The 51231-nt window shown below is 45.1% G+C and carries 77 protein-coding genes; 33 read left to right on the forward strand and 44 right to left on the reverse strand.

Annotation, left to right across the window (positions count from 1 at the left end; translation table 11 throughout):
- On the forward strand, positions 1–764 hold a 764-nt coding region (locus MNV_RS02510), incomplete at its 5' end, for a restriction endonuclease subunit S (protein ID WP_179293757.1).
- A 202-nt stretch (positions 765–966) separates the two neighbouring features.
- Here MNV_RS02510 and MNV_RS02515 read toward each other — a convergent pair.
- From MNV_RS02515 to MNV_RS20445, 3 genes are read right to left on the reverse strand one after another with little or no spacing between them, the layout of a single operon-like run.
- Complete coding sequence (locus tag MNV_RS02515; RefSeq protein WP_218837867.1) at positions 967–1200, reverse strand: CopG family antitoxin; 234 nt, start codon at positions 1198–1200, stop codon at positions 967–969.
- A 16-nt stretch (positions 1201–1216) separates the two neighbouring features.
- Positions 1217–1501, reverse strand: coding sequence for a BrnT family toxin (locus MNV_RS02520; protein ID WP_096203811.1), 285 nt, complete (start codon positions 1499–1501; stop codon positions 1217–1219).
- On the reverse strand, positions 1498–1626 hold the full coding sequence (locus tag MNV_RS20445; protein ID WP_256999914.1) for a hypothetical protein: 129 nt from the start codon (positions 1624–1626) through the stop codon (positions 1498–1500). Before MNV_RS20445 ends, MNV_RS02520 begins: the two co-directional genes overlap by 4 nt.
- A gap of 83 nt (positions 1627–1709) precedes the next feature.
- Here MNV_RS20445 and mntA point away from each other — a divergent pair, with 83 nt between their 5' ends.
- From mntA to MNV_RS02560, 8 genes are all read left to right on the forward strand, one after another.
- Complete coding sequence (gene mntA / locus MNV_RS02525) at positions 1710–2171, forward strand: type VII toxin-antitoxin system MntA family adenylyltransferase antitoxin (protein ID WP_096203812.1); 462 nt, start codon at positions 1710–1712, stop codon at positions 2169–2171.
- Positions 2172–2303: 132 nt separating this feature from the next.
- On the forward strand, positions 2304–2585 hold the full coding sequence (gene hepT / locus MNV_RS20450; RefSeq protein WP_408735551.1) for a type VII toxin-antitoxin system HepT family RNase toxin: 282 nt from the start codon (positions 2304–2306) through the stop codon (positions 2583–2585).
- Between the two features lie 213 nt (positions 2586–2798).
- Positions 2799–3407: a TIGR00296 family protein gene (locus tag MNV_RS02535; RefSeq protein WP_096203870.1), complete on the forward strand. Its 609-nt coding sequence runs from the start codon at positions 2799–2801 to the stop codon at positions 3405–3407.
- 101 nt (positions 3408–3508) lie between these two features.
- The gene (gene radC, locus MNV_RS02540; protein WP_096203813.1) at positions 3509–4195 is read left to right on the forward strand and encodes a RadC family protein; all 687 of its coding nucleotides are present in this window, start codon (positions 3509–3511) and stop codon (positions 4193–4195) included.
- Between the two features lie 2 nt (positions 4196–4197).
- Positions 4198–4821 carry a molybdenum cofactor guanylyltransferase gene (mobA, locus tag MNV_RS02545; protein WP_096203814.1) on the forward strand — a complete coding sequence of 208 codons (624 nt, stop codon included), beginning with the start codon at positions 4198–4200 and terminating at the stop codon, positions 4819–4821.
- A gap of 1 nt (position 4822) precedes the next feature.
- Complete coding sequence (fdhD, locus tag MNV_RS02550; RefSeq protein ID WP_096203815.1) at positions 4823–5566, forward strand: formate dehydrogenase accessory sulfurtransferase FdhD; 744 nt, start codon at positions 4823–4825, stop codon at positions 5564–5566.
- Positions 5563–6036, forward strand: coding sequence for a molybdopterin-guanine dinucleotide biosynthesis protein B (mobB, locus tag MNV_RS02555; RefSeq protein WP_096203816.1), 474 nt, complete (start codon positions 5563–5565; stop codon positions 6034–6036). Before fdhD ends, mobB begins: the two co-directional genes overlap by 4 nt.
- Before the next feature lie 161 nt (positions 6037–6197).
- On the forward strand, positions 6198–6401 hold the full coding sequence (locus MNV_RS02560) for a TRAM domain-containing protein (RefSeq protein ID WP_096203817.1): 204 nt from the start codon (positions 6198–6200) through the stop codon (positions 6399–6401).
- Positions 6402–6449: 48 nt separating this feature from the next.
- Here the strand turns inward: MNV_RS02560 and MNV_RS02565 are convergent, their stop codons facing one another.
- Positions 6450–7643, reverse strand: a complete 1194-nt coding sequence (locus MNV_RS02565; RefSeq protein ID WP_096203818.1) for an oxygen-binding di-iron domain-containing protein — start codon at positions 7641–7643, stop codon at positions 6450–6452.
- Between the two features lie 169 nt (positions 7644–7812).
- On the opposite strand from MNV_RS02565, the gene MNV_RS02570 reads away from it, so the two are divergent.
- The 5 genes from MNV_RS02570 (at position 7813) to MNV_RS02590 (ending at position 10355) form a co-directional block, all read left to right on the forward strand.
- The gene (locus MNV_RS02570; protein WP_096203819.1) at positions 7813–8208 is read left to right on the forward strand and encodes a diacylglycerol kinase family protein; all 396 of its coding nucleotides are present in this window, start codon (positions 7813–7815) and stop codon (positions 8206–8208) included.
- A gap of 77 nt (positions 8209–8285) precedes the next feature.
- Positions 8286–8549 (forward strand): hypothetical protein, encoded by a 264-nt coding sequence (locus tag MNV_RS02575; RefSeq protein ID WP_143311592.1) that lies wholly within the window; start codon positions 8286–8288, stop codon positions 8547–8549.
- Between the two features lie 87 nt (positions 8550–8636).
- Positions 8637–9173: a DUF6789 family protein gene (locus tag MNV_RS02580; protein WP_096203821.1), complete on the forward strand. Its 537-nt coding sequence runs from the start codon at positions 8637–8639 to the stop codon at positions 9171–9173.
- 49 nt (positions 9174–9222) lie between these two features.
- Entirely contained in the window at positions 9223–9654 is a 432-nt protein-coding gene (locus tag MNV_RS02585) for a hypothetical protein (protein ID WP_096203822.1), read from the forward strand.
- 155 nt (positions 9655–9809) lie between these two features.
- Positions 9810–10355 carry a hypothetical protein gene (locus MNV_RS02590; RefSeq protein ID WP_096203823.1) on the forward strand — a complete coding sequence of 182 codons (546 nt, stop codon included), beginning with the start codon at positions 9810–9812 and terminating at the stop codon, positions 10353–10355.
- 56 nt (positions 10356–10411) lie between these two features.
- Here the strand turns inward: MNV_RS02590 and MNV_RS02595 are convergent, their stop codons facing one another.
- Entirely contained in the window at positions 10412–10783 is a 372-nt protein-coding gene (locus MNV_RS02595; RefSeq protein ID WP_096203824.1) for a winged helix-turn-helix transcriptional regulator, read from the reverse strand.
- A gap of 121 nt (positions 10784–10904) precedes the next feature.
- On the opposite strand from MNV_RS02595, the gene MNV_RS02600 reads away from it, so the two are divergent.
- Positions 10905–11159 carry a thioredoxin family protein gene (locus MNV_RS02600; RefSeq protein ID WP_096203825.1) on the forward strand — a complete coding sequence of 85 codons (255 nt, stop codon included), beginning with the start codon at positions 10905–10907 and terminating at the stop codon, positions 11157–11159.
- A gap of 26 nt (positions 11160–11185) precedes the next feature.
- On the opposite strand, the gene MNV_RS02605 is transcribed toward MNV_RS02600, so the two are convergent.
- From MNV_RS02605 to MNV_RS19270, 7 genes are all read right to left on the reverse strand, one after another.
- The gene (locus tag MNV_RS02605) at positions 11186–11479 is read right to left on the reverse strand and encodes a hypothetical protein (protein WP_143311593.1); all 294 of its coding nucleotides are present in this window, start codon (positions 11477–11479) and stop codon (positions 11186–11188) included.
- Positions 11443–11820: a flavodoxin family protein gene (locus MNV_RS02610; RefSeq protein ID WP_096203827.1), complete on the reverse strand. Its 378-nt coding sequence runs from the start codon at positions 11818–11820 to the stop codon at positions 11443–11445. The genes MNV_RS02605 and MNV_RS02610 overlap by 37 nt, the downstream gene beginning before the upstream one ends.
- A 224-nt stretch (positions 11821–12044) precedes the next feature.
- A complete protein-coding gene (locus MNV_RS02615; protein ID WP_096203828.1) occupies positions 12045–12821 on the reverse strand; it encodes a sulfite exporter TauE/SafE family protein in 777 nt (258 codons plus the stop codon).
- Positions 12822–12864: 43 nt separating this feature from the next.
- Positions 12865–13569: a flavodoxin family protein gene (locus tag MNV_RS02620; RefSeq protein WP_096203829.1), complete on the reverse strand. Its 705-nt coding sequence runs from the start codon at positions 13567–13569 to the stop codon at positions 12865–12867.
- A gap of 3 nt (positions 13570–13572) precedes the next feature.
- Entirely contained in the window at positions 13573–14112 is a 540-nt protein-coding gene (locus MNV_RS02625) for a peroxidase-related enzyme (RefSeq protein ID WP_096203830.1), read from the reverse strand.
- A 33-nt stretch (positions 14113–14145) separates the two neighbouring features.
- A complete protein-coding gene (locus MNV_RS02630; RefSeq protein ID WP_096203831.1) occupies positions 14146–14385 on the reverse strand; it encodes an MTH865 family protein in 240 nt (79 codons plus the stop codon).
- Complete coding sequence (locus MNV_RS19270) at positions 14382–14546, reverse strand: hypothetical protein (protein ID WP_179293758.1); 165 nt, start codon at positions 14544–14546, stop codon at positions 14382–14384. The genes MNV_RS02630 and MNV_RS19270 overlap by 4 nt, the downstream gene beginning before the upstream one ends.
- A gap of 147 nt (positions 14547–14693) precedes the next feature.
- On the opposite strand from MNV_RS19270, the gene MNV_RS02635 reads away from it, so the two are divergent.
- The 3 genes from MNV_RS02635 (at position 14694) to MNV_RS21115 (ending at position 16083) form a co-directional block, all read left to right on the forward strand.
- The gene (locus MNV_RS02635) at positions 14694–15464 is read left to right on the forward strand and encodes a winged helix-turn-helix domain-containing protein (RefSeq protein ID WP_096203832.1); all 771 of its coding nucleotides are present in this window, start codon (positions 14694–14696) and stop codon (positions 15462–15464) included.
- Positions 15451–15885 carry a helix-turn-helix domain-containing protein gene (locus tag MNV_RS02640; RefSeq protein WP_096203833.1) on the forward strand — a complete coding sequence of 145 codons (435 nt, stop codon included), beginning with the start codon at positions 15451–15453 and terminating at the stop codon, positions 15883–15885. Before MNV_RS02635 ends, MNV_RS02640 begins: the two co-directional genes overlap by 14 nt.
- A 99-nt stretch (positions 15886–15984) precedes the next feature.
- Positions 15985–16083: an SEC-C metal-binding domain-containing protein gene (locus tag MNV_RS21115; RefSeq protein ID WP_096203834.1), complete on the forward strand. Its 99-nt coding sequence runs from the start codon at positions 15985–15987 to the stop codon at positions 16081–16083.
- Between the two features lie 104 nt (positions 16084–16187).
- Here MNV_RS21115 and MNV_RS19275 read toward each other — a convergent pair whose 3' ends face one another.
- The 4 genes from MNV_RS19275 to MNV_RS02655 form a co-directional block, all read right to left on the reverse strand.
- Positions 16188–16340, reverse strand: a complete 153-nt coding sequence (locus MNV_RS19275; RefSeq protein ID WP_179293759.1) for an FmdB family zinc ribbon protein — start codon at positions 16338–16340, stop codon at positions 16188–16190.
- 50 nt (positions 16341–16390) lie between these two features.
- The gene (locus tag MNV_RS02650; RefSeq protein ID WP_096203835.1) at positions 16391–17281 is read right to left on the reverse strand and encodes a radical SAM protein; all 891 of its coding nucleotides are present in this window, start codon (positions 17279–17281) and stop codon (positions 16391–16393) included.
- A 111-nt stretch (positions 17282–17392) separates the two neighbouring features.
- The gene (locus tag MNV_RS18890; RefSeq protein WP_179293756.1) at positions 17393–17545 is read right to left on the reverse strand and encodes a hypothetical protein; all 153 of its coding nucleotides are present in this window, start codon (positions 17543–17545) and stop codon (positions 17393–17395) included.
- Positions 17546–17559: 14 nt separating this feature from the next.
- Complete coding sequence (locus tag MNV_RS02655) at positions 17560–17715, reverse strand: rubredoxin (protein ID WP_096203836.1); 156 nt, start codon at positions 17713–17715, stop codon at positions 17560–17562.
- A 104-nt stretch (positions 17716–17819) separates the two neighbouring features.
- Here MNV_RS02655 and MNV_RS02660 point away from each other — a divergent pair, with 104 nt between their 5' ends.
- Positions 17820–19016 (forward strand): FprA family A-type flavoprotein, encoded by a 1197-nt coding sequence (locus MNV_RS02660; protein ID WP_096203837.1) that lies wholly within the window; start codon positions 17820–17822, stop codon positions 19014–19016.
- Positions 19017–19362: 346 nt separating this feature from the next.
- The gene (gene phaC / locus MNV_RS02665) at positions 19363–20382 is read left to right on the forward strand and encodes a class III poly(R)-hydroxyalkanoic acid synthase subunit PhaC (protein WP_096203838.1); all 1020 of its coding nucleotides are present in this window, start codon (positions 19363–19365) and stop codon (positions 20380–20382) included.
- A 126-nt stretch (positions 20383–20508) separates the two neighbouring features.
- Here phaC and MNV_RS02670 read toward each other — a convergent pair whose 3' ends face one another.
- The gene (locus MNV_RS02670; protein ID WP_143311594.1) at positions 20509–21774 is read right to left on the reverse strand and encodes a patatin-like phospholipase family protein; all 1266 of its coding nucleotides are present in this window, start codon (positions 21772–21774) and stop codon (positions 20509–20511) included.
- 306 nt (positions 21775–22080) lie between these two features.
- On the opposite strand from MNV_RS02670, the gene uppS reads away from it, so the two are divergent.
- Positions 22081–22746, forward strand: a complete 666-nt coding sequence (gene uppS, locus MNV_RS02675) for a polyprenyl diphosphate synthase (protein ID WP_096203839.1) — start codon at positions 22081–22083, stop codon at positions 22744–22746.
- A gap of 34 nt (positions 22747–22780) precedes the next feature.
- On the opposite strand, the gene MNV_RS02680 is transcribed toward uppS, so the two are convergent.
- From MNV_RS02680 to MNV_RS02740, 13 genes are all read right to left on the reverse strand, one after another.
- A complete protein-coding gene (locus tag MNV_RS02680) occupies positions 22781–23761 on the reverse strand; it encodes a DNA-methyltransferase (protein ID WP_096203840.1) in 981 nt (326 codons plus the stop codon).
- Between the two features lie 11 nt (positions 23762–23772).
- A complete protein-coding gene (locus MNV_RS02685; RefSeq protein WP_096203841.1) occupies positions 23773–25269 on the reverse strand; it encodes a phospholipase D-like domain-containing protein in 1497 nt (498 codons plus the stop codon).
- A gap of 101 nt (positions 25270–25370) precedes the next feature.
- Entirely contained in the window at positions 25371–26318 is a 948-nt protein-coding gene (locus tag MNV_RS02690; RefSeq protein WP_096203842.1) for a Vms1/Ankzf1 family peptidyl-tRNA hydrolase, read from the reverse strand.
- The gene (locus MNV_RS02695; protein WP_143311595.1) at positions 26311–26682 is read right to left on the reverse strand and encodes a hypothetical protein; all 372 of its coding nucleotides are present in this window, start codon (positions 26680–26682) and stop codon (positions 26311–26313) included. The genes MNV_RS02690 and MNV_RS02695 overlap by 8 nt, the downstream gene beginning before the upstream one ends.
- A 53-nt stretch (positions 26683–26735) precedes the next feature.
- Complete coding sequence (locus MNV_RS02700) at positions 26736–26873, reverse strand: DNA-directed RNA polymerase subunit P (protein WP_081810286.1); 138 nt, start codon at positions 26871–26873, stop codon at positions 26736–26738.
- A gap of 7 nt (positions 26874–26880) precedes the next feature.
- A complete protein-coding gene (locus tag MNV_RS02705; RefSeq protein WP_096203844.1) occupies positions 26881–27231 on the reverse strand; it encodes a 50S ribosomal protein L37ae in 351 nt (116 codons plus the stop codon).
- Positions 27232–27233: 2 nt separating this feature from the next.
- Positions 27234–28019 (reverse strand): exosome complex protein Rrp42, encoded by a 786-nt coding sequence (rrp42, locus tag MNV_RS02710; RefSeq protein WP_218837869.1) that lies wholly within the window; start codon positions 28017–28019, stop codon positions 27234–27236.
- Entirely contained in the window at positions 28006–28737 is a 732-nt protein-coding gene (gene rrp41, locus MNV_RS02715; protein WP_096203846.1) for an exosome complex exonuclease Rrp41, read from the reverse strand. Before rrp41 ends, rrp42 begins: the two co-directional genes overlap by 14 nt.
- A 51-nt stretch (positions 28738–28788) precedes the next feature.
- The gene (gene rrp4 / locus MNV_RS02720) at positions 28789–29619 is read right to left on the reverse strand and encodes an exosome complex RNA-binding protein Rrp4 (RefSeq protein WP_096203872.1); all 831 of its coding nucleotides are present in this window, start codon (positions 29617–29619) and stop codon (positions 28789–28791) included.
- 5 nt (positions 29620–29624) lie between these two features.
- Positions 29625–30320, reverse strand: coding sequence for a ribosome assembly factor SBDS (locus MNV_RS02725; protein WP_096203847.1), 696 nt, complete (start codon positions 30318–30320; stop codon positions 29625–29627).
- A gap of 6 nt (positions 30321–30326) precedes the next feature.
- Positions 30327–31100, reverse strand: coding sequence for an archaeal proteasome endopeptidase complex subunit alpha (psmA, locus tag MNV_RS02730; RefSeq protein ID WP_096203848.1), 774 nt, complete (start codon positions 31098–31100; stop codon positions 30327–30329).
- A 203-nt stretch (positions 31101–31303) separates the two neighbouring features.
- On the reverse strand, positions 31304–31651 hold the full coding sequence (locus MNV_RS02735) for an Rpp14/Pop5 family protein (RefSeq protein WP_096203849.1): 348 nt from the start codon (positions 31649–31651) through the stop codon (positions 31304–31306).
- Positions 31648–32340 carry an RNase P subunit p30 family protein gene (locus MNV_RS02740; RefSeq protein ID WP_096203850.1) on the reverse strand — a complete coding sequence of 231 codons (693 nt, stop codon included), beginning with the start codon at positions 32338–32340 and terminating at the stop codon, positions 31648–31650. Before MNV_RS02740 ends, MNV_RS02735 begins: the two co-directional genes overlap by 4 nt.
- Positions 32341–32848: 508 nt before the next feature.
- On the opposite strand from MNV_RS02740, the gene MNV_RS02745 reads away from it, so the two are divergent.
- The 9 genes from MNV_RS02745 to MNV_RS02780 all read left to right on the forward strand — a co-directional run bounded on the left by MNV_RS02745 (position 32849) and on the right by MNV_RS02780 (position 40755).
- Positions 32849–34144: a Fe-S-containing protein gene (locus tag MNV_RS02745; RefSeq protein ID WP_096203851.1), complete on the forward strand. Its 1296-nt coding sequence runs from the start codon at positions 32849–32851 to the stop codon at positions 34142–34144.
- A 43-nt stretch (positions 34145–34187) separates the two neighbouring features.
- The gene (phnD, locus tag MNV_RS02750; RefSeq protein WP_096203852.1) at positions 34188–35171 is read left to right on the forward strand and encodes a phosphate/phosphite/phosphonate ABC transporter substrate-binding protein; all 984 of its coding nucleotides are present in this window, start codon (positions 34188–34190) and stop codon (positions 35169–35171) included.
- Between the two features lie 3 nt (positions 35172–35174).
- Positions 35175–35891: a phosphonate ABC transporter ATP-binding protein gene (locus MNV_RS02755; protein ID WP_096203853.1), complete on the forward strand. Its 717-nt coding sequence runs from the start codon at positions 35175–35177 to the stop codon at positions 35889–35891.
- Positions 35891–36652 (forward strand): phosphonate ABC transporter, permease protein PhnE, encoded by a 762-nt coding sequence (phnE, locus tag MNV_RS02760; protein WP_096203854.1) that lies wholly within the window; start codon positions 35891–35893, stop codon positions 36650–36652. The genes MNV_RS02755 and phnE overlap by 1 nt, the downstream gene beginning before the upstream one ends.
- A 149-nt stretch (positions 36653–36801) precedes the next feature.
- Entirely contained in the window at positions 36802–36972 is a 171-nt protein-coding gene (locus MNV_RS19280; RefSeq protein WP_179293761.1) for a hypothetical protein, read from the forward strand.
- 106 nt (positions 36973–37078) lie between these two features.
- Complete coding sequence (locus MNV_RS02765; protein WP_096203855.1) at positions 37079–38329, forward strand: ABC transporter permease; 1251 nt, start codon at positions 37079–37081, stop codon at positions 38327–38329.
- Position 38330: 1 nt separating this feature from the next.
- On the forward strand, positions 38331–39380 hold the full coding sequence (locus tag MNV_RS02770; protein WP_096203856.1) for an ABC transporter permease: 1050 nt from the start codon (positions 38331–38333) through the stop codon (positions 39378–39380).
- Between the two features lie 21 nt (positions 39381–39401).
- The gene (locus MNV_RS02775; RefSeq protein WP_218837870.1) at positions 39402–40067 is read left to right on the forward strand and encodes an ABC transporter ATP-binding protein; all 666 of its coding nucleotides are present in this window, start codon (positions 39402–39404) and stop codon (positions 40065–40067) included.
- Between the two features lie 28 nt (positions 40068–40095).
- Positions 40096–40755 (forward strand): metal-dependent transcriptional regulator, encoded by a 660-nt coding sequence (locus MNV_RS02780; RefSeq protein WP_096203857.1) that lies wholly within the window; start codon positions 40096–40098, stop codon positions 40753–40755.
- A 24-nt stretch (positions 40756–40779) separates the two neighbouring features.
- On the opposite strand, the gene MNV_RS02785 is transcribed toward MNV_RS02780, so the two are convergent.
- Together MNV_RS02785 and MNV_RS02790 are read right to left on the reverse strand one after the other, a co-directional pair.
- Complete coding sequence (locus tag MNV_RS02785; protein WP_256999919.1) at positions 40780–41604, reverse strand: sugar phosphate isomerase/epimerase family protein; 825 nt, start codon at positions 41602–41604, stop codon at positions 40780–40782.
- Complete coding sequence (locus MNV_RS02790; RefSeq protein WP_096203859.1) at positions 41586–42476, reverse strand: hypothetical protein; 891 nt, start codon at positions 42474–42476, stop codon at positions 41586–41588. The genes MNV_RS02785 and MNV_RS02790 overlap by 19 nt, the downstream gene beginning before the upstream one ends.
- A 77-nt stretch (positions 42477–42553) precedes the next feature.
- Between MNV_RS02790 and MNV_RS02795 the strand changes: the two genes are divergently transcribed.
- Positions 42554–42898 (forward strand): hypothetical protein, encoded by a 345-nt coding sequence (locus tag MNV_RS02795; RefSeq protein ID WP_143311596.1) that lies wholly within the window; start codon positions 42554–42556, stop codon positions 42896–42898.
- Between the two features lie 3 nt (positions 42899–42901).
- On the opposite strand, the gene MNV_RS02800 is transcribed toward MNV_RS02795, so the two are convergent.
- Genes MNV_RS02800 through MNV_RS02805 form a run of 3 tightly spaced genes read right to left on the reverse strand, consistent with a single transcriptional unit; the run spans position 42902 to position 45011 of the window.
- Positions 42902–44314 carry a phytoene desaturase family protein gene (locus tag MNV_RS02800; RefSeq protein WP_096203861.1) on the reverse strand — a complete coding sequence of 471 codons (1413 nt, stop codon included), beginning with the start codon at positions 44312–44314 and terminating at the stop codon, positions 42902–42904.
- 23 nt (positions 44315–44337) lie between these two features.
- On the reverse strand, positions 44338–44562 hold the full coding sequence (locus tag MNV_RS20455) for a PHP-associated domain-containing protein (RefSeq protein WP_256999920.1): 225 nt from the start codon (positions 44560–44562) through the stop codon (positions 44338–44340).
- Positions 44526–45011: a PHP domain-containing protein gene (locus MNV_RS02805; protein WP_256999921.1), complete on the reverse strand. Its 486-nt coding sequence runs from the start codon at positions 45009–45011 to the stop codon at positions 44526–44528. Before MNV_RS02805 ends, MNV_RS20455 begins: the two co-directional genes overlap by 37 nt.
- A 105-nt stretch (positions 45012–45116) precedes the next feature.
- On the opposite strand from MNV_RS02805, the gene MNV_RS02810 reads away from it, so the two are divergent.
- Positions 45117–45881, forward strand: a complete 765-nt coding sequence (locus tag MNV_RS02810) for a GTPase (protein ID WP_096203862.1) — start codon at positions 45117–45119, stop codon at positions 45879–45881.
- On the opposite strand, the gene MNV_RS02815 is transcribed toward MNV_RS02810, so the two are convergent.
- The 8 genes from MNV_RS02815 to MNV_RS02845 form a co-directional block, all read right to left on the reverse strand.
- Positions 45871–45996 (reverse strand): DUF2196 domain-containing protein, encoded by a 126-nt coding sequence (locus MNV_RS02815; RefSeq protein ID WP_096203874.1) that lies wholly within the window; start codon positions 45994–45996, stop codon positions 45871–45873. The two genes, MNV_RS02810 and MNV_RS02815, sit on opposite strands and share 11 nt — an antisense overlap.
- Before the next feature lie 69 nt (positions 45997–46065).
- The gene (locus MNV_RS02820) at positions 46066–46314 is read right to left on the reverse strand and encodes a hypothetical protein (protein WP_096203863.1); all 249 of its coding nucleotides are present in this window, start codon (positions 46312–46314) and stop codon (positions 46066–46068) included.
- A gap of 290 nt (positions 46315–46604) precedes the next feature.
- Positions 46605–46835, reverse strand: a complete 231-nt coding sequence (locus MNV_RS18895) for a hypothetical protein (RefSeq protein WP_143311597.1) — start codon at positions 46833–46835, stop codon at positions 46605–46607.
- A 204-nt stretch (positions 46836–47039) separates the two neighbouring features.
- Positions 47040–47507 carry a helix-turn-helix domain-containing protein gene (locus MNV_RS02830; protein ID WP_179293762.1) on the reverse strand — a complete coding sequence of 156 codons (468 nt, stop codon included), beginning with the start codon at positions 47505–47507 and terminating at the stop codon, positions 47040–47042.
- Between the two features lie 59 nt (positions 47508–47566).
- Positions 47567–47716, reverse strand: a complete 150-nt coding sequence (locus MNV_RS21120) for a S8 family serine peptidase (protein ID WP_143311598.1) — start codon at positions 47714–47716, stop codon at positions 47567–47569.
- Positions 47661–48008, reverse strand: a complete 348-nt coding sequence (locus MNV_RS02835; protein ID WP_096203866.1) for a protease inhibitor I9 family protein — start codon at positions 48006–48008, stop codon at positions 47661–47663. Before MNV_RS02835 ends, MNV_RS21120 begins: the two co-directional genes overlap by 56 nt.
- A 16-nt stretch (positions 48009–48024) precedes the next feature.
- Positions 48025–49365 carry an IPT/TIG domain-containing protein gene (locus MNV_RS02840; RefSeq protein WP_179293764.1) on the reverse strand — a complete coding sequence of 447 codons (1341 nt, stop codon included), beginning with the start codon at positions 49363–49365 and terminating at the stop codon, positions 48025–48027.
- 13 nt (positions 49366–49378) lie between these two features.
- Positions 49379–49615, reverse strand: coding sequence for a hypothetical protein (locus MNV_RS02845; protein WP_096203868.1), 237 nt, complete (start codon positions 49613–49615; stop codon positions 49379–49381).
- A 506-nt stretch (positions 49616–50121) separates the two neighbouring features.
- Between MNV_RS02845 and MNV_RS02850 the strand changes: the two genes are divergently transcribed.
- On the forward strand, positions 50122–50991 hold the full coding sequence (locus tag MNV_RS02850; RefSeq protein ID WP_096203869.1) for a methanogenesis marker 8 protein: 870 nt from the start codon (positions 50122–50124) through the stop codon (positions 50989–50991).
- 69 nt (positions 50992–51060) lie between these two features.
- On the opposite strand, the gene MNV_RS21125 is transcribed toward MNV_RS02850, so the two are convergent.
- The gene (locus MNV_RS21125) at positions 51061–51225 is read right to left on the reverse strand and encodes a transcriptional regulator FilR1 domain-containing protein (RefSeq protein ID WP_394336525.1); all 165 of its coding nucleotides are present in this window, start codon (positions 51223–51225) and stop codon (positions 51061–51063) included.
- Between the last annotated feature and the right edge of the window lie 6 nt (positions 51226–51231).

A 51231-nucleotide genomic window follows, 5' to 3' on the forward strand; every position in this document is an offset into this window, starting at 1 on the left:
GAATGTTATTTAATCATCAATCCTTAATATTAAAAGAATCAGTTACAGAAGTAGAAGAAAATTTACATGGTGGAGTTGGTTTGGTTCATATTACGAAGGGGGACTTTGAAAGGATTAAGATACCTCTCCCACCCCTGTCTGTCCAGCAGGAGATCGTAGCTGAAATAGAGGGCTACCAGAAAATCATCGATGGGGCGCGGCAGGTGGTGGAGAATTATAAGCCGAGGATAAAGGTGGATGAGGGGTGGGAGGTGGTGGAGTTGGAGGATATGTGTAAGAACCTTGATAGTAAAAGAAAACCTGTGACAAAATCAGATAGAAAAAATGGCACATATCCGTACTATGGCGCCTCAGGGATTGTTGATTATGTAGATGATTTTATTTTTAACGAGGAACTATTATTGATTTCGGAAGATGGAGCTAACCTCATATCGAGAAATACACCTATCGCATTCTCTATTAGTGGCAAAACTTGGGTAAACAACCACGCTCATGTTTTAAGATTTAAAAATATCGAAACACAAAAATTTGTTGAAGTTTATCTTAATAGCATAAACCTTGAAAGTTATATAACAGGATGTGCTCAACCAAAAATTAATCAAGATAAATTAAACAAAATGCCAATTCCTCTACCGCCCCTCGATGTTCAAAAGGGAATCGTTGCCCAAATCGAAGAGGAGCAGAAATTGGTCGAGGCAAATAAGGAACTGATCGAGCTTTTTGAGGGGAAGATAAAGGAGAAGATTGCTGAGGTCTGGGGCTAATAAATGAAACAGAAAAAAATTGAAAAAAATCTATGCCCATCCGTCCGATCCGTGTAATCCCTGTCCCGCCCCCTGACCGCCCACCCCTGCGCACATAACAGGCGCAGGCACAGCCTTTCCGGATACCGCCGGCGCGCCTGGGGCAGGCTATCAGGGCAGACCGTCGCTCCTGCCGGTGCCGAAATTTTAATTAATTCCCCTTTTAAATATTCTGCTCCTGTAATTTTTCCTGTACCCACAAATTCAGAAGCGTATCCGGTGATACACCCCGGCGTCTGGCAAAAGCTTTGATCTTTTCGGATAATTGCTTTTCAACTGCGAAGTATGTCACTTCGGATTGGATATCTATTTCGAATTCAGCAGGTTTTGTCTCTTCCCAGTGCTCGGTGAGGTCATGAGTATCCCAGTATTCGCCGATTTCTTCATGGGTCTGCATTTTCGATATTGAACTTTTATTTTTCTTCATATTTCTTCCGTTCTGCCCGTGTCATGTCCCTGGCGGATACGACAAGCGCCTGCTTATCAGTTTTGTAAATAAAGAATATAATCAGATATCTCCCAGAGATAGCCCTCCCGAATGCCGCATATACATTTTCATCAGGTTGTAATCCTTTTTCAACATAACGAAACTTTGGGTTATTCTCAAAGACTTCTCGTACTTCATATTGTTGTACATTATGTTTCTGCTCAAGCTTTTCAATAATTTTTTCATGCCAGATAAAACCAATTATTTTCAATGTATATACTTCTCTTTTCTATTATTTAGTAGTAATGGTTTTGCGCAGGCACAGCCCTTCAAAATACCGGCAGTGCGCCTGGGGCAGGCGTTCAGGGCAGCCCGCCGCTCCTTCACGGCCTTCACGCGCCGGGATTTTAATAATTATAATTCAATATAAATTCTAATGATGCCTGCGCCTGTTATGCTACCGCATAAATATACTACACATGAGCGAAGAACATATATTAGCAAAAACAAATTGTAGAGTAAGCATGATACCATACGAAAAAGAATTAACAGAATATTTCAGCAGTAAAGATAGCGTAATACTTGCTTATCTTTTTGGTTCAACAGTCAGGGGCGATACAGGCAGATTGAGCGATGTTGATATTGGAGTCCTGCTTGATGAAAAATTATCTAAAAAAGACCGCTTCGATCTGGAATTAATATTAATAAGTGAGATAGCCATTTTAATTAAGAAAAACAAAATAGACCTGGTTGTTTTAAACGAAGCGCCTTTGCTTTTAACATATAACATTATAAAAGATGGAATTATTTTAAAATCCAATGAGATAGAAAGAGTAAAGTTTGAAACAAAGACCCTTTCTATGTATATGGATGAAAAATATTACATAAAGAGGCATACGGAAAAAACTCTGAAAAGGATTGCTGAGGCTGGTTTTTCGTGAATGATGAAATTTCATCCAAACTTGAACGGCTTGGGGAATATGTGGACATATTAAAAGGCTATCAACATTTTAAAATAGAAGACATACGGACAGACCATAACCCTTAAGGGAGCAGTCGAGCGATATTTAGAGATTGCATTAGAATGTACTATCGATATTGGCGAAATGATAATTTCAAGAGAAAAATTAGAACGACCTGAAACATATCAGGAAGTGTTTTTGATCCTTGGAGAGCATGGTATTTTACCAGAGGATTTTGCTGTAAAATTTACACCATCTGCGGGATTCAGGAATTTACTCGTTCATATGTACGCAAAAATAGACATCGAGAAGCTCTATTATTACTTGCAGAATAATATTGATGATATTGAGCAATTTGGTAAATACATAGCGCGTTATTTGACTAAATATTGAAATATAGTGTGGGGAAAGAGATATTGAGCTAATGGCTGAAAAATGTACAGATGAAAATCCGTGCGTATCCGTCGCATCCGTGTCATCCGTGTTCTATCGCCTCTCTCCCTGCCAATTATGTAGAGAGTATTCTTTTGTTTTTTTTTAATTGTTTTTACAAAATACTATATTTATCTTGAAAAAGCATATATCCCGGCAGGATAATCCATGAACATGCTTACAAAATCCGAGGGAGAACTGGCAGTGAGGCTTGCCCGCCATGCCATAGAGGAATGTCTTAATAACGGGAAAAAGATCAGTCCTGATAACCTGCCCGCTGTATTTCGTGAAAATCGCGGCGTTTTCGTTACGCTGAATAAGAACGCAGACTCCAGGGAGCTTCGCGGCTGTATAGGCAGACCGTATCCCGTAATGCCGCTGAGCGAGGCGATAATACTGTCTGCTATCAATGCTGCCAGGGAAGACCCGCGCTTTTACCCGGTAGAACCTGATGAAATAGATGATCTTGTTATCGAGGTAACGGTACTTACAGTCCCTGAGCGCATCAAGGCAAAGCCAAAAGAACTCCCGGACAAGATAGTGATCGGCAGGCACGGATTGATAGTTGCGGCTAACAGGTGCCAGGGTCTCCTGCTCCCGCAGGTTGCTGTAGAGCACGGTTTTGATTGCACCGAATTCTTATGCCAGACGTGCATGAAGGCGGGACTTATGCCGGATGCATGGCTTAACGGCGCAGATGTTTATTCCTTTGAGGGACAGATATTCCAGGAAGTCCTGCCCGGCGGGGAGATAAGGGAAAAAATATTATCCGAAGAGTGCTGATTATAGTTTCCTGCATAACATTTGATAATAGCATATAAACCCGTACATGCGCCGAAGTTTTTAGAAAGATTTTAATCTATAAAAATAATTGTAAGGAAGTCATGCAGGAATACAGGCTCAGAATCCTTGATATGCAAAAAGAAGAAAGACCCAGGGAGAGGTTGATAAAGAACGGGGCGGCAGCGCTGAGTGATTCCGAGCTTCTGGCGATAATCCTGAGAACCGGCTCGAAGCAGGAGAACGTGATAAATCTTTCCCAGAGATTATTATCCGAGTATAATTTAAAACAGCTCTCGACCATTAACATCGCCCAGTTGATGAATATCCATGGGATAAAAGAAAGTAAAGCTGCCCAGATCGCAGCCTGTTTTGAAATAGCACGGAGGCTTGAATCTTTCAATGAAGAGGTGAAACCCAAAGTCAACTCCCCTGAAGACGTGTACAGGCGTATCTACCCCAGAATGAGGGAGCAGAAGAAAGAGAATTTTATCGAGCTCTGCCTTGACACCAAGAACCAGATAATCAGGGAGGAGATTATTTCTATAGGATCTCTCAATGCTAACGTTGTGCATCCGAGAGAAGTTTTCAAAACCGCCCTGGCTGTATCCGCGGCGCACATAATCGTGGCTCATAATCACCCGTCAGGCGACCCGACGCCGAGCAGGGAAGACATCGAAGTAACGAAAAAACTGATTGAAGCCGGAAAGATAATCGGGATCGATGTGCTCGACCATGTTATAATCGGCGATGGCAGGCATTTCAGCATGAAAGAGGCGGGACATATCTGATCATGGGGTCTTATTCTGCGCTCATCCTTGCAGGCGGAAAAGGCAGCCGCCTGGGTTACCAGGAAAAGGCGCTTATAGATATCAACGGCGAACCGCTGATAGCCGCCATTATAAGGAGACTGGAAAAAGCCGTGGATAACATCATAATATCCGTGCGCGACAGGGCGCAGGGTGAACTGCTTGACTCCCGCCTGCCGGGTTTGGTTAAAACACAGTACGGATTTGCATACGATGCCTACAAAGAGACCGGACCGCTTGCAGGCATACTTTCCGGACTTGAGGTTTGTGAAGATGAATATTGTTTTGTCGCAGCCTGCGACATGCCTTTCATAAACGAAAAGGTCGTAAAGATGCTCTTTAAAGAAAGTGAACATTACGATGCTGCCATCCCGCGCTGGATTGACGGTTTTCTTGAGCCGCTTCATGCCGTTTACAGGTGTGAGCCAATGATACGCGAGACAAAAAAGGCGATAGAGAAAGGCGAGACTGTAATCCTGGCTCCGGTGTTCAAACTTAATGTTAAATATGTCCCGGTGGAAGATATCAAAAAGATTGACCCGGAGCTAAGAACATTTATAAATATCAATACTTACGAGGATATCCGGAAATTATCTGAAACGTTTTAATATGCACACAAAGCAATATCAAGCAAGGGAATTGAGCGGTAATGGCTCGCGTGAAATAATGTATTCGGTAGCAGTTGAAGATACCATTGATATTTTCGTGAATAAGATTCACATGGCTGCTGTCTTAGCCACGCCTGAAATGTTAGAAGAGCTCGCTTTAGGCTATCTCATCTGCGAAGGGGTCGTCAAATCACAGGATGAAGTCAGGAGGCTTAGCATAGACGGGAAAGCGATCTACGCTGAAATAGAAACTACTGAAGATTTTGAGCTCTGGCGCGAACTGCGCTCCTCAGGATGTGTGGGTGTGCGGTGGGATGAGAATGAAGAGATTAATGTAAGTTCGGATACGAGATTCAATGCTGATATTATCAGGAAAAGCCTTGGCTCTCTGGATTCGGAGATATACAGAAAGACGCACGGAACCCACGCGGCATGCCTTGTAAACACAGGTGGCGAATGCGTTATCAAGGCGATCGATGTGGGGCGGCACAATGCCTTTGATAAGGTCGTGGGGCGCGCATGCCTCGATGGTATCGATGTCAGCCGCCATTTCCTGCTATCTACTGGAAGGCAGTCGGCAGGCATGGTGCTGAAGGCTGCCCGTGCGGGAATTCCTCTTGTGGCAACAAAGACCGCACCCCTGAATACGGGCGTGGAGGCGGCTCTGCGCACCGGTATTTGCCTTATATGTTTTGTTTCTCACGATAAGCTCTCGGTTTTCACGCATCCTGAGAGGCTTTTATGACCCCGCCTGTAATCTGCATCGTGGGAAAAAGCAAAAGCGAAAAAACACGGCTGATGGAGGAGCTGGTAAAGGAGCTTAAAAGCCGTGGTCTCCGGGTTGGCGCCTTAAAACATCACAAGCACGATGATTTTGAGATGGATAAAGAAGGCAAAGATACATGGAAATATGCAAAAGCGGGAGCTGATACTGTGGCAATATCCTCGCCTGTTAAGCTTGCGGTTATAAAAAACGTAAAAGGCGAGATAGAGCTTGGCGAGATACTTGACAGGTACTTTGCGGACAATGATATCGTGCTTGCCGACGGGTTCGCGCTTTCGGATAAGCCCCGTATAATACTTGCTGATAGCAGCGGGGATATAGAAACTTTCAAACGGGGATGCGAGGTCGTGGCTGTAGTAGGCAAAACAGGGTTGGAGATTAACGATATCGACAGTATTGTTGAAAGAATCCTGGGTTTTTCAAAAAGATAAGAGACTTTTAACTTAAGCAAAGTTTTATGTATTGTGAAGCTATACAATTGTAGTCAACAGAAGGCTGTCGTGGTATGGCATTTACAGCAGTAAAGGTAATCACTATTTCTGCAGTTCTTGTTTGCCGGGACAGAGTATAACCGTAAGGATGTGTAATCTTGATGAGAGATGAGGAAAGAAGCGCTCCGGTAGTAGTCGGGGAAACATATGAAGTATCGATAGATGATATTGCAAAACAGGGCGACGGCATTGCCAGGGTAAAAGGTTTTGTTATCTTCGTGCCGCAGACAAAAAAAGGCGACAAGGTCAAGATCAAAGTCAATAAAGTGATGCGGAAGTTCGCATTTGCAGAAAAAGTAGAGTAAAATATTCTACTAATTTGATTATATTTATTTTTCCTATTGTTTTTTAAATTATTCGCAGCTTTTTAAGCTTTTTGCAAAGCTCCTGCCGAACTCCGTGCACTTCTCAAGCTCTTCTTTTGTGGGCTGCCACTTGACTTTTATTCCTTCCTGGATTTTCTTTATCTTTGCTCTCTCCAGGTTCTCCTCGATGATCTTCACGTTCTCCCCGCTCCAGCCATAGGAACCAAAAGCTGCGCCTACTTTGTTCCTGAACCTCAATCCTTTCAGGTCCTCAAGTATGGGCTTGATAGTCGGCAGGAGACCATTATTCAACGTGGGCGAGCCGATGAGTATCCCTCTGGATTTGAATATCTCTGTCAGCACATCGTTCCGGTCGCACACCGCCATATTGAACAGCTTGAACTTCATCCCCTCTTCTGCAAGTCCCTGTGCTATTGCATGTGCCATTTTTTCAGTGGCGTTCCACATGGTATCGTAGATTATCACGGTGGAATCGTCGCTCTTCCCGGATGCCCATTCGTAGTATTTGTTAACTATCTGCATCGGGTCTTTTCTCCATATGATCCCGTGACTCGGCGCGATGATATCAACCGGGATGTTCAACTTTTTGAACTCATCAATCTTCTTGATCACGAGCTCGCTAAAAGGAGTGAGGATATTTGCATAAAATTTTATTGCTTCCTGGTATACCTCGGTCTCATCAACCTCATCATTAAAACGCCCTGCGGATGCGTAGTGCATGCCGAAGGCATCGTTGGGCATCAGGATGTTCTTGCCTGTGAGATACGTGAACATGCTATCAGGCCAGTGGAGCATGGGGGCTGTCACGAAAACCAGCTTGTTCTCGCCCAGGCTGATGCTGTCGCCCGTTTTCACTGTCTTGAAATTCCAGCGCCTGTGGTAGTGCTTGAAGATGCTTTCCTGCCCTCTTTCCGAAACAACGACCGTAGCGTCGGGGATATACTTCATCACTTCAGGAAGCCCGCCTGAGTGATCTACTTCGGCATGGTTAGCTATCACATAGTCGATTTTTTTGATGTCGGTTATCTTTTCAATGTTATTTATCAGATCCTGCGAATAAGGTCCCCAGACCGTATCTACAAGAGCTGTTTTTTCATCTACGATCAGGTAAGCGTTATATGTGGTGCCCCTGTGGGTTGAATATTCATGCCCGTGGAATTTCTTTATATTCCAGTCAACGACACCAACCCAGTAAACACCGTCTTTCAGTTCAACTGCCATTTTATTTCACTCCTTGAATTACACTTCTTGATACTCCGAAATCCTGTGTTTGTATCTCTATTTTGAACGTATTTAACACTATTGAAGACTATGCGAACCTTTGAATCGGTAACCACCATATAATCTCTTATTCAATATCATCAATGATTAACTTAGGAACGGATAAATCATGTCCAGATTAAATATCAAAAAGCTTGGGGTTATAGTGAACCCGGCGGCAGGCGCTGGCGGAGCATTCATTGAGAACATGGCATCCAGTGCAATTTCGATGTTCAGAGATAGCCATATAATCCGTCCGCACCTCCGGGCTAGAAGAGATGCGACTGTTGCTGCTGCGGCTGACCTGGCATATAGTGTTGACGCTATCCTGGTGGTAGGAGGCGATGGAACCATGTCGGATGTTGCATACGGTCTCTTTAAAGCAGGCGCGGTCACACCCATCCTAAGCGTCGGGGCAGGCAGCACTAATGCCGGACATCTCATAACTGTAAGGTCTCAGTGGCTTGATAGGCTTGATCCATCTACTCTCCTCGTTCAGGAGGTCGAGGGATACTGGCATCCCTGAATGGGGAACAGGTAGGGCTCGGTTTTAATGATGTAGTCCTGGGTGATACTGTCCTTACAACACTTGAAGGAGGGGTGGTGCAGGTTAGCGCAGTAGAGTTCATGAACGGAAGGAAGAAGCCCTCTCCTCCTTCAAAAGCCGGAACCACGGATTCCGAGGTACGCATAAAGCGCGGCGGTGAATCCCCGGTGGATAATGTGGTCGTCACAGGTCTACATAAAGGCACATGCCTGATAGTTGATGGAAATCCGCTGGCTCCACTTAGTCGTGATGATGAGGTGCGGATGCGCTATGTTCCTGCTGCTGCAAGAGCAGTAAAGCTCGTAAAAAGAGCTGGATAATTTAAAAATAACCGGTAGTGACGTATTTGCTCACTACCCCGCTGCATTTTATTGAAATGACCTCAGATATTGAGTGAGGTAAAAACTATGAAAAATAAAATATCAGGAAGAAGTATTATAGGCGGAATAATAGGAGGCTTCATCGGAGCCACTGTTATGACACTCATTCTCATAGGCAGCAAGGCAATGATGGGAATGCCGGTATTAGCAGATTTCGTTATCATGGGAACCTTTGTCGGCGGCACAGGGAACGCAGCCATAAGTGCAGGATTTTTGGCGCACTATCTATTAGGCATGATACTCGGCGCAGTCCTTGGGATTATAGTATCGTCGGTAGAGCTTCTTAGATTAACGAGCTGGAAAAAGGCAACCGGAATTGGACTTCTATATGGAGCTATCATATGGTTAATCATCTTCCTCCCTACTGTAATGTACGGGTTCGCTCCAATAATGATGAAAATGATGGGTCCAGCGGCTGCGGGTATGCTTCCAATGGTACTTGGCATCGCTTTAATCGAACATCTCCTGTACGGAGTAAGTGTAGGAGTTCTCGTCTTTGCCGCAACAAAATCAGCGTCAGTTTCACAGCCGGCATGCACAGCATGTGTACGACCTGAGATTTGAAATGCGCTGCCTGTAAGAGCAGGCAGCAATTATTCGTTACAGGGACTTTATGTTGGACAATATCATCAAAATTTTAAGAAGAAGGGAATATCTGGCTCTGGCGGTATTTTCTGCTGTGGTTATGACCCTTATTTATGCAATATTCACCAATCTGACCATGGGAGTAGAGATAAACCCGCTCAATGGTATTTTGACAATAACCATGGCGATCCTCTCAGGGATTTATCTTACAGTCTTTATTTATAATCAGAAGGAAAATAGAATTAAAAAACACGAAAAAGCAGGATTGGTAGGTATGTTTATTGGGTTTTTTACATCAGCATGCCCCATATGCACACCTCTGCTGGTATCACTGCTTGGGATTTCAGCACCGCTCGCATTTATTTTAAGCAGGAATCTGTGGCTGGAGATAGTTTCCATAATGCTGCTGCTATTCGCCCTGCACAGACTATCGGATAGTATGGAGAAGTGCTCATGCTAACTGGCAAGATGAACAATATGGCGGTTCTCGGATCCAGTGGTTTGAAAAGAGATGATCGGGTGTGCCTATTATACTCATAACCTCCATGGGATTATCCACCATATTGTATATTATACAATTATCTGAAAAAGACGTATAAAAACGGAGGTAAAAACATGAACAGTAAAATAATAGCTGTCGCACTGGTTTTCTTGATAGTAGGTATCAGTGCAGGCTATGCAATAAATGGAAAAAATGTAAACGAAAAGATTTCTGAAAAACAAGCAGAAATAGACTCTCTGAATACGCAGATTTCCTCCCTCCAGACAAAAGTCGTGGCTCTGGAAAAGGATGCTGGTTTATGGAGACAACTTAAGGCATTATATACAGACATGGCGCCCCCGGATATGCCCGACCATATGGTGAAAATGTTGCCCGATGGAAAAATGATATTTTTGCATTTTGACGGTCCTGTGGGAGAAGCCAGGAACCTCTTATGGATCGGAGATGGAATACCCGGCAAATTCCTTAAATCAGACCAGCCAAAAGAGGAAGGATACGTGCACTTCCATGGAATGAACGGGGGACACGGCTCAGCACTGGCTCCAGGTACTCAGGGATTCTGGATACGGCACATTGCAGTAAAAGAGTTAGATGCCCCGTGGGGTCATGTAACGCCTGGTCTTGACACAAAATTCATGCCCACCCCGCCCCCCGAATGAAATCCGAAAAGGGCTGCCTGTAAGCAGGCAGCCTTTTCGGAGGCTGTTAATTATTTTTAAGCTGGTTTTTCCAGATATGCGATGTCACATGGCGTATTTGTTCTTTCAGCATTTTTTGAATATACCCATTTCATCAGAGGTACTATAGCCTTTCGCAGGGCTTCTCCGTCATATGTCAGCGAGTACTCAACCCTGGGCGGTATTTCTGCATAAGCTTCTCTTTTAATCAGCCCTGCCTCTTCAAGTTCCTTCAGTCTGTCCGAGAGTACTTTGGAATTGATCTCCCCCAGGATGTCTCTTATATCGCTGTACCTTATTTTCTTAGAGTTGCCGATGGTGTTAATAACAAGCAGTGCCCATTTTTTGCTGATAACGTCCATCACTCCGCCAAGCGGGCAGATGCAGTTACTTTCCTTTTGTAAAGTCATTTTCCTCGCTTAAAGCTGCTTATATTTCTTATACTTGCGCCTATAAATACTTTTAGGTACTTACTTTAAATAACAAACTAAAGGAGGTGAAAAGACCTGTATTTAAATACTGGGACTAACTATGAAACACGAAATCGAAATCTTCACATCCGGCTGCTATCTGTGCAGGGAAGCGGTGGAAATCGTGGAAAAGGCAAAATGCAGTGAGTGCACACTGACAGAGTACAACCTGGCAGAAAAATGCGAATCTGAGATATGCCTTGCCAAAGCGAAAAAATACGGCATCAAAGCCATGCCTACCATCGTAGTTGACGGCAGGATTGCAATTGAAGGCAAGCCGACGGTTGAGAAAGTTAAGAAAGTTCTTGGCATGTAGCTCTACATGCCCTTCTTTCAAGCACATTATTTTATGAGCGTATCCCTGATCTTATGCCCTATTTCATTCGCTTTCTCAATGACATCTTTCTGGTCTTCTATCGCCATGTATTTATCCTTTGAGGGGACAGCCCCTATACCGAACAATAGTGGAACTGCGCTTATCCTGCAGGTACCTCCATATCCGCACGAAAGACAAGAGACATTCCCTGTCCCGCTGAGCTTACCGATGACGTTAAATCCCTCCATTTCCATAAAAGCGGCGATCTGGTCTGCGGCATGGTCTACGCTTGGTATCCCTCTTCCGACCCCGACTGCCACGCTACCCCGATCTTACCTTTATTCAGCATTTTTTGATGATGCATGGAATACATCCGTTCGGTCAGCATCTTTGTTCTTGAATCAAGAGTACCGTAGGTGGGATAGCCGCCGATAACAATAGCCCTGCTCTCTTTGATTTTATTTTCGATTATGTGCCAGTCGTCCTTCTGCTTGCAGATATTGTCCCCGGCACAGCCAAGGCATGCCCTGCATGGGTGGATATCGTACCCTGAAAGTTTGATAAATTCGTAATCAAGACCCGTGGCTTCAAGGATGGTTCTAACCAGCCTGTCGGTGTTGCTGCTTTTAACCGGGCTTCCACTTATTCCAAGTACTTTCATTTTATTACCTCAATTCAATATAGTGTAGTTATTCGCATATACTTAGCCGTCATAAAAATGTATAAACTACATTTTAATATACAAACATAACCTTGAAAGTTATAATAGGAAACATTGAAATGAAGTTTGAAAATATATATTATAATCGGGTGTGCTTATTATGCTCACAACCTGAAGAGGGTTATTATCTCGAAGTTAAATATAGAATTACTGTTGATTTTTTATCACGCCAGCAATCTGGAAAATATCAGGATACTGACAAATATCAACGTCAACGAGATAAATATTTTCAGATGCCTGACATCAGCATTTCTGATGATCCGTGGTCCTATCTGCCCTCCGATGACGACTGATGGTAATACGAAAAACAGAACATAGAATATCGTTGTTCTATTCTCAATAAGTTCATTTACAAAATTATGGTTCATCCTGATAAGAGCAGCTACAAGATCAACAATAAATAGAATAACGATAGTTGAACCGATGACATGCGATGGGCTTTTTATTCTTTCATGATCCCACATCCCGGGAATTATCAACTTGCCAAGACCTGTTGCAATTAATCCTTTTAAGAAACCACCAATTAAACCAAATTCCCAGTAAATTCTCCGGTGTTTTAGCTGTTCCTTCCTCGAAGTGATACAGATGATGAGCTGATACAGCCCGAATATGAATATGAACGAGCTGAAAATTAATAAAAGATGATTTCCATTAATATAAGATGCCAGAAGAGAACCGATGATAGCAGCCGGTATTGAGGGGATTAAATATTGTTTGACGATGTACCAGTCGATCGTTCCCTGGTAAATATTTCTTGCCACGCCACTGCCGAATCCGAACAGCATAGTAACAAGCGCCAGCCAGAAAGATACTGAAGGATCAATCCTGATAAAATATATATACACCGGTATCCAGAAATTAGCACCCGAGATACCCGCAGACATCGAGATGATGGCAATGATTATTCCAGCAGGAAAAAGATACCAGAAGGTGAAATCCATTATAAAATCCACCTTATTCCCGATACAGGCATGTTAAATCAGCTTAATTCTCTAACCTCTCTTTAATAAGTTTACCTATCCTCCTGGCTTCATCCATAACAGCAGGTTCATCTTTTACAGACCTGTAGCTTTTCAGGAATTTAGCTGAGCCGTGTGCATACGGTTTGTTATCCGGGAGGATCTCAAGATAATCCTTATATGCTTCTTCAACACCCAGATCCATACCTGTCAGTTCTTTCGAGTATGCATTCCAGACTGTATAATTGCACGTCTCACCAGGACCGCACACGAAACAGCAGGGCGTCCCTTTAGCGGTCATGCTCCCGACTATCTCTACGCCTCCGGCACGAAGTGCGTTTCCCATCCACTCTGCTACCATCCTTTCAGCAGCAACTCCTACAGCCACGGTTGCAGCAATTTTTCCACGCATCAGGAGTTTTATATGCCTCTTTGAGTAGAGCCTCTCTATGAAAGCCTTCATAAAAGCGCTCGCTGCACCGTAGTATGTTGGCGACCCTATAATGATGGCATCAGCCTCCATCACTCTCCTGGAGAGCCACTTAAAATCGTCATTAAGGACACATTCATTCGTGCATACGCATTTCATGCACGCGATGCATGGACCTACTTTTATTTCCGAAAGCTTGATGAACTCCCTCTCTGCCCCTGTGGCTTCAAGTATCGCTCTAATCAACACATCCGTATTGCTCTCTTTTGTGGGACTTCCGCTTATTCCGAGCACTTTCATTATTTACGCCTCCGGGAAATCGATCTCTACAGCAAGGGCATCGAGGAACTTGTTGTAGCCTGTGAAAAGTTCCATGACACCAAGCATCTCTACGAGCTGGCTATCGGTGAGACCTGCTGATTTCAGTTCCTCTGTTTCGCGGTCTGTGATTTTATGGGGCGTGAGCGTTGCTTTCTTTGCATATTGCAGAATCTTCTGGTCTCTCTGGGACAATTCCGATCTCTCGATGTTTTTTGTCAGGGTATCGATTTTTTCTTTAGGAAAACCCATCATCATAAGTGCCATAGAGTGCGCCGCCACGCAGTAATTACATACGTTTGCTGCGGATACCACGACGGCTATGCTCTCTTTCAGTTCCCGTGGAATTTCGCCTCCCATCATCAGGGTTTTTGTCTTCTCCCAGTTCACCCGCAGCAATGCAGGAAAATGGGCATATGTTTTAAACAGGTTCGGAACCATACCGAATGCAGCTTCGATATCCTCATAAATGGCTCTGACTTCATCACTTGCTTCTTCTTTTTCTATGGGTTTGATTCTTGTCATGTTAATCACTGATTTTAGAAAAATAAACAGGGCTTACAGCCCTGCCCTTTGAACAATCACATCCGCTACCTGTTTTGCGCTCTTAAAGGGGAAATCGCTTGCTTTTAGCAGCTTTCCGGCTTCACCGGCGGTTACTTCAATGTCACCAGCTTTGCATGTGGTATTTGCGCCGTCGGGGAATGCAGCAAGGAGTTTTTCCGGTGTATTTATTGGAAACTTTGCATTTTTAAGTGCCCCGGTAATCTGGGCATGGATCTCATCTCTGACACTCATGTTTTTACCTCAGTCATTGTTTTTATCTCTCCGGCTGTTTTTGAGATCGGACAGTCGTTGCTATGCGTCTCACAGCGAAAGCATGCGCTTTTTACCGCAGCTAACGATTTCTGGGCTTCTTCTTTTGTTACTTTTTTGTTCGTGTATTTCCATTCGGGCATTTAGTTCACCTCAAAACCATATAGTTTAGTTAATCTCATATACTTAGCCGTCATGAAAATGTACAAACTACATTTTAATATACAAACATAACCTTCAAGGTTGCAATAGAAACCTTTTTAGCCTGATACGACAAAATAACCTCTTATATGGCGAATAAAAGAGAGAGTCCTTACAGGGAAATCCTCGAAATAAAAGAGAAACTGTATGAGATTCATAACGACATGAAAAGATTTATCGAGCAGTCAAGCCAGCAGCATCTTGAGCATGTTCTTTCAGGTTCCCGTACCAATTTTACTAACGCGATTATCGGGCACGTTATTGATGATATCGAGGGTGGGCTTGAAAATAATATGGTCAAAAAATGCGATATGCGGGAGACCTGTAAATCAAACTTCACCGGATTCCTTCAAAAGAATGCGGGTCTGATAAAGCAGGGCGAGGTCCATGAAGATGTTATTTTGAAAAACCAGTCCGAATTAAACGACATGAGGAGTAATGCCCCGTCGAAGCAGTGCGAGAAATGCTTTTCACAGGTACAGGACCTCTTTGGAAAAGAGATCAGTCTGATGCGTTCTCTTCGGATTTATAATGCAAATGAAGACAAAAAACATGAGATTTCCCCTATCCCGGATGATATCATAATCGAAGTACTTGAACCGCTATCCAACAAACAGCGCCTGCAAATACTGAAAGCAATAGCAATAGAAACAAAAACCTTTTCCGCGCTTTCCGAACTAACAGGGCTTCGCGGGGGGAATTTACTCTTCCATTTGCAAAAACTGCTTGACAGCAGAATGATCCTGCAGCGCCATGAGCGGGGAGACTACATGATTACGGATAAGGGATTCAAAATCCTGAAAAGCGTCGGTGATATGTATTTCGTATTAAATCCTGAGACAGTTCATGGTATTAAGTAAAAGGTACAGTGAATTTATGAACTCTTTGAAAAATGAAAATAAAATGCATGAAGCCGGATTCCAGACCGTAGAAGAACTTATGATGGCTTCGGAGCCTAAATTCAACGGTGTCATGCGATGCGTTTTTAAGATAAAGGACTATGAAATCGAGGTATATTTTTATCTTCTTGACCATGCCGGCTCAACGATCATGGAAATATCGGATTTCCTTAATAAGGATAGAAGCTCAATCCAGCGTTCCCTCCAGACATTAATGGATAAAGGCATGATTAACCGGAAGTTCAGGGTGCTCGGCGTAGGGGGGTTTGCGTATATTTATATAGCTACACCGATCGATGAAACAAAGAAAATCATGGAGCGGGAGCTTCAAGTCTGGTATAATATGATGAGCAAGCTTGTAATGAAGTTCGAGAAGCAATAACAGGGTGTGCTTATTTTTCTCACTACCTCCAGAGACTTATGATGTATGATGTAATATTATACTATTGCCGGAAAAAAAACACAGAAAGAGGTGAAAAATATGGCAAGCTGTTGCGGATCAAAAAAGACCCCCGCACCGAATGACGCATGTCCTTGCGGGTCAGGAAAGAAGTACAGGGATTGTTGCGGAAAGAAATAAAGAAAACTGTAATCGCAATGGTCGCTATTGTGGCAGTTGCGGCGAAATTATTGCAAGTGTTCTGAACCGGACAGATTTTCTGTCCACCTTTTTAATGTATGGAGTTACATCTTTTTAACGTTGGTTGATTCGCACGAGGGACAGCGTATCTTTTTCCCTATCCCGCGGAACCTGGTGTTACAGTCTTCGCACTTGTACTGCGTCCCCAATTCACCGGAATCGATGTCTATACTGGTTGAGGAATCTACTAAACACATGGTCTCACCTCTGTTATACTCAATGATTTTTAAGTATTAATCGGTTATCCTTATGCGTGGTAATATTCACCGCTCGCGCGCTGCTGCACCGGTGAGCCGCACGGCTCAAAGCCCGGAATTCCTATGGCATCGGCGCGGCACTGCCTGCACAGCCGGAACTGGGGCATGAACTCCTCGGCTATAGTCCTTGCTATGGTAAGTTCATCACATTCCGGCGCCCTTTCTTTCTCAAATTTATTAAGTGGTATCAGGGGGATTATGTTCATCAGTATGGCGCCGTTTTCCGCCGACCTTCTGGCTACTTCTTTTATCTGCTCAAAATTAATTTCGGGAATAAGCACAGTGTTCACCTTGACGTTCAGTCCTGCCTCGCTTGCTTTCTTCACTCCCAGGAACTGGTTCTCGATCAGCAACCGAGCGCCTTCAACGCCTTTATAGGTCTTATCATGGTAGCGTACGAACGAGTATATCTTCGCGCCGATCTCAGGGTCGACTGCGTTTATGGTAACGGTCACGCTGGTCACACCCACCTCAACCAGCCTCTCGGCTTTTTCAGGGAGAAGAAGCCCGTTGCTGGCGACGCATTTTATAAGCTGCGGGTACTTTTCATGCACAAGGCGCAGGGTCTCAAAGGTCTCTTCATTCGCCAGCGATTCGCCGGGACCGGCGATCCCTACCACGCGCAGGTGGGGCATTTCTTTTATGTATTTGTCAACCCTCACGAGAGCTTCCTGCGGATTGAGAATGCTGCCCGCAACCCCTGGCCTGTGCTCGCATTTATCCAGTTTCCTGATGCAGTAATTGCACTGGATGTTGCATCGCGGCGCCACGGGCAGGTGGATCCTCGCCGTTGTGAAATGCGCTTTTTCATTGTAGCAGGGGTGTACACTGGTTAGATGCGCGAATTTTGAACCGATGTTTCCCCAGCGTTCCTGTTTCATACTATTCTCATTTTTTGTTCGTGTATATACGAATCGATATCTGGCATTGATACTATATAGGTGTTTTCCCGAATGTTACCCTAAAAAACCTGTTAATTAATAAATCTACCGTTATTTGACCTTAACGTTCGTTGAATGGCACCTTGGACAGCGAAGGTTCTTCCCTATTCCCTTGAACTCCTTGCCGCAGTCGCTGCATACGTACTCACACATTGTGGCATCACCCGAGATGTCCACGTCAAACATGTCGCCGACACTGCACACATTCCTCACCTCCCTTACATTCTTTCAAACATATCCTTGCCTACACCACACTGCGGACATACCCAGTCATCAGGCAGGTCTGAAAATTCAGTCCCCGGCTTTATCCTTGGGACATCTCCAACTTCCGGGTCATATACATACCCGCAGACGGTGCATCTGTATTTTATCATTTTTTGCCTCCAAATGGCTTAATCGCGTTTATTATATAGTTGTTCTCCTCTAACCAAAAGCTATAATTCTATAACATTAAATAATTAACGATATGGAGAGTATAATGACTAAAGTACAATTAATAGACGGAGTTTACTGGGTAGGTGTCGTGGACTGGAACCTGCGGGATTTTCACGGCTATACCACGCCGCGCGGGGGGACGTACAATGCTTACCTGATAGTGGATGAAAAAATAGCGCTTGTGGATACCGTGAAACACGGCTTTGGCGGGGAGATGGTCGAAAGGATAAAAGAGATCGTAGACCCTTCGAAGATAGATTACGTCATCTCAAACCACGTTGAGATGGACCATTCCGGTTCCCTGCCTGATATCATGAAAATAGCAACGAACGCGCAGGTCATAGCTACTGAAAAGGGAAAAGAGGGTTTGCTCCGGCATTACAGGGGAGACTGGAATTTCAGGACGGTCAAAACGGGCGATGAACTGGCGCTTGGTAAAAAGACGCTGTTCTTTATCACCGTGCCGATGCTCCACTGGCCTGACAGCATGTTCACTTACCTGAAGGAAGATAAAATACTTCTTTCCAACGACGGGTTCGGGCAGCACCTTGCCACATCGTTCCGGTTCGATGATGAGATGTGCACCCTTATAGGGTACGAATGCGATACGGTGATGGACGAAGCGGCGAAGTATTATGCCAATATCCTGATGCCTTTTGGAGGTATTATCCTTAAAAAATTAGAGGAGATCCAGAAACTCGGCATCGAGATAAAAATGATAGCGCCATCGCACGGCATGATATGGAAGAACCCGAACAAAATAATCGATGCGTATCTTTCCTGGGCAAAGGGAGCTTCAAAACAGAAAGTGCTTATCATTTATGATACCATGTGGAACAGCACCGAGATAATGGCTCAGGAAATCCTGAGGGGAGTAGCTGATTCGGGCGTTGAGGTATCGCTTTTCCACCTGCGCAGGAATGAATGGAGCGAAATAGTAAAGGAAGTGCTTGAAAACAGGGCAATTATTATAGGTTCGCCGACGCTGCACAATGGGATGTTCCCCACTGTGGGAGGCTTTCTTACCTACCTGATGGGCCTGCGGCCGAAGAACAAGCTCTGGGCGACCTTCGGCTCCTACGGCTGGGCAGGCGGGGCAGTGAGGGCGGTGAACGAGAAACTGAAGTCGTCGGGATACGAGCCGGTCGAGTCGCTGGAAGTCAATTTCAGACCTGACGGGCAGGACATGGCTAAGTGCTATGCTATGGGGCAGAAGATAGCTTCGATGATTAAAGCTTAGTGCCGTATCTACGTATGCCCGCGGTGCACGCCCTCACGATGCGCGACTCGGGCTAACGAAGTTGCATGGATTGCGGTCTTATAAAATAAAGACGGTATCGCAGGCACTCCTTGAAGTTATCTCCCTGGAAATCGCAGGGAGACAGGTCTGCTGCGACACATTTTTCGTCTGAACAGAAGCTGCATTTATCAGATGGCATGGGTTGAACCTCGAATATAGGATATTGGATATGTGTATTATTTCTTTCGGTTATATCCGTTTCGGGCTGGCTCTGGTAAGTGCCTGTGAACGAAATCTATAAGACGAGACGGTAATTATCTTAATAGGGGGAAGATGAGGTCATAAATTGCCTGAACCATACGCCGGGATTTCAGTCGGGACAACGCCTTTCGAGATTGTCTATAGCGAGAACAAGATGAGGCTTCTTCATTATCTTCCGACTGTAAAAAAACAACACCCGGTTCCGGTATTCATAGTTTACGCATTTGTTAACCGCTACTATATCATGGATCTACAGCCAGATAAAAGCGTGGTGAGGAAGCTGCTGGATGAAGGTTTTGATACTTATATCGTTGACTGGGGATATCCCTCGGGCGATGACAGGCACCTCACGCTCAACGACTACGTGAATGGTTATTTAAATAGCGCAATTGACAGGATAATGGAACTATCGGGCATAGACAAGGTAACGCTAATAGGCGTATGCCATGGCGGGGTCCTTTCTCTGATATACTCTGTACTGCATCCCGAAAAAGTTAAGAACCTTGTTGTACTGAACACGCCTGTGAATTTTGACACGGATAAAAGTCTTCTTAACATCTGGTCAAAGAGCATGGATGTGGACAGGCTTGTGGATTACTATGGTATAGTGCCGGGGGAATTAATGAACATAGGGTATTTTTTTGTAGATCCCCTCAGGAATATTATCGACCTGTATTCAGGCGTATATGACAGGGTTGATTGCGAGCCTGATGACATAAAATGCCGGCGGCAGGACGGGGAGAGCGTCAGGACTTTTTTAAGGATGATGAAATGGGGTTCGGACAATCCTGGACAGGCTGGAGAAGCCTACAGGCAGTTCATTAAAGACTGCTACCAGAAAAACCTCCTTATAAAGAACGAGATGGAAATAGACGGGCAGATGATTAATTTAAAAGATATCACCATGCCTTTACTTAACATCATGGCAAAGTACGACAATTTCATTCCCAACGAATCAAGCATACCGCTGAACGATGCCGTATCGAGCGCGGATAAAACAATGGCGATTTTCCCCACAGGGCATATAGGCATATTTGTGGGCTACGAATCCCAGAAGGATGTCTGTCCTATGATCACAGAATGGCTGAAGCCAAGGTCTTTCTGAACGATAGAAGAAGTTCTCTACAATCATCATCTAAAGCCTTTTCTTTCCACTCCGCAATATTCTGTGAGAACAAAAAGATGAAGCGATGAGCGCAAAATGAATTTTTTCATTCTGATGCATATCTCATCATGTTTCCACACCAGGAGGAACAGCATCATCCCCGAACTGTAGACGCTCATCGACCAGAACTTTCATGTCCTGCTTCAGTTTATGGATGTGATGGTGGTGATCAGGGACGGATGAAATTTCCGGTTCCATGATAGATAACGTCCCGACGTGCCCGTGTCCACCGTTATCCCTGTGCTCCATTTTCCAGAGCTGCAACCTCAGCCGCGTGATACCATCTGAAGTCCTTTTTAGGTTCTCAAATTTCCCGGGATCACTGCTCCCCTCCACGACATCAAAAGCCCGCATGTAGCCATATGCCATGCTTATCGATATCATGCCGGGCTCAATCGCCAGGATATCATGTGTTCCCAATGTAGGCTGTATCAGCTTAAAGTCCACTCCCCAGCCGCGGGGCGGATATGCGTTCTTCCGTTGTATCTCATCCAGCGCAATATCCATTGTGGCGCGAAGCGTAATATCTATCATATTGCTGTTATCGAACGACCACAATATGCCTACCCCGGCTTTTGAGCAGGTGACCGCATATACCTCCGTAGCTCCAAGGGAAATAGCCGCTTCCACAGGAAGCATCTCTCTCATACCGCCATCAACATAGTTCTCGGAGTATAATTTAACAGGAGGGAACAATCCGGGTATCGAGGATGAAGCCAGGACCGCATCTATTAAGTCGATTTGTCTACCTGGATCCTCTCCATCTGAGAAATGCCCCGATTCGTTTACGTACCGCACCTCACCGCTTTCAAGACCTACCACTGTTATGAGAAGTTTAATTCCAGACCTGCGCACTTTATCAAGGTCAAGCCGGGAACGCAGTTTCCCTTCAGTCGGTGAAAAGTTGAAAAAGGATTTTAACTGTCCATATCCGCATGGCGCAGACATTACTTCTGTAAGCCCTGTCCAGAAATTAACTGCATCGAAGAATAACGCAGGTGGGAACAGCATGTATTTCATCATCCGGCCTGCCATTGTGGAAACGGCATCAGCCGAGGTCATACGGTAAAGCTGTCCCGTTATCGGTTTAAGCGCCCTTAACCACGGCTCCTCCGTATACATATCATCAATTTTCCTGAAACTTTTCCATAACGCTACTAATTTCTCAATACCGCCCTCAGCCAGCACAAGCCCGTTGATCGCCCCGATGGAAGTGCCGCAAATCATATCCGGGCGAATCCCGCGGCTGTTTAAGAATTGCAGCGCTCCGACTTGAAAATCACCGCGCGTTCCCCCGGCGCCAAGTACAAATGCCAGAGTAATGATTACCACCCCATTTCAACGATATTTTCATCTGGATATATACGTAAGTATGGAGTTACCTTTAATGACATCAATAAACACATCCCCTTTCATAGACACTGATTAAACAAAATCTGTAATTAATCATTAATTCCAATCTTATTTAATGCTTACGCGGTGCATTTGCTGTGCAGGGGAAATAACACTTTTGAGCGACGACAGGCATATATAACGTTTGAGACTATATAGAAGAATGTGGGGTAACCAGATAGTATTGATGTGCTTCACCATAAAAAGGGATCACCCGCAGGTGACTTCGGACATTGGGGGATATTAATGCTGAAATTAAAGCGTATGCCAAAGCACATAGGTATCATACCTGACGGGAACCGCCGCTGGGCTGTTGCGAAAGGTCTGCAAAAGGAAGATGGATATGAATACGGTATCGAGCCCGGGAAAATGCTCTTTGAGGAGGTGCGGAAGCTTGGCATCCCGGAAGTGTCTATCTACATATTCACCCAGGAGAACACGTTCCGCCCAAGAAAACAGATCGCTGCCTTCCAGAACGCCTTTCTAAAGTTCCTAAACTGGATAAAGAACAAGGATGTCTCGATCCTGGCTGTAGGGGATGCATCATCGCCCTTTTTCCCCGAGGAGCTTAAAGTGTTCACGGTACCGCAGGAGAACAGGGAACAGAAGATGAAGCTGAACTTTCTTATCAACTATAGCTGGAAATGGGATCTCAATATGGCTCTTGTGAACTCCGGGAATAAGCGCCTGAGGAAACAGGATATACTGAAGAATATAGGGTCAAAGGATGTCTCCAGGGTTGATCTTCTTATACGCTGGGGTGAGCGGAGGCGTCTTAGCGGATTCCTTCCTGTACAATCGGCTTATGCAGATATTTATATCGTTAAAGAGATGTGGCCGGATTTCAAGCCGTGCCAGCTGCATGAGGCTCTGAAGTGGTACGAGGTGCAGGATGTGACCCTGGGCGGATGATTGCTTTAGGCTTATCTCAAACGGGAGAGCTCTGTCAGCTATAAGGCGCTTCGCCCTTTGTTTTCGTTTTATTTATCAAATATTCTTTCTGTTTCTCAAGAAGTGCAAGCTGGGTCTGAGCATTCTTAATTTCGTATTTCTTTAGCTTTAGCCTGTATTTTTCTTCTAATTTTTTATCAATTTTATCTGAGGCATTCAATGGCCAGATATCATCTAAATTGTCAGTAAAGAAATAATCACAGCGGTATTTCAGTATATTATCGCTTTCCCTTTCTTTATAGAGCCTATCTTTAATAAAAGAAACATTAACGGGATCAATCTCTATCCCAAGCGAATCGCGCTGTAATCGTTTTGCCACAGCAAGCGTTGTTCCAGTGCCCGCGAAGGGGTCAAAAACCATGTCCCCAACATTAGAGGAAGAAAGAATTATTCTGGTAAGTAATTGAACAGGTGACTGCTGTTTATGCAAACGCTCTCCATTATTCAACCGCAACGGCTCATCGCCCGCAAAATAACCGGAGGTAAGCTCCCTTATATCATCCCATACATCAGTGACATACAATCCTTTTGGTCGCTCATACTTTTCTGTGACCAATAACGGCGGATCAATCCTCAATTTATTGAAAATACGCGGTATTTTACCTTTCGTGGCAAAGGCTATGATTTGATAATGCTTGCCGAATCGGGCATCGCATGGGACAGCCGATGTTTTTTTCTTCCAGATTATCAAATTCTGAAAAGTCCAGCCTGTTGATTGCAAAGATTCCAGTACATATTGTGCATTTTTTTCCCTTTGCATAAAGTAAACGGCGCCGCCATCGGATGTACAATCATAAATTAATTTACAGACCCTTTTCATCCAGTTCCAGTAATCTGATTCAGACATTTCGTCATTGTGGATATTATATTCCTTACCCTGGTTGAATGGCGGATCAAGGAATGTTAAATCAAAACTTTCAGATGATGCTTGTTTAAGGAACTGTTCGCAATCCGCTTGGATTATTTCACATCTCATCTTCTCAACCTTCACCTTAGCAAAGAGTCTAATTTGAGTTTATAAAAATCATCAACTTTCTCAATCAAATTTTTATCCAGTAATCGTGAAAGCAAATTATTCAAATCAATTTCAGTATTCAAAATATTCAATTTTTCATTTAAATCAGCGGTGTCATGTTTTCTTTCAGATAAATAGTAAAGTATCAACGCTGAGATAAAGTCATTTTTATCAACCATATTTTTATTGAAAACTTTCATCAACTTCGCAGTAATTTTACCTATCTCAAAAACAAATTTTTTAACTTCGATTTCTTTCCTGATAATCAACCGTGCAAAAAGCACCTTTACTTCTTGCTTTGATCGGAGGTCAAATCTCGAAGTAAGCATATCGCCGACAAAATTTTCAATTTTTTCTGCTAACTTGTTTTCAATATCAATACTTTCATCATAGATAGCAAGATATTGAGATTTAGCCTGCTCTAAAATTTCTGCATCGCTGCAAACCAAAATTGATTCTGTGTTTTCCCTCCAATATTGGTTAGTTTTATTGAATCCAAGATTCATCTTGTTAAGATTAACTGAACTGACAATCAGATGTTTATCTGTAATGATGAGTTTTGCATGAATATCTTCAATCGTTCGAATACCAATATTTTGGGATAGAAGTTCACGAAGCATATTGTTCATTCTATCCTGAAAATCCATGCTGGTTGCGCCGCTTAATACTCTGATATCAAGCCCTTTCAACCGCATTTTAACTAAAAAAGAAGAAAAATCCGTATCTGTAAAACTTTCTGCTGAAATATATGCAAATTCCGACGCGCTCGAAATTATTGACATGAAAAAGTTGCGTCCTCTGCAATCAAAGGGTGCCAAATATAATTTATCTTCTATTGGCACATTGGCAGGGCAAAGGAGTGAGGGATAATGACTGATCCAATGGTTCCTGTGCGTTTCTGTTTCTATGACTCTAGGTAATTCGAATAACGAAGAATTATTATCTACATCCATTATTTTTTGTTGAATAGTTCCGCTATACCCTGAATTTTCCCTAATAAATAAATCAACAAGTTCCTCGAATTTATTATTGTATTCTTCAATTTTATTTAGCTCACCTTTAAAAATTAATACTGCATCAAGCTCTTGAGTTTGAGTGAAGTTCGCTGATAGCGCGATGGCACTCTTATCTGTTACAATAAATTTCCCATGAAATGAATACCATCTACCAACAGCGGTTGTGGTTCTTTCTGGATCTCCTACATTCCATTTACAAAAATAAAGCCTTGCACCGTTTCTTTCAATATTTTGAAGCTGATTAGTAACTTCATTTCGGATATCCGCGTTAATACTGTCGTAAGGAAGTGTTAAGATTTCAACCCTGACTCCATCGCTTAATTTGTCGTTTAAAACATTGAATACCTCTTGGTTATGTATCTGAAAAACAGCAATTCGAATGAATTCCTCTGCATCGTGTAATTCGTCAATTATTCTGTTAATTACATTTGTGCCGAATTCAAATACTTTCATTTTTCTCCATGTACCCTGCCAGTTTGATAGTCTAAACGAATTATTTGTATATACATTCTTCTATTTGAGACCCTACATGCTTTTTATGCAGGTCTGTACATTCATATCCCATACACCCTCACCGCCATCACTTCCCTCAATACCTGCTCAGCGTTCTTCTTCGAAACCGCCTCCAAACTCTTCATTATCAGCGGATATTCATACCCTTCCGTGACCAGCTTTACCAGCCTCCCCTCGCCGCCTGCGATTACGTACCGTATATCCTTATGCCTCCCGACCATCGGGAGAAGCGCCTCTCTTACCTTATCTGCATGATGCCTGATGTCCTCTTCAACCAGGCTCTGGAAGCGCTTCTGGCTCCAGCCGCCTTTCGAGTGTTTCCCCATCACACTGCTTCTTATGACCTCGTGTTCAACAAAAGTCTCAGCCTCGATAATACCTATGAAGGTCTCGCCTGCATGGGCATTGATAACCAGCGCTTTTTCACCCGCCAGGTTCTTTTTTAACGGCTCGACGTTAAAGCGCCTGTCAAGTGAATAATTAGAATGCGTTACGGGAAATGCTGGGATTACCACCTGTTTGATAATCCTGTCAGTATCATAAAAAACAACCTTTCCTGTCGATGAGTCTATTTTCTCTATCAGGTAAAGGTCTGAATTCTCAATTTCGGAAACTGCATCCTTCGCAATATCCTTAAAGTTATCATCTTTTGCCAGATAGATGGTTATCAGTGTGGAAGTCGCTGATTGCAATGAGCCGAGCAGGAAAAGGATATCCTCAAACCTGTTCCGGGACAGGTTCTCAGAAAAACGGAATTTCAACTCACCTGTAGTTTCTTTTTTAAGTTTCTGTATCTCGCTCTCAAGTGAAGAGACCTTCTGCCTCGCTTCATTCAGCTCCCGGTCAACTTCCTGTTTTGTCGCGACCGTTTTCTTTGCTTTTTCGTCCCTTTTTTCAAGCCGGAGCAGGAGTGTCCTGTTCTCTTCCTCAAGCCGGGTTATTTCCGCTTTCAGAGCATTTAACTCGTCTTTTTTGAACAGGTCAAACAATCCCTTCGCCTCTCTTGCCGAGCACTTTTAAGATGATAACGGGTGTATCTTTATCAATAAATTCGATTTTATCGTTCACACGGATAATCCTTTCTGAAGTTCCTTCCATCTTTAACCCTGATGCTTTGCTAAAAGCACTTGCCAGGGGAGATTCTCCTTCCACGGTCGGCTCCTCGCCGGGCCTGGTATCTTTTTCCGTTGAAACGCTGAAATATATGGAGAGGACGGAACTCCCGTTCGTATAAAAGTTAAAGCTCCCCGGGTTCCCTTTATGCTCGCCCACCAATAAAAAAGGTTCATCCGCAAGCATCTCCAGGCTGGTTTTCCCGCGGGTAACGTACTCCCAGCCTGTAAACCTGCTCAAATGCTTGCAGAATATGCGTGTTTTTGAAGAAGGTTTACGCGCCGTGGTAATTATCATTCGGCTTTAACGCGCTTGACAAGCACGGGTCTTTCCTTGACCAGGATGCGGTGTCCGCAGTAGGGACAGCGGATGCCGCTGTACTGATAGTCGATTTCGACCGGCCGCTTGCAGCGGGTACATTTATAGACCATATCTACCTTATTCTTCTGGCTTCCGGGCTTCACCGGCTGGTTTGGTTTCAGCAGCAGGCACAGATTCGCTGGCAGGCATGATCGCAACTCTCTCACCCTGGACAGCTCTCAGGACCGTAAGGTGCGCCGAGGTCTGTGGTATGTAAGAGCCGCCTGCGAACGTGGCTTTGCACTTGGCGCACTGCCATATCCCCGTACCGACCCTTTTTACCTTTATCGCGCCGCATTTTGAGCATGCATAATCCGCATTCGTCTTTTCTTCGATATCTGCCACGAGCTTTCTGTTTTTGGTTCCGTACCTGGTACCGAACCTGCCGGCGGACCTTGATTTCCTTCCTTTCTTTTTGATTTCTGCCATGATTATATCACCAGGAACTTCTCTCTGATTTCTTTTGCCTTCTCAATTGCAATATCCACTATATAATTTATCTGCTCCGTGGTGAGGGGATGTACTCCGCTCTTCTGCATGGCCGATATTGCCCCAGTCTGGTTGGAAGTGACCGTCAGCTTGGTCCCGGCTATGCTTTCTTCGTCCTGGGACGGGTCAAGCATTATTGAACCGCCTATCTCTACCGCTGTCACAGCCACCGGTACGTCCCTCATCGGGACGCTTGCATCCTCACCGAGGTCGTACCGTTTATTGGGAAGTTTGGACGTCAGGAGCGCAGCTACAGCCCCGAGTGAGGCTGCATCCATTATGTTCCCGCCGTCATCCAGAACATGGACGTCTATAAACACCATCCATACTTTTTCACCCGGTGTTATGCACAGCTTGGAAAGGTCAACAGCGCCGGATTCCCTCACGCCCCTGTCAACTACCCTCGCTAGCTCTATCGCGTCCTCCCTCGGTGGACCTGCCTCAAATACAGGTGATGCAAGCGGGATAAGCTCAAGATTCGTAATTATCACACCCATGTCCGGGGTATCAGGGAACGGTGCGCCAGGCTGGATCTTTACGCCAACGACCAGGTCCGTATCTCCAAGATGCACACGCGCAGACCCTTCGGCTTTGTTAATCACGTTCGTTTCTATCGTAATTTCCCTGTACTGGTCAAAGGCGCGCCCGTCCTCGCGCTCCCCCTTGACCATAAGATTGTAAATATAATCTTTACGGAGCTCTGTCACTACCTCGTTACTCAACGACATCACCTTCCGTCTGTGAGGCGTATTTCTCCATCAGCGCCGCCCTCTGGAGTTCGTATATAGCCTTGCACCCGTTCTTTGCAAGCTCAAACGCTTCCCCGAATTCCTCCCTGGTAAGGTGACCGTCCATCTGGAGAAGGGTAATGTTCCCCTCAGGCGTCATCGCTATAGGCATATCGGCCTGCCCGTAGTTATCTTCATCCTTGTTCAGGTCAAGAACCACGGTATCATCTATTTTACCTGCTGCACAGGCTGAGACAAGGCTTTTCATCGGTATGCCTGCATCCGCGAGTGCTATGGATGCTGCGTTTATCCCTGCTGTCCTGGTGCCTGCATCCGCCTGGAGCACCTCTACGAAAATATCTATTGCAGAGCGCGGGAAATATTCTTGGAATATCACAGGTTCAAGTGACTCCCGGCTCACTTTGGATACTTCTATGCTTCTCCTGTCAGGTCCGGGACGCTTCCTCTCCTCGACCGAGAACGATGCCATATTATACCTGTATCGCACAACTGCGCTGGTCGATTTCTGCATGTGGCGGGGATGCACTTCCCTCGGGCCGTAAACAGCCGCGATGACCTTATTCCCGCCAAACTCAAAATAACATGAGCCGTCCGCTCTATTTAAAACGCCTACTTTGATCTTGATATGCCTTAACTCATCAGGTTTTCTACCATCAAGGCGAATTCCATTTTCAATTAACTTTTCTGGTTTAGCCATAAAATTCCTCTTCTCTTTCTTCCTCTTTCTTTAAGATGTCATAAAAACGAACTATTTATCATTACCGAGGAGTTCATCAAGTATCCCTCCGGGTTTATTCTCAGCAGTTTTTTCCTCCTCTGCCGGCAGGGATTCCTTCTCATCTTCCATTTTCTCTTCTTGTTCCGCAGGCTCAGGTTCTTTTTTCTCCTGTTCTTCTTTCTCCGGTTCCTTTTCTTTGGGCTTCCCACCTTTCTCTTCTTTCAGGAACTTTGTTATCCTGTCAGTCAGGCCGGAGATATGCGTCTCTCTTTCTATCTTGAGAATTGCCCTGGCTGCCAGGTCCATGCCCTTATCCTTGCCTGTGATCCATACCCTGCCGTTCTGTCCTATAAATATGTTACAGCCGGTCTCATTTTTCAGCATCGCTATCATGGAGCCGCCCCTGCCGATCAATCGTGGGACCTTGGAAGGTGTCACTTCGATGACGCGCCCTTCTTTTACAGGTCTTAATCTCTGGTCGTTCAGCGTCAGCTCGACTTTCATGTTGGCGTCCACATCCCTCACAAGGGTCATTATCGAATCGCCGATATTGAGATATTTGGGCATATCCGAGCTCTCTATCCGCCTGGGGAACTCCGAGATATGCAGCAAACCCTCATAAGGCGACCTGATATCAACTATCCAGTTAGAAAAGGCTATCTCTTTTATAACGCCTATTACCATGTCGCCAGCTCTTGGTATGTATTTTCCCGACAGCGGGACGACCCTGATGTGGTCTTTAAGCGACGCTATGCCGAAGACCGAGGAGAACACCTTCCCGTTCTCAACGTAGGTGCCTTCATCCGCCTGTTTTGCATCGTCAGATAGAAAATCACCTGGAATAACTAGTTTTTTATCCATTTCCATCACTTTATTAACCTCGTTTCTGCTGATCCCTTGGTGAGCCTGTTCAGGAGACTGTACAGTTCATCCTGCATGCCCGCCGGTATCGAGATAACTCCTATCCACGAACCGTCGTTCTGCCATTCCTGCTTTAGCAGGTTCCCGAACTTGGCTACGCCGCCGTATGCTTTTGCAGCATATTCCGACGGGAGCTTTATCGCGACCTTCACTTCCTCAAACCGTATGGGGATTATCGGTCGTATCGCTTTCATGGTGATATCGACCTGTTCTTCCACGCTCTTCATGGGGTCGATATGAATGCCTGCCTCATCCATCGCAGTTTCAATGCGCGCAGGGGGATGCGGCGCCTTTGTCTGGGGATTTATGGCGTTCCGGGCAATAAAAGCGATCACCTGCTTCTTCTTATCTTCCTGTATCTTCCTTCGCTGCTCCGTGGTAAGCTGAAGCTCCCCTTCATTGATTATTTTTTCTGCGATCCTGACAGCATCAGTAGTCCCGAAAGCATTGATAACATCCTGCTCTGCCGGCCTGTCGCCGTTCTTTGCGTCTGAGAATACATCCTCAACCGCCAGAACGTCCTCGATCTTCACAGGGTCGCCTTTTTTAAAAGCCAGTGCTCCGTCCGGGTCAACAAAAACCTCGAATGTCTTGCCGTGGGTCTTGAGCCTCGCGATTATTGATTCGTCAAGCGCCACCATATTGACTCACTCTTCTTTTTTCTTTTCTTTTCCTTTCCCCTTGCTATCTGAAGCGTGTGCTTTTATGATCTTATCAACGTATTCTTCTACTTCGGAGGGTTGAAGTTTCCTGAATTTCCTTGTCGCAAGCTCGATCACCCCGACCTCAATTGTCGAAGCGTTGAACACGCCTTCGGTAGTGCTGTAAAGTGCCTCAAGCCCGAGAATAATAGCATCGTTAAGATTAATATCATTAGTATATCTCTTCTCAAAGACCTCCATTGTCTCTGTCCGTCCCGAGCCTATTCCTGTGGCTTTGTATTCAAGCAATGCGCCGCTCGGGTCGGTCTCGAACAGCCGGGCGCGGCTGTCATCTACCCCTGCAATAAGAAGTGCGGTCCCAAAGGGTCTTACGCCGCCGTATTGAGTATATGTTTGTTTGAAGTCGCATATTTTTTTGGATATTGTCTCAACACCTATTGGTTCATCATAACTGACCCGGTTTATCTGCGCTTCCACGCGGGCGCGGTCTATGAGGGCGCGTGCATCAGCCACCAATCCGGAAGTAGCTGCTCCTATATGTTCATCTACCTGGAAAATCTTCTCTATGGACTCTGCCTCAAGCAATCTGCTTGTAACTCTCTTGTCCACCAGCAACGCCACTCCATCGGTCGCCTTTATTCCTACCGCCGTTGTTCCGCGTTTTACTGCCTCTCGTGCGTACTCCACCTGGAAAAGCCTGCCATCAGGACTGAATACTGTTATCGCCCTGTCATATCCCATCTGGGGTGCCATTTGCATTATCTCATCTCCTTAGTTCAAAAACGTAATTCATATCTATTTATGTTCCTGCTATCTTTATTCTCACATTAAGAGGATTGTCTGGGAATATATCAATTTCGTTTTTTTACGAATCGATTTTTACTCCGCCCGGATTAATCTCCCGCAATCTCCATATCTAAATACGGGTCGTATTACGGGATATTGGTTTTCTCTATTCTCGGTCAAGGCTCTTTATTGAGTGGCTGCTGTATAAACTTTTCTATTGCTCCTTTAATAGTACCCGATATTCCGAGCACCTGAATGGAGACCCTGCTGCCATGTATCTTGTTCATGCACGCAAGCGCGGCCCTTGTTTCAGTGGTCCTGTCTCTTGCGCAGCGGATAATCCCGTATCTCCCGTCGTATGACATGAGCCCGAAATTTATCTCGCTTGCTCCCGTATCCCCGAACAGTGAACATATCGAGTTCATGGTTTCCTCGCCTATTTCCTGCCGGGTTATTGTTTGCTCTGAGGTAATTTCAAACGCGATATAGCGTTTTTTGTCGCGCAGTGTTGGAAGGGAACTCATATTATCTCGATGCCCTCCTGTATATAATCGGGGCTTTTCCTTCTCAGGATATCAAGCGGGGCTGCGCTCATAGACCCGACCGCTTCTTCCTCAGTCATTCCGAAGAGGCTTGCAAGCGCTGCCATTTCTCTTGGCGAGCGGATGTCATACCGGGAGGAGGGGGTGCCAGTGAGCAGCATCGCCAATCCGTACTTCCGCGTATATTTCAGGTTCGTCCTCATCATCCTCAATTCCCTGATGCGCGCATCTCCCCGCAGACGAATGATCGAACCAGCATTAAAACCAATGGCAACAGAATTGTCATATGCAGCCTTTGCAAGTACATGATTGAACTTTGCCGGCTGCAAAAGGATATCAAGCCCCGCCGTTTCCACAGCCGCACGGTTGAACTCCTCATCCCCGCCCCTTGCTATCAATATTTCCGCGCTTCCCCTGTACTTTTTTATCTCATCCCTGAGTTTTGAAGATCTACAGGATATTTCGACAGAACGGTAAACTGAAAAGTTAGCTGGTATATTTTCCACACTATCTAATTTTGAGTTGACTATGGCGATTCCTGAATACCCGTATCTTTTAGCTTCGGATGCAAATATTATAAGCGAATCCTGGCTTTCCGGGATTAAGTGGACATTAAAATCGTAGAACCTGACATCAAATAGCGACATTGTTCGGCTTAATAATTCTATCATATAGTAAAACTTTGCTAGCAGAGAAATTCTTGATAAAAACACACGCAACTTTCCGCTATAATTTTTTTTACAAAATCAATTTAATTATAAGTTTATACAGCCAAAGGTCTATTTATAAACAATACAAAACTAAAATGGACATTAAAAACTGAAAAAAAACTTCATGAACTATCGTTATATTTATACTGATAAAATTCCTAGAAGCACCCGGGTTAAGTATTGTCCGGGCGCCATCCCCTCCAACTCCCTCAATCAAAAGCGCTTGGCATACGATAGCAGGCCCGGGGAATCGGAGTGGGGGTTAACATGGTGTAAAAAAGGAGTTTACCAGCTACAGTAAACGTTAGTGCCATCGGCCTGTGTAGATAGCAGATATTTTGCACATTTTGTTATCCGGATGTCTGCGTTCGTCTCCGGTTAATTGAACTGAATAATTCGGATAACCGAAATATTTAATATCTACTGTTACATTACTGTCTATTAGGCAAACCTAATAAGAGGAAGAATTATGTTCGAAACTCTAACAATCACTCTAAGAGAAGGAATAGAAGCTGCTCTGGTAGTTGGAATTATACTTGCATACCTTGGTAAATCCAGCAGACCTGAGCTGAAAAAATATGTATATGCCGGCATAGCGGCTGCCGTAGCAGGAAGCATAGCGACAGCCGTGGCTATCCAGATGCTCATGGCAGAATGGAGCGAGTTCATGGAGGGTTTGATGTTCTTCATAGCAGCATTTTTCCTGGCTACGATGCTGCTCTGGATGCACCGCGCTTCAAAGAATATCAGGCAGGATATTGAGCATGGAGTGGAGAGCGCGCTCGGTAACTGGCAGGCGCTCGGAATCCTGGCGCTTACCTTCTTCATGATATACAGGGAAGGGGCTGAGATTGTATTATTTCTCTCCGCAACAGCAAAAGAGGCAAGCCTATCTGTGGTAATGGAAGGAATAGCGGGCCTTGTACTGGCAGTTCTGTTCGGTTATTTGTTCATCAAGGGCAGCCTGAGGATGGATCTGGGAAGATTCTTCAAGATAACGAGTGTTATGCTCGCCATAATTATCTTCCAGTTAATAATAGGCGGAATCCACGAATGGTCAGAGGTTGGAATTATAAATTTGAACCAGACCGGAATGAGTATTATAGGTCCGCTTGTGAAGGAGCCTGCTTCTATCATATTCACAGGCATCATGCTTGGTTTCCTTGTGCTGTTGTTTGTAATGGTACCATGGCGGCAGGCTAAAATCGAAAATCTGGAGGGCATCGAAAAAAGAAAGGCTCTCGGTGCTGCACGAAGAGAGCGGAATAGAAAAATCGCAGGAGGGATTATAGCAGTAGCCCTGATACTTGTATTTATCAGTTCCCAGATATCAGCCCTTCCGTCAGGCATAGACCCTGTACCTGAAAAAGTGAGCACAACGGGAGGGCAGGTAAAGATTCCCATGGCTTCCGTTGCCGATGGGAACCTGCACAAATATGTCTGCGACATGCAGCATGCACCGGGAGAAAGCTGCCCCATGCACGGGGACAATGGTAAAGCCGATGTCAGGATTCTGACTATACAGAAAAGCGATGGAAGCCCTGCCGTAGCATACGATGCCTGCGCCCTTTGCGGAGCGGCAGGTTATGTTCAGGAAGGGGATGAGCTGATATGCAAACGCTGCGGCGCACCCATTAACCGCGACACGGTAGGTGAAGCAGGAGGATGTAATCCGATACCTCTTAAATACACGCTGGAGAACAGCGAGATGGTGATAAAAACCGAAGATATCGGAGAAAAAGCCAGCTTATTCAAGAGCCAGTAGTGGCTGACGCGCAAATCAAACACGAATTAACGGAGAGGTAAAAATGAAAAAAACGATAGCGATTACTGTGCTGATCATAGCAGCAGTATTTATATCCGGCTGTCTTCAATCACAGACACCGGCAGAGAAGCCAGATGGACAACAGAATGTGCAGGAAACAAAGCAGGCAGCCAAGCCTAAAATAACCATAGCCATCCAGCCCACCCAGCAGGCAGATGAAATAATGCCAAAGGCAAAGGAGCTTGAGACTTTCTTAGAATCAAGGGTAAATGCAGATATTGAAGTATATGTGCCAATGAGTTATTCCGCTGTGGTTGAATCACTGAGGTTCGGGCATGCGCAGGTGGGCCTGATGAGCGCATGGCCTGCCGCAGCCTCTGCAAAGCTTGCAGGGACTGATGTCGTACTGGCTGAGGTCAGGGAAGTCCTGATCGATGGAAAGAAAACGAATGAGACCTATTATTACTCATATTATATAGTCATGAAGAACTCAAGTTATACTAAACTTGAAGACCTGAAAGGGAAAAGGGCAGTGTACGCAAGCCTGACATCCACTTCAGGCTACCTGTTCCCGGTATCGAAACTCGTTGAAAAAGGTCTGATATCAAAACCTGCCCAGGGAAAAGAAGCTGATCCGAAGGAATTCTTCGGCGCGGTCTCTACCCCGGGCGGGTACGGTCCTGCATGGGATGCACTGAAGAGAGGACAGGCTGATGTGGGAGTAATCGCAGGCGACGTTTCTGAGAGCCTCTTTAAAGAGATAATGGACAATACGCGGATAATAGAGACACAGGGACCCATCCCCTCCCACAGCATAGTCTTCAGCAATAGCCTGAAGGAGCCGCTTCGGTCTGAACTCATCAATGCTTTCATGGAGATGAACAAGCCGGAGCACAGCAACCTGATGAAAAAGCTTGTCTCTGCGATCTTCGTAGGGTTCAGGAAAACGTCCAACGAAGAACACCTGGCAGGCTTATCAGGTGCTCTCAACACCACAGGCTACAAATTCACAGAGAAGCTGGGATGAGGCGTGACTGAGCATGCAATAGAACTCAACAGTGTGTGGTACTCCCCTACGGGGGATAACCACACATTGAAGGATATAGACCTGAAGATAAAGCGCGGCGCAAGCGTCGCGCTGATAGGTCCAAGCGGCTCGGGCAAGACAACGCTGTTCAAGATCATAAGCCGCCTCCTGAAGCCTTGCAGCGGGTCGGTAAGTGTACGCAGCAGCCACGGTGAGCTTGAGAAACATAAGATGGGATACATCCCGCAACAGCTCGGATTAGTGAGGAGCCTGACCGCGCTTGAGAACGCCCTCATAGGCGCCCATGCCAGAATAGGGTTTGCAGGTACCCTGTTTGGTTTATTCCCGAAAAAAGAGGTCGACCTTGCCATGAAATATCTGAGCATGGTCGGTATAGCTCATAAAGCTGGCAAAAGGGTGCACACCTTAAGCGGCGGGGAAAGGCAGAGAGTAGCCATAGCAAGGGCGTTGATGCAGGAGCCTGAGATCATACTTGCAGATGAGTTCGTATCCAATCTTGATATTGTGACTGCCAGGGAGATCATGGATATGGTGAAAAATTTAAAAGGAAAGGATACCACCCTGATAATAGCAACGCATGATATCGAACTGGCGCGCAATTACAGTGAAACGACCGTGATTATGAAAGGCGGGGTAAAGATCGGGGAGATATGTTCTGAAGAGCTTGACCGCAATAAAGTAAGGGATGTATTCACATAATGAATTTTTCCAGGGAAAGTATACTCAGGGCGTCAATTTTTTTAGCAATAATAATTTATCTTGCTTATTCAATCGGGTTTTTCGATGCTGGTAGGCTGGCTCGCGGCAGCAGCAATCTAATAATCTTTGCGGCAGATCTTTTTCCTCCTGATTTTGGCGTCACAGGGACTTTATTATATTCAATACTCGAAACCATCCAGATGGCGCTTCTCGGAACAGCCCTGGGCTTCACAGCGGCCCTGCCTCTTGGGCTCCTGGGTGCAAGGAACGTCTCAGGAAGCAGTATAAGCGCATTCGTCCGCCTTCTTCTAGGTGCCATCAGGACAATACCTGCACTCCTGTGGGCGATCATATTCGTGGTAGCGTTCGGCCTGGGACCGCTTTCGGGGACGCTGGGATTAGCCGTATACTCAATCGGCTACCTGAGCAAGCTCTACTACGAGGCATTTGAGGCTGTAGACCAGGAGATAATCGAGGCTGTAAGAGCTATTGGAATATCCCGCTTCAAGGAGGTACGTCTCGTAATGCTCCCGGAATCGATGAACCATATCCTCAGCCAGTTATTCTTCATGTTCGAATACAACGTCAGGTCATCTGCCATACTGGGTTTTGTGGGCGCAGGCGGCATAGGCTATTACATGATAAGTTATATCCAGCTTTTCCAGTACCAGAGGCTTACAACCGCTATAATCCTCACTCTTGCGGTTGTGTTGATAATTGATCTCCTGAGCTCAAGGATACGGGACAGGTTCCTGTCTTGATAGGTATTCCGAATTTAATAATTCGGTTAACCGAAATACTTATATGCCAGCAAGATAATTACTGGTTGGTGTACCTGACCCTAATTTAATCCTATCCTATCTATACACTAATTTTTCAGGGTCAGGTTCAAACCACATTGGGAGATAACATGATCGAAGCAGTACGAATAAATCTAAGAAAAGAAGAAGATATGGAACTCATCATTGGGAGAATTCTAGCCCAGGTAAACCGCGATGATAAAGCAAAAAACGTTGAGATACTGGAAGAATTATTTAAATATAACGCCAGGACGCCGGTGATTCGCATCTTTTTGGATTGATGCGCATCCCAGCACAACTTAAAATCAGAAGATGTTATCAGGAAATCCTAAATAATTTATTCGCCTAACCGAAACTTTAAAGTTAGGGAATACTGTATTAAATATTATGTTCTATCAGTTGCTCTTAAAAGCTATCCAGCGCAGAAAGTCCAGAGTAGCCCTGGCTATCCTGGCAGTGGTCATGGGCGCATCCATAGCCTCGACCCTGCTCTCCATATCATTTGATATCAATGACAAGATGGGACGGGAATTGAAAAGCTATGGCGCAAATATAGTCCTGCTGCCTTCGTCAGAGACAAAACTCATTCAGGAAAGCGACCTCTACAAAATGAAGACCGTTTTCTGGAGGCATAACATCATCGGATACTCGCCCTACCTGGGCGATACGGTAAAGGTAAATGACTCGGAAGTAGTGTTAAGCGGCACCTATTTTAGCGAGGAAATAAAGATACCCGGGTTCAACAAAACTTATATAGGAGAAAGAAAAGCCGAAGAAGGGGAAGCAACCTTAAAGACAGGAGTAAGGACGATAGCACCCTGGTGGAAGGTTAAAGGAGATTGGCCTTCACAGGGAGAAGCTCTTGTGGGTATCGGAGCCGCTGAGAAGTTAAACCTGGGCAAGGGGGATATTTTCAGGGCAGAATACGGAAGCAATAATGCGACGTATAGAGTATCAGGCATCCTCTCTACAGGCGGGGATGAAGATAGCCAGATAATAGTCTCTCTTAAAGAAGCGCAGCAGCTTTTCAACAGGCAGGACATGGTTGACCGCGTTGTGGTCAGCGCCCTGACCAAGCCTGAGCCTGATGATGCTATTGACCCGTCCGGGCTTCCGCCAGAAGAATACGAGACCTGGTACTGTACGCCGTACATCTCCTCTATCATGCTCCAGATCGAAGAGGTAATACCCGATGCAAACGCCAGACCAATCCGGCAGATAGCTGATAACGAAGGGAAGATGCTTAAAAAATTTGACTGGCTTATGCTTTTAATCACAGTTACAGCCATGACTTCGGCTTCCCTTGGCGTGACAGCAGCTATGAACACCTCGATTTTCGAGAGAAAAAAAGAGATAGGACTGATGAAAGCGATCGGTGCTGATGGAGTTCAAATTGCGCAGTTGTTCTTTGCCGAGGCGGTTGTCATTGGCATCACAGGCGGAGCAATTGGAATTCTTATAGGCTCCATACTTGCCAGGATGGTAGGTCTCTGGGTTTTCGGCGCCGTCATAAACCCCTCCCTTCTCTCAGTATCGATCTCAGAAATACTATCTGTCGGGATAGCTCTTCTTGGCAGCATGATGCCGGTAAGAAAAGCTGTTGAAATAGAACCATCCGTCATTCTCAGGGGTGATTGAAATGTTCACCCGTCTGGTGATAAGATCGCTCAGGGTAAGAAAAGAACGGTTTCTGGTATCTGTAATTGCGATAATGCTTGGCGCTGCCGTAGTAACTTCACTGCTGACGGTCTCTCTGGACATAAGGGAGAAGATGGGAAAGGAGCTGCGAAGCTATGGAGCCAACCTTATTGTCCTGCCGGGCGAAGGGGAGTATATCGACCAGTTCGATGCTACGCATAGCTCTATCATAGGCTCTGTCCCCTTCCTTTATTTCAAAACCGGGGTTAACGCAAAAAATGTTGAATTTGCAGGAACCGATATCGGCGCGGCAAGGAAAATGAATCCGTGGTGGCATATTGAAGGCAGACTGCCTGAGCAGGACGAGGTGCTGGCAGGAATTAATGCTGCAAAAAAACTGGGGTTAAAAGCAGGTGATGCGCTGAGTGCTGGAAACCGCACCTTCAAGGTCTCAGGTATCCTGGATACAGGTACATCCGATGATAACAGGATTTTTATTCCAATGAAGACTGCGGAAGCGATTTCCGGCAAAAGCGGGGCAACACTGGTCCAGGTAAGCGTCCTTGGAAATATCGATGATGTTGTAAAATACCTGGAGAATAAAAACTATAAAGTAAAGAAGGTCATGCAGGTGGCTGAGAGCGAGGAGGCTCTTCTTGATAAAACCCAGCTTTTGATGGCTCTTGTGGCTTTCTTTGTCCTCTCAGCAGCGTGTCTCTGTCTCTTGAGTACAATGATAACGGGCGTGCTTGAGAGGAGCCGTGAAATAGGGCTTATGAAAGCGCTTGGCTGCGCGAACGAAAGGCTTGCAGCCATATTTCTTACCGAGGCAGGAGTGATAGGTATAGCAGGCGGCACATTCGGATATCTAGTCGGGCTCTTACTCTCGCAGCTCATAGGAATGAAGATATTCGATGTGCAGGTTTCAGTAAAGCCGGAAGTATTTGCTCTTACTCTTTTAATCTCAATAACGATATCTGTAACCGCAAGCCTCCTGCCTGTGAGGCGTGCAGTTTCAATCGACCCGGTCGTAATATTAAGAGGTGAATAAGACTCCGTAAAGACCCCGCAAATGCAGGAAACAGGACTGATAGAAATGATAACAGCAAAAAACCTTACTAAAAAGTACGATACAACATGTGCACTCAAGGACGCCAGTTTCACTATTGAAAAAGGAGAATGGGTAAATATAATGGGCCCTTCCGGGAGCGGGAAAACCACGCTTTTGAACCTGATAGGGTGTCTTGATTCCCCAACAGGCGGCTCTTTGCTTGTGAACGGGATTGAGACAACAAAACTTAACCAGAAAGAGCGAACGCGTTTCCGGCGCGAGAACATCGGGCTTGTTTTCCAGCAGTTCCACATGATACCCCATCTCACAGCGCTTGAGAATGTCATGGTTGCTCAGTATTTCCACAGCATCGAGGACGAGGAAGAAGCGAAAAAAGCGCTCCTGCGCGTCGGCATTGAACACAGGCTTCATCACCTGCCATCCCAGCTTTCCGGCGGAGAGCAGCAGCGCGTGTGCATAGCTCGCGCACTTATCAACCAGCCGCAGATAATACTCGCGGATGAGCCCACAGGGAACCTGGATAAAAAGAACGAGGAAGCCGTTCTTGATATATTCAGGGAACTCCATAGCGAAGGGAGGACGATAGTGATAGTGACACACAATCCCGAGATTGGCGAGATGGGGGATAAGATAATACAGATATCACATGGCGAGGTAAAGTATTAAATTATATCAAAGCCCTACTATTAATAATATGGGAAAAGAAACCCCCAGGATAGAAGAATATCTGGAATCGATATACAAGCTTCAGGAGATGAAAGAATCCGCCACTACCTCGAAGATCGCAGAAAGTCTTGAGCTAAGCCCCTCCTCAGTCTCGGAGATGTTAAAACAGCTTGAACAGAAAGGTTTTGTGAATTATGCCGATAAAGGTGTTGTATTAACTGAAGAAGGTGAGCGTGCAGCCAAGAAAGTGATACGGAAACACAGGCTTTCCGAACGCCTGCTAACCGACATTCTGGGCTTCGGATGGGACGAAGTGCATGAAGAGGCATGCAGGCTTGAGCACGATATCAGCAGTGAGATGGAGGAAAAAATCGAAAAAAGACTGGGCAACCCGAAAACATGCCCGCATGGTTATCCTATACCTGATAAAGAGGGATTGGTAGCCCGTGATAACGCTGTAAAATTATCAGAGCTTAAAGCAGGTGAGAAGGGAGTCATTGTAAGCGTCTTTGAAGAGAATCCCGGGATGCTGCAATATATCGGCAGCCTCGGATTGTATCCTGAAGTAAATATCGAGATAAAGAGCATTGCTCCCTTCGGAGGACCGATTCTGGTCAATGTGAGAGGCGAGCAGAAATCACTTGGAAAAGAACTTGCAGAGAAAATACTGGTGGAGAAAAAAAAATAATCTGCGATAAAAAAGATTATTTCTTTAAGCATGCTGCCACAGGCTCTCAAGCATCTTCTTACCCCTGCGCACATCCTCTATTGAAAATACCTCAAGATTATATACACCCTTAAAACGCAGCTCGCGCAGCACAGAGAAATCAATACTCCCTTCCCCGGGTGCGGCGTGCATGTCCCCGAAGTACTTCTCGCCGTTCATGCCGTTGTTATCGTGTATATGAGCATGCACCACGTTGTCCCCGAGTCCTCTTATGAACTCGCGCAGTTTCTTCATGTTCCCGCCGCACGTAAGGTTCGCATGCCCGATATCGAAGGTGGCTTTTAAATCGGGTGAGTTCACCTCTTTTATCGCGCGCAAGTGCTCTTCCACAGTGCAGCAAAGGTTCGTAGGGTCTGTGCCTTCCTTGTTCTCAAGCCCAAAGATAATACCGCAGTCCCCGGCTTTAAGGGAGAGCAGCCTGAGGTTATCCACCATGTTCATGAAACATGTCTCTCTTTCACCTGTAATTTTCCCGGGATGAATAACAACTACGCTGCAGCCCAGTTCACCTGCCATGCCGATGCTTTCCTCCATGAGCCGGAACTGCGCTTTGCCCATATGCGCCGTATCAACCATGAGTTCAACCGGATAGTTAGGCGAGTCCCCGAAGTACGGAGCGTGCATGGAGGTGAGGATGCCGCTTGTGGAGAGAGCATCGCGAAGTTGCTTCACCCGCTCCTTTACCAGTTCGTTTCCCCTGTACAGCCCAAGCTTCGGGATATAAAGCTCAATGCTTTCCACTTCCTTTTGCAATTCAGGCAGGGACGAGGCAAAGGACGATGCGCCGATTATCATTCTTCCACTTCCCATCTTTCCAGTGTACTTTCCCGCACAGGTTGATCTTTAAACAGCTCCTTTCTTCTTGCTTCAAGCTGGTTATTCCCGGCGCCCAGGAATTCTGCTGCGGTCAGCACTTCCTTCCCTGCATCAAAGACCCTGGCTATCTTTTCCTTCCAGTTCAAATCCCGCAGGAGATGATGGTCAATTATGAGCTTCTTCACATCCGTCCCGTTAAGGATACGAAGAATGTTCTCAACAGCACCTGCCAGGCTCTCGTACGAATAGCGGTAGCCCAGCATATACGAAAGAGGGCCATCAAGATATATTACATCCGGATTCTCTTTTAAAATAAAATCCGTCTGCTCTTTCGTGTTCGGTCCCTCCACGTCCGAAGTGAACACGAAGCTCTCATCACCTTCCCTGATGCACGTTTCGACCACGTATCCGAGCCTGTTGCCCGTCCCATGGAACACGGCATCCGAGAAGCGAAGGCTTGTATCGCCGAATGAGAAAAACCTGCCGTCTGCGTACTCAATCTTCTCAGGCATACCGTCTATCTTCTTTAAAAAGAGCTCAGCCCTTCCCTTCTGGCTGCGGTTGATGTTCTCTGCCGGATGCTTGATGAATACGGTCTTATCCCTGTACATATCCGGGAACTCAGGGTCGTGGTGGTCATAATGGTAGTGCGTCAGGATCAGCACATCGGATTCTTCAGCGTATTTTTTTATGCTCTCTCGGTGCTCATCCCTTTTCCTGTACTCCAGCGGATGGGGCGGAAGACCGTAGCGCCGCGGTCCAAGGGAGACGGCGGGGTCGATGCAGATATTGCAATCCCCGGTTTCTATGAAAGTTGCCATGCTGCGCGTACCGAGTGAATCTGCTGCGATGGGGATTATATCCATACAATTACTCCAGAGGTTTCCGAAACATTAAATACCCTGCATAAAGAACTACTGAAACGAAAAAGTAAATGGTCGATATGAACAAACTGAAAATGGTTTTCCTGGGATTTCTTGGCGGCATGTTCCTGATTTTAGGACTCTACTATCGGATTTATGAACCGGCTAAAAGTACTCCTTATGAATATATGGGCATAGGGACGTGGGCAGCGGGTGTGATGTTCAACAGGCTTTTTCCCCGGTATAAAGAGATAACATATATGATAATAGGTCTCCTGGTACTGCACGCCGGAGTACTGCTACTTCTAAAAGATAATTATTCAAATCCGAAACTGCTCGGTCTTCTGGTATTCACTGCCGGGATTGTTGTTGTGCTGAGTTCAGGTTTTTCGGATTATATGAAGAGAAGAAAAATTAAAAAATAAATCTCAGGGCAAAAGTTTCTTATCCTCTTTCATAGCCCTCAAAAGCTCAAGCACCGAATACGCCGCCCTTGTGACGCCCATGCTCCTGTTATCGACGTCCGTACCCACAAGGTAGAGGTTCTCGACTGGCGGGCGCACGGTGGCAAAATACCCGTTTATGGTAACGGCTGCTTTCTCAGGTATCGTTACCTGGTAATGCGTCATTTCTATCATGTTTTCGATGCCCGGAGCAGCCCTCAGGATAAGCTCGAATGCCCGTTTCTTTTCGCTCTCTATGTTCTTTTTATCATCGATGATAAATGTGAACCCGATTAACTGCTTGCCTGCAGGCGCAAGACCCGGGTCATGATTGCTGACAGGCATCGCCCAGTATGCTCCGCCCTTGAACCATATCTCAGAACCTGTATAATCGAACATTTTTAGTTTTTCGCTCAAGCCAAGCCATATGGTAAGGCTTAAGGTCTGGTCTATATGGGAAAGATTTTCTTTATAATCAGGGGGAAGATCAATCAAATCCGGAAGAGCTTTTGCAAAACCCGAATATACGACCGTGCTGGCCTTGAATACGCCTTTATCCGTAGCAACCCCTGTCACCTTTCCGCCCTCGGATATGATCTTTTTGACCCTTGAGCCGGTTTTGATCTGCACAGTTTTTGGCATAGAGTATAAGACCGCATTTAATACAGACTTTAAGCCGCCGCGGGGATATCCCTGCGCGTAGGCGATTTTATTGGTAGCCAGCCTGCTTATGTTCGAGAAATGGCTTTTTAACTGGTACCTTGACAGCGTATCTGTTATCCTGGACGTATAAGAAGTACTCTCCTGCGGTTCATCTTCGAAAATATCTTCCGAAATGCTGTCCCTGACAAAGCTTCCCCCGTATAATATGCGGTTTATCGAGGTCTCTTTCATGGACTTGCCGGAGAGGGAATAAGCGACCGCATCCACAAAATCATAGGTGTCCGCAGATAACCCGCCAGGCAGGTGGTCGTATACAGGCTGGTTGCCTTCAAGCATCCCGAACGTTACCTGTGTAAGAGCTCTTGTCAGGGCCTGCGAAAGCATGAACCTGTCTTTCCTGGGCAGGATATCGAAAGTAACGAATTCTTTGATATTGGAGGGCAGTTTCGTCAGTCCTTTCTCCGTGCGTACATAGTAGTCCCCGTGGTCCATGAACACGGGTGAATATGTGAAATATTCATCTATCAGTCGCCGGAGAGGTCCCTCCCGCAGGTGGGTTATGGCATGTACGCCTGTATCCACCTGGAAGCCGTCCACATTGTAGCTGTTGCAATTGCCTCCGACCATGCTGTCTTTTTCAAGGACAAGTACGCTCTTTCCGTGCCTGGAAATTGTCAGGGCTGACAGGAGTCCGCTGATTCCTCCTCCGACTACTATCACATCATAATCCGCCATAACGCCTCTTACATTGTTCCTTTCTAATGGAAAATCCTGCTATAAATCTCTTTTCCAGACTTACGGACTTTCCTCAGTAACCCGCGCAGTATATGGATAATAACAACGGATAACGGGACGACCTGTCCCGATGAGCCTGTCCTGCCTTCTTTGATGGCGGATAAAATGGATCTCTCATCAGGTTCTGCCTCTATATCCGTGTAAGCAAGACCTATTGTTGAAAGCAGGTGGGAATCGCTCCCTCCCACCCCGGGTTTCCATGTTCCTGCGCCATCTCTCTTGCTTTCGTGTTCTCACCGAATATACACCTGGAATTGAAGGTCTCCACAGCATCGGCATCCCTTGCCCCGTAGCCAATGCCTCCGCTTTTAAAAGGATGCGCAGCTATGACTACGCCGCCTTTTTGCCGGGCAATGCTTATGGTCTCAAGATACGTGAGATTCTGCGGGATATATTCTCTCACCCCCAGCACGAGGAGGTGCCCTTCGGTCGTTGAGACTTCCACACCAGGCAGCACGACCAGAGGCAGGTCCAGTTCGAGGGCGCGTCTGATGCCAAGCAGGCTTCCCTCGACAGTGTTATGGTCGCATATCGCTATGCCATCAAGACCTTTCTTTACAGCCTGTTGCAAGATTTCATCGACTGTGAGGCTGCTGTCCGATGAGTGGTTAGAATGGATGTGCAGGTCAAAACGCATATACTGATATTTTCCAAGATATTAAAAAAGTTAACCTATGGATTTTTTAATCGATGCCTGATATCATAACACATCCTTATATCCTCATGCGCCATAGCACATGGCATGGCGAGCCACAGGATGATGTTAAAAGAGGTTATAAAAAAAGCCGATATCCTGCTTGAGGTCGTAGACGCCAGGTTTCCCGACGAGACCCGGAACAGCGAGGTGGAGCGTGATATAGCGCGTTCAAAGAAGCCGTTCATAATAGTCCTTAACAAATGCGATCTTGTATCAAAGGAAACAATCGAGAAAACCAGATCCCGGCTATCACAAATTGCACCTACGGTCTTCGTGTCCATTAAGGACAGGTTCGGGACAACGATGTTAAGACACAAGATACTTGAAACCGCCGGAATAAAAGGACGCGACATACTGGTCGGTTCACTTGGCTATCCCAATACAGGCAAATCATCGGTGATCAACGGCGTGGCAGGAAAGCACAAAGCCAGCACATCCCCGATATCCGGCCACACAAAAGGACTCCAGCTTGTGAATGCTGGTTCGCGCATAATGTTCATCGATACGCCGGGAGTGATACCATTTGGCGAGAACGACGAGTACATACAGGGCATCCTTGCAGTGAAGGATGCAACACACCTGCAGGACCCCATCGGCGTAGCCATGAAGATAATAGAGAAAATGTGCGCTGAAAACAAACCTGCTCTGGAATCATTCTATCATGTTACAATAGAGGCGCAGGACTCCTATGATACACTTATTCTCATAGGCAGACAGAGCAATTTTCTGAGGAAAAAGGGTGAGGTGGATGAAACAAGGGCGGCTATCAAGATAATCAATGATTGGCAAAAAGGGTTACTTATGATTTAGGGTTATCTGCAACTTTTTGATGGATCTCCTTAACTCTTCCGACCCGACCGTCTTCTAATTCTACCTTTATTCCATGCGGATGAAATGAAGAATTGGTTAAAATTTTCTCTATTATTACCTCTGTTCATACTAAAATGCAAATTCATGATTATATAAACTTATATATTCTTAAGGAAGGGATAGTTCATTTAAGGTACGGGCCGAGCATGGTATAGCCTCTGGATATGAATTTATACGCTACAAGAGAAAGTAAAGAGATAAGTCCTATGTATATAAATAGTGTTTTTTCTGACATGTATTTTAGTATATAAGGAGGGAAGATCGTTTCTCCTAACATTTTCAAAGCTAATGATAGTGATAAAGCGCCTATTAAAAACACTACGGATCCCACTGTTTTCGGGTTATTATTTATAATCGATTTTATATTTAACATAGCTGATTCACCAGGTCAATTGAATTAATGAAAGTTGACTTTTCTTTCAAAAAGATCTCAATTACCCTTCATATCGCTACCTCAAATAAACATATTTACTAATCTCAAAGTGAATATTGTATATTCCATAAGAGCGTTTTTTGAGTATGATGGTAATCAGGGGATTGTTATGGGATAAGGTGGTATACTCTGGGAGGAGACTACCATCGTACTCACTTTACAAATATCTATAATCATATAATTCATATTTATGTATTTGAATAATAATTGTAATAGTGGCTCAAAAAAACTCAGTCAAGGTTGAATCTGTCTTTAAGACTGTCCGTCAGGCGGGAGAAAATATCAAAAATTACCTCGCTTTTCATTTCTCCAGGGGCTGGATATTTTTCAGAGCTACCGGACTTATCATCTGAATTCTTAGGTGATGTTAGTATCTTTGATAAAGGTGGTCGAGCGGGTGGGGATAATAGTATATCGGATTTATTGAGGTTTGCCAATGCTACAGTCGTGACTTTTTCCACATCGCCGGCAACTTTTGTCTCAACGTAGTAAATGTTCCAGTTTTTTTTCGCATCGGGTGGTGATGTTTGTATGCCGGATGATGAGGTTGTTTGTCCGTTGGATGAAGATACCTGTACGCCAGGTGATGAAACTATCGCAATATTATTAGAAGATGATGAAGTTACTTGACGAATAGGAAAGTATAAACGCATTTTCTTATCCCGTTACTGAAATAGATAAGTTGATTTCAAAAACGCCTCTCTGTCCTCCTTTTTTGAGAAGGCATATCTTGACCGAGGTTTTATTTTGGACAGACCCCATGACTGAGCTATGCGAATTGTGTGACGAAAACTATAGGTTATGCCAGTCTCCTGTCTTATCAGTTCACGTATTCCCCGTGTCCGCCAACCCTTCATGGCATTATGCTTCCTAACAATACGTCGCAGCTTGGATTTCTGCTTGTAGCTTATCTTCGGTGGTCTGCCACTTCTTTCCCTTGTATACAAGCCACGAACACCCTCCTGCTCGTAACGCTGTTTCCAGAAATCAACCTTACCATGCGTGCAACCAAACTTTGCAGCAGCATCACGTAGCGACATCTCGTATGCTGCTTGCACTATAAGCAACCGCTCACGCACGACAGGATCTCTAACACGCTTTAGAGAATACTTTACACACGAAATTTTACTCATCCACATCTCCCCAATAATTAATGAAGGGGATAGTAGTTATATTTGTCTAAAAGCTAATGTCACTTACTATAGTTATCTTTCAGGTCTTCGTGGTTATAGTCAATTCCTGTATCAAGTACAGCTATTTTGACTCCCGGCCCGTTAATACTCTGGTTATGTACCATCTTGGCTTCCAATATGCTGGATTCCCCAGGAGCTTGTATATTCATCCGCTGCCCTGTAAACGCTGTCGTCTACGATATAAGCAACCGCTGGACTATTTTTCATTTTTGATATGTTCTCTTCTGATAATCTGGCAGATATAGCTGGAATCAGATGAAAATCTTTTTTCGCCATACCGTCATAACTACGAACCAGTTCCTTTTCAGATAAACCGACTGGTTTATGAAAAACAATAATGACATCGCGGTCTGCTGAAAGTGCTACACCACTTATCATCATAAAAATGATGCAAAAGTGTATTGACGCTCTTAAAAGCATACCTTTTCGTGCTGTTTTCATTTCTATCACTTATCCCCTATCCATCTGTCACCGTTGTCGAGTTAGCACCGTTGATACTATTGACTGTTGCAATATCTCCAGAAGCTGCATCGGTACTTGTAACTACAACCATTGTTTCTGACCAGTTGGTAATAGAAATGTTACGGGATATGTCTCCGTTCTTTATAGTTACATTATACCAATCACTGTAAAGAGGGTCATACGACAATCCAAATCCTGAACCATTGATTGTAATCGTAGTACCAATCTTGTTAGCAAAACTGACTTTAACCAGTGGTGTAGAGACCAGTGGCAATTTATTGCTCTTTACACTTCCATTTTTCAGGGCATATACTCCATACAACTCTTCCTGGATCAATGCAGGCATTGTTACAACCATTTGAGAAGGGGTAATAGAATCCGGTGTTAATGTAGTAGAATTTATTCCATCTGTAACAATTACAACTGATGTATGCATAACGCCGTCAAAAGTTGTCACAAAGTTTGTACCATTGATTGTCAATACAGTAACTGCCTCTGCATAGACTTTACTCGTACTGAGATTATTAATGACTGGCGTAATAACGCTGGCTCCCGGTGCCACTTCGCCTGCTATATATGATGCATGGCATCCATTGCAATCAAAGTTACCATCACCAATATGACCGTATCCTTTCTGTCCGCTGGTATTTGTAAAATCGTATTGAATACTGTGCAGTGATTCGAAACCATGACATTGTTCGCAATATCGTATATAGTCAGACCCATATGGACTGCTATGGTTACCGTGACATACTGCACATTTTGAGCTATTCTGAGGGTTGAACCCGCTCAGACTTCCCAGCCTGTGATGCGTTTTATTGTTAAAAGATATGGGAGGTTCCAGTGTCGTATTCTGCTCGTGGCAGGCTTCGCAACCGCCCCACTTTCTACCACTTGTTGTGTTGATTGCCCTGTATTTGGTATCAGGTGTCATTGAAGATGGCGGACCATCCCGTATAATGTGGTTATCATCATAGTCGTTTACAAGGTTACCATGACAGCGGCTGCAATGTCTATCCTGTGCATCCTTTGTCTCATGATGCGGTCTTGGAACAACCATCCCGTTGAATGTGGTATCATGACATTGCATGCAATTCCTGACCATGGTAATACCGCTTCCATTCGGAAGTACGGGATGACAGTTTGTACATTGATATTCTCCTGTCGGTACAAGACTGTGGTGATCGTCAGGTACACCTGCAGTATGACAGCCTCTGCATTTGTACTCGGTAAAATTGGCGAAATTACTATCATAGACTCCTATTCTCTGATCAACCGGAGGAGGGGGAATTAAGGCAATTACAAGCCCCTGAAGTGCAAATACGATTATAATCATAAATATAATATTTTTAGTTTTCATAGAAATGAAAAATCGAAAGAAGATATTCTCCTATCTGTACAAGATTATGGCGCCTGTCGGGAGCATCTGCTGTGTGACGATTTCTGCAATTGGTTTTAACAAGCTGATTGACCGATGTGTCATAGGCACCAATGTTCTGATTCGCTGCCTGTGGTGGCACAATAGCCCAAGATACGCCTGCTAACATCGAAAAGATGATAGCTGACGCTACGTATAGTTTTCTCATTTTCTTACTCCTACTATTTTTTTATTAGGTCATATAATGTAATCTGCAATATTGCCGGATAGTGATATCCGTTCTTTGAGATCATACCTCAAATCAGCATCAAATCAACCCCTGATGCTGATTTTCAGCTTTATATGACATAGTAATAGCATATCATGAACCTCTTTATAATCATCACAAATGAGACCATGAAATAAGGCGTAAGTCCTATCCTTTAGCATTCCATGTACCAAGGCATAAGTCCTATCCTTTTATACCACGCACCAATCTCCGTTTTTTATGTTTTTATTATTCTTTGTGTCACTCTTCTCTAATATATAAATGTTTTGGTTTATTTCTCATGCTCATATTAATTTATTATCTGCTGCTAATGGTTTTTATTGATTATGTGACTTTCTATGCCACATTTTTCCATCTTTTCAACCAAAATGGCAAAATCTGCTGCAACTTATTAAAATATGTCATTACCTTAACGATTAATACACACAGGACAAATAGTAGTATCCATGGCAGATCAAAAAGACAGGCATGTGATGGAAGCTCTCGGAAAAACGCGCGTAGTGGTTGAGAACGGTAAAGTTGTCGAAGCCGGGGAACCGCAGACGGAATACTGCCCCATATTCGATAAGGTCCGCGGGATAAAGAAATTCACATCAAAAACAGCAAAGGAGAATATCGAATTCCGTATGAAGGATTTCGGATTGTTCACCGGGGACAGGGCGATCGAGATGGAGATATTCGTGGGTTTTGGCGCAAGCGAGACATTCATGACTGGCTTGAGGCGGGGACTTCTTGATACCTGCGTTACAGCATGCGATGGGGCAGGGACAGTTATTACGAGCAACCCGAAGCTTGCGCAGGGCATGGGCTCACGCATCTCAGGGCTTGTTGAGACATCGCCGATCCCCAAGCTCATCGAACGGATACGGGAAGTCGGAGGAATAGTTCTTGACCCTGAGACCGCGACTCTTGACCAGGTCGCAGGCGTGGAAAAAGCCATCGAGCGCGGCTTTAAGAAAATAGGCGTTTCTGTCACGAACGCGAAAGACATGCGCGCCATCCGCGAACTTGAGAAAAAATATAAAGTGCAGGTAGTCGGCTTTGGCGTGCATACCACAGGCATGCCTGAGGACGAGGCAAAGGAATTCCTTGACCTTGTGGATATGACCACGGGATGCACATCAAAATGGATACGCGGCTGTATTACAGGAAAGACGATAGCGCAATTCGGCACGGCTATTCCCATATTCGCAATCACCCAGTGCGGAAAGGAAATGTTGCTTGAGCGCGCGAAAGAAGTAACTGACCCGATACTTATCAATACGATGAAGCTGCCCGTGCAGCCTGATGAGAAGCAGCCAAGACCGCTGATTTAAGCGGCTGTGCTTCATTTTGATTAGCTGCGGATGATGGCAGATACCATTCGGCATGAATTTTTATATCAATTATGGAGAACAAAGTTTGGTTTTCTCCCAGTAGTACTGGAAGAGCTTTTTGCACCACTCTCTGAATTTATCATCATAGCCGAAGATGGCAGTATTCTGATCGATCTTTCCATCCTGTCCGGGTAATTCGAGCATGGAAAATTTATCGCTTACGATTACTGATATTTTGAC

The organism is Candidatus Methanoperedens nitratireducens (assembly GCF_900196725.1).
Lineage (GTDB): Archaea > Halobacteriota > Methanosarcinia > Methanosarcinales > Methanoperedenaceae > Methanoperedens > Methanoperedens nitroreducens_A.

Excerpts from the sequence above, each read along its gene's own strand:
- MNV_RS02625 (WP_096203830.1), bottom strand. The coding sequence starts at position 14,112 with ATGACAAGAATCAAACCCATAGAAAAAGAAGAAGCAAGTGATGAAGTC.
- MNV_RS02615 (WP_096203828.1), bottom strand. The coding sequence starts at position 12,821 with ATGGATTTCACCTTCTGGTATCTTTTTCCTGCTGGAATAATCATTGCC.
- MNV_RS02845 (WP_096203868.1), bottom strand. The coding sequence starts at position 49,615 with ATGAGAAAACTATACGTAGCGTCAGCTATCATCTTTTCGATGTTAGCA.
- MNV_RS02650 (WP_096203835.1), bottom strand. The coding sequence starts at position 17,281 with ATGAAACAGGAACGCTGGGGAAACATCGGTTCAAAATTCGCGCATCTA.
- MNV_RS02635 (WP_096203832.1), top strand. The coding sequence starts at position 14,694 with ATGGCGAATAAAAGAGAGAGTCCTTACAGGGAAATCCTCGAAATAAAA.
- MNV_RS02655 (WP_096203836.1), bottom strand. The coding sequence starts at position 17,715 with ATGATAAAATACAGATGCACCGTCTGCGGGTATGTATATGACCCGGAA.
- mobB (WP_096203816.1), top strand. The coding sequence starts at position 5,563 with ATGACCCCGCCTGTAATCTGCATCGTGGGAAAAAGCAAAAGCGAAAAA.
- MNV_RS02535 (WP_096203870.1), top strand. The coding sequence starts at position 2,799 with ATGCTTACAAAATCCGAGGGAGAACTGGCAGTGAGGCTTGCCCGCCAT.
- MNV_RS02560 (WP_096203817.1), top strand. The coding sequence starts at position 6,198 with ATGAGAGATGAGGAAAGAAGCGCTCCGGTAGTAGTCGGGGAAACATAT.
- MNV_RS02805 (WP_256999921.1), bottom strand. The coding sequence starts at position 45,011 with ATGCGTTTTGACCTGCACATCCATTCTAACCACTCATCGGACAGCAGC.
- MNV_RS02810 (WP_096203862.1), top strand. The coding sequence starts at position 45,117 with ATGGCGAGCCACAGGATGATGTTAAAAGAGGTTATAAAAAAAGCCGAT.
- MNV_RS02565 (WP_096203818.1), bottom strand. The coding sequence starts at position 7,643 with ATGGCAGTTGAACTGAAAGACGGTGTTTACTGGGTTGGTGTCGTTGAC.
- MNV_RS02580 (WP_096203821.1), top strand. The coding sequence starts at position 8,637 with ATGAAAAATAAAATATCAGGAAGAAGTATTATAGGCGGAATAATAGGA.
- MNV_RS02820 (WP_096203863.1), bottom strand. The coding sequence starts at position 46,314 with ATGTTAAATATAAAATCGATTATAAATAATAACCCGAAAACAGTGGGA.
- MNV_RS02585 (WP_096203822.1), top strand. The coding sequence starts at position 9,223 with ATGTTGGACAATATCATCAAAATTTTAAGAAGAAGGGAATATCTGGCT.
- MNV_RS02830 (WP_179293762.1), bottom strand. The coding sequence starts at position 47,507 with ATGAGTAAAATTTCGTGTGTAAAGTATTCTCTAAAGCGTGTTAGAGAT.
- MNV_RS21120 (WP_143311598.1), bottom strand. The coding sequence starts at position 47,716 with ATGAATATACAAGCTCCTGGGGAATCCAGCATATTGGAAGCCAAGATG.
- MNV_RS02795 (WP_143311596.1), top strand. The coding sequence starts at position 42,554 with ATGAACAAACTGAAAATGGTTTTCCTGGGATTTCTTGGCGGCATGTTC.
- MNV_RS02515 (WP_218837867.1), bottom strand. The coding sequence starts at position 1,200 with ATGCAGACCCATGAAGAAATCGGCGAATACTGGGATACTCATGACCTC.
- mobA (WP_096203814.1), top strand. The coding sequence starts at position 4,198 with ATGGGGTCTTATTCTGCGCTCATCCTTGCAGGCGGAAAAGGCAGCCGC.
- MNV_RS19280 (WP_179293761.1), top strand. The coding sequence starts at position 36,802 with ATGATCGAAGCAGTACGAATAAATCTAAGAAAAGAAGAAGATATGGAA.
- rrp4 (WP_096203872.1), bottom strand. The coding sequence starts at position 29,619 with ATGGATAAAAAACTAGTTATTCCAGGTGATTTTCTATCTGACGATGCA.
- radC (WP_096203813.1), top strand. The coding sequence starts at position 3,509 with ATGCAGGAATACAGGCTCAGAATCCTTGATATGCAAAAAGAAGAAAGA.
- MNV_RS02660 (WP_096203837.1), top strand. The coding sequence starts at position 17,820 with ATGACTAAAGTACAATTAATAGACGGAGTTTACTGGGTAGGTGTCGTG.
- MNV_RS02685 (WP_096203841.1), bottom strand. The coding sequence starts at position 25,269 with ATGAAAGTATTTGAATTCGGCACAAATGTAATTAACAGAATAATTGAC.
- uppS (WP_096203839.1), top strand. The coding sequence starts at position 22,081 with ATGCTGAAATTAAAGCGTATGCCAAAGCACATAGGTATCATACCTGAC.
- MNV_RS02725 (WP_096203847.1), bottom strand. The coding sequence starts at position 30,320 with ATGGTGGCGCTTGACGAATCAATAATCGCGAGGCTCAAGACCCACGGC.
- MNV_RS02595 (WP_096203824.1), bottom strand. The coding sequence starts at position 10,783 with ATGACTTTACAAAAGGAAAGTAACTGCATCTGCCCGCTTGGCGGAGTG.
- rrp41 (WP_096203846.1), bottom strand. The coding sequence starts at position 28,737 with ATGGCTAAACCAGAAAAGTTAATTGAAAATGGAATTCGCCTTGATGGT.
- MNV_RS21115 (WP_096203834.1), top strand. The coding sequence starts at position 15,985 with ATGGCAAGCTGTTGCGGATCAAAAAAGACCCCCGCACCGAATGACGCA.
- MNV_RS02835 (WP_096203866.1), bottom strand. The coding sequence starts at position 48,008 with ATGAAAACAGCACGAAAAGGTATGCTTTTAAGAGCGTCAATACACTTT.
- rrp42 (WP_218837869.1), bottom strand. The coding sequence starts at position 28,019 with ATGTCGTTGAGTAACGAGGTAGTGACAGAGCTCCGTAAAGATTATATT.
- MNV_RS02770 (WP_096203856.1), top strand. The coding sequence starts at position 38,331 with ATGTTCACCCGTCTGGTGATAAGATCGCTCAGGGTAAGAAAAGAACGG.
- MNV_RS02775 (WP_218837870.1), top strand. The coding sequence starts at position 39,402 with ATGCAGGAAACAGGACTGATAGAAATGATAACAGCAAAAAACCTTACT.
- fdhD (WP_096203815.1), top strand. The coding sequence starts at position 4,823 with ATGCACACAAAGCAATATCAAGCAAGGGAATTGAGCGGTAATGGCTCG.
- MNV_RS02570 (WP_096203819.1), top strand. The coding sequence starts at position 7,813 with ATGTCCAGATTAAATATCAAAAAGCTTGGGGTTATAGTGAACCCGGCG.
- MNV_RS02705 (WP_096203844.1), bottom strand. The coding sequence starts at position 27,231 with ATGGCAGAAATCAAAAAGAAAGGAAGGAAATCAAGGTCCGCCGGCAGG.
- MNV_RS02840 (WP_179293764.1), bottom strand. The coding sequence starts at position 49,365 with ATGATTATAATCGTATTTGCACTTCAGGGGCTTGTAATTGCCTTAATT.
- psmA (WP_096203848.1), bottom strand. The coding sequence starts at position 31,100 with ATGCAAATGGCACCCCAGATGGGATATGACAGGGCGATAACAGTATTC.
- MNV_RS02700 (WP_081810286.1), bottom strand. The coding sequence starts at position 26,873 with ATGGTCTATAAATGTACCCGCTGCAAGCGGCCGGTCGAAATCGACTAT.
- MNV_RS02800 (WP_096203861.1), bottom strand. The coding sequence starts at position 44,314 with ATGGCGGATTATGATGTGATAGTAGTCGGAGGAGGAATCAGCGGACTC.
- MNV_RS02600 (WP_096203825.1), top strand. The coding sequence starts at position 10,905 with ATGAAACACGAAATCGAAATCTTCACATCCGGCTGCTATCTGTGCAGG.
- phnE (WP_096203854.1), top strand. The coding sequence starts at position 35,891 with ATGAATTTTTCCAGGGAAAGTATACTCAGGGCGTCAATTTTTTTAGCA.
- MNV_RS02740 (WP_096203850.1), bottom strand. The coding sequence starts at position 32,340 with ATGATAGAATTATTAAGCCGAACAATGTCGCTATTTGATGTCAGGTTC.
- MNV_RS02780 (WP_096203857.1), top strand. The coding sequence starts at position 40,096 with ATGGGAAAAGAAACCCCCAGGATAGAAGAATATCTGGAATCGATATAC.
- MNV_RS02765 (WP_096203855.1), top strand. The coding sequence starts at position 37,079 with ATGTTCTATCAGTTGCTCTTAAAAGCTATCCAGCGCAGAAAGTCCAGA.
- MNV_RS02745 (WP_096203851.1), top strand. The coding sequence starts at position 32,849 with ATGTTCGAAACTCTAACAATCACTCTAAGAGAAGGAATAGAAGCTGCT.
- MNV_RS02680 (WP_096203840.1), bottom strand. The coding sequence starts at position 23,761 with ATGAGATGTGAAATAATCCAAGCGGATTGCGAACAGTTCCTTAAACAA.
- mntA (WP_096203812.1), top strand. The coding sequence starts at position 1,710 with ATGAGCGAAGAACATATATTAGCAAAAACAAATTGTAGAGTAAGCATG.
- MNV_RS02590 (WP_096203823.1), top strand. The coding sequence starts at position 9,810 with ATGAACAGTAAAATAATAGCTGTCGCACTGGTTTTCTTGATAGTAGGT.
- MNV_RS02785 (WP_256999919.1), bottom strand. The coding sequence starts at position 41,604 with ATGGGAAGTGGAAGAATGATAATCGGCGCATCGTCCTTTGCCTCGTCC.
- MNV_RS02640 (WP_096203833.1), top strand. The coding sequence starts at position 15,451 with ATGGTATTAAGTAAAAGGTACAGTGAATTTATGAACTCTTTGAAAAAT.
- MNV_RS02610 (WP_096203827.1), bottom strand. The coding sequence starts at position 11,820 with ATGAAAGTACTTGGAATAAGTGGAAGCCCGGTTAAAAGCAGCAACACC.
- MNV_RS02735 (WP_096203849.1), bottom strand. The coding sequence starts at position 31,651 with ATGAGTTCCCTTCCAACACTGCGCGACAAAAAACGCTATATCGCGTTT.
- MNV_RS19275 (WP_179293759.1), bottom strand. The coding sequence starts at position 16,340 with ATGTGTTTAGTAGATTCCTCAACCAGTATAGACATCGATTCCGGTGAA.
- phnD (WP_096203852.1), top strand. The coding sequence starts at position 34,188 with ATGAAAAAAACGATAGCGATTACTGTGCTGATCATAGCAGCAGTATTT.
- MNV_RS19270 (WP_179293758.1), bottom strand. The coding sequence starts at position 14,546 with ATGCCCGAATGGAAATACACGAACAAAAAAGTAACAAAAGAAGAAGCC.
- MNV_RS02620 (WP_096203829.1), bottom strand. The coding sequence starts at position 13,569 with ATGAAAGTGCTCGGAATAAGCGGAAGTCCCACAAAAGAGAGCAATACG.
- MNV_RS02630 (WP_096203831.1), bottom strand. The coding sequence starts at position 14,385 with ATGAGTGTCAGAGATGAGATCCATGCCCAGATTACCGGGGCACTTAAA.
- MNV_RS02790 (WP_096203859.1), bottom strand. The coding sequence starts at position 42,476 with ATGGATATAATCCCCATCGCAGCAGATTCACTCGGTACGCGCAGCATG.
- MNV_RS02850 (WP_096203869.1), top strand. The coding sequence starts at position 50,122 with ATGGCAGATCAAAAAGACAGGCATGTGATGGAAGCTCTCGGAAAAACG.